Genomic DNA, 49,201 nt, shown 5'->3' with positions numbered 1-49,201 from the left:
TTATCTATTTTTCGCAACTCTTCTCTGGATAGGTGCATGCGAACTCAGAACGTGGATAGATCTCGTAAAAAACGTTGTGACCCTTAAACTATCGTGATCTTCTTTTTTTGTCCAATCTTTTTTTGTGTGGAATGAGGGGGGTGAACGGTTACATCCGAACAATAACTTCCTCCTCCCCATTCTCTAAGTCAATCCAACGTAAGGGTATAGTTCCATCTCCGAATGATGTAGCGCCCCATGTATAGGTATCAGTCATTAAATGTCTACCATCAGCGTGAACTGTTGGGTGACCAGTTCCTATTGCATCTGGTAACATTGTATGCAAGTTGCTCCCGTCCGCATTGACTGCGACAAAACGCATACCATCCCTGTCAATGTTCAAATTCATAGAGATTCGCCTTCCATCAGGGAACCATGTAGCATGATGTCCTCCTTTTTCCCACTGATCAGGGCCAACAGCACAATGTTTTTCTTTCCCGTCAAGGCTCATTGTGATCCAGGCGAAACGTATTGCTGAAAAATTTGCATGAAACATATTATCATTAGGGTTATCAGAGACGGGAAACCATCTCAAACTTAACATAACTTTATCACCTTGGGGATTAAATTTACAGTGAAAACCATAAATCTCCTGTTGGTCAAAATCAGAAATACCCCATGAATGAGAGAAGTCTGCTAATAAATCAGCTATATTAACCAATAAATGTTTCTTGCCAGTAGCTGTGTCAGTCAAATAAAAACCATCCGTTTTTGAGGGGCCTATATTACGTTTTACTGTACCATTATTAGGTAAACATACACTGTAACCGACCTGAGTCTTGGTCATAGTCGTCAAATTTGCTGATAGAAGCCATCGTCCATCAGGGGAAACATGATAGACTGTTCCCTCCATTTTATAGCGTTTCCCGGTTAACGGATTAATTTTCCAAGCAAAAGGATGCCAAATGTTTGTATCAACATCATTAAAAAAAAGTTCGTGATCGCTTGCCCCCCAGTTTATGTTTGCACCCATCTGTGCCCCCCAACCACAAGTTTCCGCAATGAAGTTCGTTTCTCCGCTTTCCAAATCTACAATACAAATCTTCCCCAATTCACCCGGGTCCGGTAATCGGTCTTCAATAGGCAGTTGGAAAGCGGCAAGATATCTTCCTGAAGGGCTAATAGGGGATGTATCGAAAAAACGGTGAATACATCCGGGATGATCAGGTGTGACGCACCACACAGGAACTTTCGGGTTAAAATCTAGGTATCTTGGAAAATTTCTATTCATAATAATATGTTTTTATTCTAATAATTGGGCATACAATAAAGTCGCTTACCACCCAAATATTCTGTTCTCTCCGCTCAATCAGATTGCATGCGGCGATTAAGTTGATATTCATAGAGCGAGGGAACCGCAATATCACGGCGACCGAACCCTTCAGTGTACGCATTTGGACCGTATTTAAACATCAAGGTTGCATCACTCGAAAGCCCTATCAAATATGCATTTGGCCCATCATTAATAGGAGTACCCAGAACAGGAACCTGTCCTGCAGGAATGAATCTCAAATTCCAAGCTGTATTGAAAGCTCCATGCGCCGGGCTCATTGAACTTGCTCCACCATGGTGCCAGAGATGACGTACTTCTCCTCTGACATCAAGATCGTCCAATAGATTTTGATGGTTCATCCCGTTATGCTGATCAAAGGTAACGTCTCTCACCATTCCATGTGTATATACTACCGTCCTGGCATCCGTATTAAAGCTTAAGGAGTGACAAGAACGATTATCTGATTGAAAATCACGAAACAAAATTTGATCAGAATCAGTTGCCATTAAAGAATAGTGCCCTCCTCGCCCATTGACAATAACATTACTAACAGTGACATTTTTACTGTTCTCTATAAGAATACCTGAATCAACATTAGTTATTTTGACATCATCTATCCAGCAATTTAACGCATCATTTAAATAGATAGCATTATAACCATGTTCAACATGATGACCTGCATAATTAACCTTTGGAAACTCAATAGCAATACCTTCGACTCCTATAGTCGAAAACCAATTCACTGTTTTTAACTCGCAATGCCATCCCTCTTGAATGTCATGATTTAGTGGTTCCTTAAAAGTTACACTATTGCCAGAAACGCTTTGAACGGTAACACTCTGACGCACTTCAGGGTCCTCAGAGAGACTGGCACCATACCCTTCGGGAAGATCAGAAGCGGTGCAATCAAAAATATGGTCATATAGAGGATTAGCCGACGAATTATCATAATACCTCAACTGGACTACTTGACTCGGTATCAAATTGGATGCGTCATCTACTAATATGGTATGTCCACCTCGGCTTGCTGTTCCGGTAGTTCGTGTAGCAGTACCCGTTGCACCGCTATCTCCGTGTGCCTTTGGGCTCCCCACCCAAATGACTCCACCCGACCAAGAAAATGGTGAATACAGTTCACCATGGCTCGTCTTTCGGTTGGAAGAAATTATCTGTTGCTCAATATCCTGTATCAATGGTGGCTTTGTCATAGCCTTCATTGGTTTTGAAGGAGCAATAATTGTACCTCCGTCATGACTTCCTGCTCCTCGAAAAATAAAATTTTTCCTCTGTATTATCAAAATATCACTGATGACAAATTTTCCGGCAGGAAAGGCAAGTATTACCGATCCCGCTACTTTCTCAGCTGCAGCAATGGCATTTTTGATCGCTGCTGTATCGTCAGTTTCATCATTAGGAGTTGCTCCATAATCAAGTACATTAACTACTGTCCAGCCGTCACCGGTCGGTAACACCTCTTCACCGTTACGATATCCGGCATAGCTGAAATCAGGGAGATACATATTTCCAGCTTCAGCTTGAGCAAGTAATTTAGGTGTCCAGTTAGTATCGCCAGTACTAGGTGAATTCCCCGGTATAATGAAGTTATTAGTTTTAGCAGGAAGAAGGGTAACGGGTAATTCAGATCCGGTTACTGTAGTTCCATAATCCACTATTCGCATATCAGCTAATTGAATTGTCTGCGGATAGTACCCAAGGGAAAAGCGAAAGCGCACTTCCCCAATCCCAAAGGTTGTATCGTCTCCATCTGATGGTGCGGGAACATAAACTTCTGATCGCATTCCACGCCAAACCTGGACGGTCAAAGGTATATAATATCTCTTCCAACTCGTCCCTATATCCTGAGGCCAAGTTACATACTCTGTCCATGGGTCGCTATCATGCTGTAGTAAAAATTCCAGGTGTCCAGAAGAGCCGCCCGGTGCAGGTGAGATTGTCCTGGCATAAAATGATGCCAAAATAACATCATTTTCATGCAGCTGAATAGGAGAGTCAATCGTCATATTGACTCGGGAATCTGAAGAAGGTTCTGTGGTTATCTTGATCTGTACAGCTTCCGTAAACGGTTGCCCTGAAACTGATACTATACTATACTCAGCATTATCATTATAATCCTTTTGGCTAAAATCATTAAAGTGATCAGCAATAACAGTCCCCACCGGTAGATTCGCATATTTTGTTTCATTAGAGAGTTCAGGCGTACCACCATTGTCGTCATTCAATATCAACGCTTCCCCAACACTATTTACAATAGTCGCATTAACAGGTTGCTCAAGTGTAACTAAAAAAAGCTCATCTTCTTCTGCTTCAGTATCGCTTTTCACAGTGACGACTATATCCTGTTGCAGACTTTCTCCTTTTTTAAAGGTTAACACTCCGCTATTCGTTGTATAATCTTCTCCCGCTGTAGCTTGGGCTTCACTCGTTCCTGTTGCATCCGATGTCGACCACTTTACTGTTATATCGCTATTTTTACGAGGATTCGCTGAGCAGGATACAGTCAACTTGAGGGTTGTATTTCCTTCATCCCCTTCTGTCACCGAACCGTTGCTGATAGAAATTTCATTTGTCTTATCATTCTTAACCGCAGGGGGATTTCCTTCTGTCACGTTCTGAGTTTCATCTTGTTTATTTTCTTTATCTTTCTTACATCCTGTCGAAACAATGACTGACAGTATTAAAAAAAGCAAAATCAATAATCTATTTAAATTTATAATCATCTGGTATCGCTTCATCTTATGGTCTCCTGACAGATAATGCATTCTATTTTTCTTCTCGTTATGAGGCGTATTTTCAACAGAGCAAGCCGAAAATGTCATATCCTTCTAACAAACAATAATAGCATACCACTTTGCCGTATAAAAAACATTTTTTATTCCGAAGTTTCCAGGAAGGATATAAAAATTATGTCGGTTTGGGAACGCTAATAATCCCAGGGCAGCTGAGAAAAAGTTTCTCAGGCTCCTCCTTAAACTCCTCCCAAAAAGGAAAGGTTCTGCATTGCTCTGGCCGCTGCTGATAAATGGTGCAGTAATGATCAACAGGGTCAAGGAAGCAGCAGAAGTGTTCATTATTAATGATTCTTTCCTGAAGAGATAATCCTCCCGTGACTTGCCGAACATATTGGCGGGCAAATTCCTTTGGAGATAATCCCTTTGCATTCGCCATGTTTCCCAATTCCTCCATGTTGATCCGAATATACCCTTGTTGGCCCCGGCAGCATTTTCCTCCGCAGGATTTACAGGCATCACTCTTGAAAAAATAGGGATAGTCGTTATGGTATTGGAGATTCTTTGCTGGCATGGAAGACGAAATGGTTTCTGCTGGAGATTGCTCTCTGATAAGTAGTTTTAGCGAGCTGTTTTCAGGATCATTATTGCCCGCAAGAAGAAGCTGAAATGCTATAACACGGATGAGAAAATACTGTCAACGATTTTTGGACGTAGCAGAAAGAAAAGGCTGAACAAGAATGAGTTCGTGACAGGAAGAAGCGAATTCTGTATATGAAATTCTGGAGTATGTATTCTATGTCTCTCTTACCAACCCTTGCCCAACCTTTTTGGTTGTTGATTGGCTTGATTGCCTGCCTTGCGTTCCTTGCTTTTTCGTTTTTTACTACCAGACGGAGAAAGAATGAGCTGGGAAAATTTGTTGCTCCCAAGCTGTTAGCTGGCCTGACTAATAATGTTTCCTCTTCTCGTCGTCGATGGAAAAATATGCTTTTTGTTGGTGGTATGGCCTGTTTGTTTTTTGCTCTGGCCAGACCCCAATACGGTGAGCGTTGGATTGAGGTACGACGTAAAGGAATTGATATTCTTATCGGGGTAGATGTGTCCAATTCCATGCTTGCTCAGGATATTAAACCCAGTCGCTTGGGGCGGGCAAAACTCGCTATCCGGGATTTTGTCGCCCAACTGGAAGGTGATCGGGTAGGGCTGTTGCCCTTTGCTGGTACGGCCTTTCTCATGTGTCCTCTGACGACAGATTATGAGGCTTTTAATGCTTCGCTGACGACTCTGGATGCAGGGAGTATTCCTAAAGGGGGAACAGATATCGGGTTGGCCATCAGGCAGGGCGGGGAGGTCTTGTCCAATGAGGCCAATCATAAGATTTTTGTCTTGGTCACTGATGGTGAAGATCTGAGTGAAGAGGCTTTGAAAGCTGCTGAACAGGCCAAAGAACAGAATATGACCGTGTACACCATTGGCGTGGGGACACCTGAAGGTGAGTTGATACCGGTTTCTCAAGGACAGGAGGGAGGATTTATACAGGATAAACAGGGGAATTTTATTACCTCCAGGTTGGATGAGCAAACCCTGACCGCACTTGCTGAGACGACAGGTGGTCTTTATGTTCCATTAGGTAATATGGGGCAAGGATTTGATACTATTTATCAAGAGAAACTGGCCCTGATCCCGAAAGAGGAGCATGGACAACGGCGTCGAAAGATTCCCATTGAGCGTTTTCCCTGGCCCTTGGGTGTTGCTGTATTATTGTTGAGCATGGATTTCCTTATCACCGGGAGGCGGAGTGGTCGCTCCTTGGGACTGCCCTTTGTCAAAACCGCTGGCAGGCGAAAGAAGCGGGTTGCATTGACAGTTATTTTTATGATAACACTCAGTGGGTTGAGTAGCTTCATTATGCAGCAAGCACAAGCTTCTCAAGGGGAAGAACTTTTTAAGTCCGGGGATTATGCCGGGGCAGAGTCCTATTATCAGCAAGCTTTGAAAGAAGAGAACACCGACCCAGCCTTATACTTTAATCTCGGAGGGAGCCTGTATCGTCAGCAGAAATATGACCAAGCTGCTGCTGCCTTTACCCAGGCTCTGAGCAGTGATGACCTTTCACTTCAGGCCCAGAGCTATTATAATCGGGGGAATAGTCAGTTTTTTTTGGGGGCAGCAAGTGCGGCAGAAGATCAGGAGCAGGCCCTGAAACAATGGAATGCGGCAAAGAAATCTTTTGAGGCAGCTCTGAAACTGGAACCAGAGGATAAGGCTGCTGCGCATAATCTGGAAATGGTCACCAAGAAGCTGGAACAGCTCAAAGAAAAGATGCGTCAGTCCGGGAAACAGTGCGATAATCCCCAGGAAGGAGAGAACGGAGACCAGCAACAGGATCAGCAAAAAGATCAGCAAAAGGACCAGGAAAAGAAGCGTCAGGATGAGCCGGGGGAGCAGGGAGAGCAGAATAAGGAGGAACAGAGCAACAGCCAGTCAGAGCAAGGAGATCAGCAATCCCAGCAGCCTTCAGATCAAGAAAAACAAGAGGGGCAGGAGGAACAGGAGGATCAAAACAGCCCGGCAAAGGAGCAAGAGGCTGATACGCAGGAACAGGAAAAACAGCCCACTTCTGAACAGGGACAAGAAGATCAGGAGCAGGCAGAAAAGCAAAAGGCTGTGTCTGAACCAGCTGAACCGGAAAAAGAGGAAGCTCCTACCGCAGAAGAGATTCAGCAAGCAGCTGCCCAGCAAGAAGAGCAGGAGGAGCCGGGAGAGGAACAGCAGCAGCTGAGTGCTGAGGATATGGAGCGGAGAATAATGGGTAAAATGACTGAGCAAGAGGCAAAGAATCTGCTCAACAGCCTCAAGGATGAGCAGGGGGAACTCAACTTCATCCCGCAGGGTATGGGGAATAATGAATCAGTGGATAAAGATTGGTGATGCGAGGAATGATGACCTTATTTTCTTTGTATAGTCGAAGATATATGCGGAACTGGCTCGTGGTTGCCTTGCTCTGCGCTGTTTTTTTTCCTGCGATAGCCTTGGCAGCAGAGATTCAGGTGGAGGCAACGCTGCAACCTGGAAAATTTTCTAAAGATCAGGCAGCCCGATTTATTGTCACCGTGATCGGGGCCCGGTCAGCAGAACCGGATATGCCTGTGGCCCAGGGGCTTCATTTTACCTATCAGGGCCAGAGCAGCCAGACTTCCTGGGTAAACGGCAATATAACGTCCTCAATCTCGTATAATTTTCTGGTACAGGCAGATAAAGCTGGCGATTTCACCATTGCCCCGGTCAAGGTGAGTATCGACGGCAAGACCTACACCAGCAAACCTGTACAGTGTACAGTACTGCCAGCGCAGAACTCTGGTCAAGCCGGTGGTAATTCTTCCAGGTCCGGTACCACTGGTGTTCCTCTTGGTGCTGATGAAAGTAAGAAGATTGGTTTTCTGCGGATTATGCCGGAAACCGAGCGTATGTACTCGGGCCAGGTGGTGCCCTTTACATTGAAAGCCTATTTTACCCCAGGACGGCGAGTTACGCTCAAGTCTACACCACGTCTGAGTGGAGAAAATTTTCTCCTTCAATCGCTGGATGAAGAACCGCAACAGCAACAAGAACAGGTGAATGGCACTGTGTATACCGCTTTGACCTGGCAGGGAACCCTGGCTGCGGTCAAGGAAGGGAGTTTTCCTTTGATCATGGAAATGGATGCTGAGGTACTGGTTCGTTCTCGCTCTCGCAGAGATCCTTTTGGTTCCTCGCTGTTAGATGATCCTTTCTTTTCGGGTATTTTGGGCAACTATTCCCGACGTGATATTACGCTGATCAGCAAGGAACAAGAGATGACAGTGCTGGATTTGCCAACAGAAAACCAACCTGATAATTTCAGTGGTGCCATTGGTACCTTTAGTCTGGCTGTGGCTGCTTCGCCGCTGGACGGTAAGGCAGGTGATCCGATCACCGTGAAGATGCAGCTTGAGGGCAAGGGTAATTTTGCTCTGGTTCAGGCCCCGGACCTAAAGGAAAAGGCAGGCTGGAAGGTTTATCCGGCTTCAGGAACTGTGCAGGATCTGGGCGCAGGTAAAGGTATAAAGACCTTTGAACAGGCCCTTATCCCGAAACAACAGGGAATAACCGCTGTCCCTTCAATGCGATTTTCGTATTTTGATCCCCAAGCTGAGGAATATGTGACGTTGAGCAGTGATCCTATTCCGTTGTCCTTAGAGACTGCCCCGGATCAGTCTGTGGGGCAATCAACTCTTCAGACAGAAAAGAAGCAAGCCTCTGCCGCATTGTCTGATCAGCAAAAGGACACGCAAGCTATTGGTGGGCAAATTGCAGGTACGCATCCTGGTCAACATCTTGCCCCGTTGCATCCTGATGTAGGGAAACTGATTCCAGCCATTCAGCCCTTATATCAGAAACTCTGGTTTCAGCTGCTTATGGTTTTTGCCTTGTTTTGTCTTTTGATCGCCTTGGTACTGTATCTGAAGCAGCAAAGATTGGCACGGGACCCAAGTATTCTCCGCCGGAAAAAGGTGCAGGAGCATTTGGCTCTCCATTATGAGGAAATGAACAGGGCCTTGGCGATTCCAGATCAGGAGACCTTTCATCAACATTGTCGGGCTGCAATTCAACAGCGTACTGGTGAGGCTTGGGGGCTTGCTCCAGAGGCTGTGACATTGGCAGATCTGGAACAACGCTTGCCAGCTGAGGCACCGTTACGAGTTGTCTTTACCCGTTTGGAACAAAGCGGATATGCTGGTGAGCAGCTGCCCCAGGCAGAGCTGGAAGAAATTTTGCAAACCACCAAAAACGAATTGGATAAACTGGCATGAAGCGAAATATATTACCCTCCATGTTGTTACGAGTACTACTCCGAATAGTGCAGGTGGCTCTGCCAGCGATCATACTAGGCTTATCAACTCTGGTTATTGCCGGAGAACAGGAAAACGCTGCGGCATTATTTGAACAGGCAAATATCTCTTTTACCCAGGGAGAGTTTGAGCAGGCTATTGCCCAGTATTCCAATATTATCAGCAAACAAGGTGTGTCTGCTTCTTTATTGTATAATCTGGCTAACAGCTATGCTGCTGCCGGAGAGGTTGGGCAGGCAGTGCTCAACTATGAGCGGGCCCGGCATCTGGCTCCTGGCGATGCAGATATTCAGGGAAATCTGGAACAGGTACGTAAGGACGCAGGTCTGTATCGTGATGATCAAGCATTGCACAGGCGTTTGGCTGGTCTGCTTGGGGCAGATCAATGGTTGTTGATTGCTGGTTGTGCTTTTTTATTCTTTTCGCTTTCTGCCTTGCTGGCAAGCTTGAGGACAGGCAAGGGAGGAAATGGAAAAAGCTGGTTGATGACAGGTGCGTTGATCCTGTGCCTTCTCACCCTACCTCTGGCATTTTTGCGCTATCAGGACTGGAAGGTTGGGGTGGTTTTGGCGGAGGACACCCATTTGTTGATTTCGCCCTTTGCTGATGCAACGCTGGCTGGTGATATTAAGGCGGGCAGATTAGTCCGACCGGGAAAAGAGCACGGATATTATGTGCTTGTTGAGACGGAAAACGGTAAGACCGGTTGGTTGGCTAAAGAAAGTTTTGCTTTGGTTGTCGAGCTGGTGAAAGAGTAATGGGAGGATTATTCTTTCTTTTTAGGTGGCGATCCTCCGGGTGGCTTTGAATTCAAGGACCCGATCTGCTCAATGTGTTCTTTGCGGCGTGTTTCCTGCCAATAGAGTTGCTTATCTTTTAACACGCTGTATATATAAGACGCTTCTTTCTTGCTGAGTCGTTCCAGCTTCCAGCTATCAAGCTTGAATTCCGTCTCTTCCATGTATGGGCTGGTGTCTTTATATGGATTATGATAAAAAAGGGAATCGTGGTAACGGAAGAAACCAAGTTCCAAGGTGGAAGAAAGGGTATTCTCAGTGAGGTGAACTGAAACAAATTGTCGCCAGACCTTGTCACTGATATCTTTTAGGCGACATAAGACTCCTGCCTCAAAAAGGATGGCCCGATAATAGGTGATCACGAGGATTTTGAGGGGGAATCCTACATTTTCTTTAATGATCAGGGGGCGTTCTTGTTTCTCCTCATCTGTGAACCATTGCTTGATTTTTTTTTCGAGTTTTGTTTCCGGCTCGTCCATTGAACCAAAGTTATGTCTTTTTGTTTTGTTCTCTTCCTCATCAGAAGGAAGAATTTTCCCCAGTTTTCTGCCTAACCGAGAATCACTGTCAGCCAGCTTCATGGAATTCTCCGCTTCAGCCCTTCAGGGCTGCTTTCAATGCTTTGATAAATGTTTCGACTTCCACTGCACCGTTTTTTCCAAAAGGGTGGATTCGAAGATTTCTGCCGTCAGGGTGGACTACCCTGAAGTCAGGAATCCCATGAACGCCTTTTCTATGAGCCAAGGCTTTTGCTTTCTCACTGCCATCTGTTTTAATTTTAATCCTGTAATATTTTGATAAAACCTTTTTTACCTTTGTGTTGCTGAGGTATTTCTTGTTCATCTTTTTGCAGTAGCCGCACCAGTCTGTGTAAAAGAAGACGATGTAGGGTTTGTCTTTTTGCTTTGCTGCCTTTTCTATTTTTTCAAAGCTGGATGCCTTTTTGTACCATTTACTGGTGGTCACGGCCTCTGCGGTGTGTGGGATGCTGAGGAAGGTTGCGACGATGAAAGCAAGGAGTAGCAGAAAGGCTGATGCGGGGCTTTTGTTCATTTCTCTCTTTCCTTTTTGTTGGACCGAGTTGTGAGGGACTTGTCTGTGGAATTTCCAGGTGGGACATTCTTCAAGACCGTAGCGATATTATCGGGTGCAGGAGATAACCGGCAACGTTTCGACCGAGCGACGGAACCTTGATCGGTCGCAGCAAACGTTCAACAATAGGCTGTAATTGCTTCATCAACTAATGTAGGAGGACTCAGAGATTTTGTCAACAGGAAAAGGGGGAAGGGAAGGGGGATGAGGAGGAGTTTCAGTCCATGCTGGCATGTAAATAATCTTGATGCTGGCATGGAGAAAGTCTCCATGCTAGCATGTAGAGAGTCTCCAACGTAGCATGGAGAGACTCTCGAACGTAGCATGGAGAATATCTCAATGCCAGCATGGAGAATCGCTTCATGTTAGCATCCACTTTTTCTATCACCTGCATTCTGCCCTGCACCCGTGCCTATACGCTGTCTCTTTTTCAGTAATGTTCAACAAGTGGACTTCAAATATTAGAAGCACCATTGACTTTCAGGTAGTTGTCAAAATATTGTATCGTTTTTACAAGCCCTTCTTTCAATTTCACTTTTGGTTGCCAATCTAATTCTTTTCCAGCCAGTGAAATATCCGGTTTTCTTTGCTTAGGATCATCATGAGGCAACGGATTAAACTGAATCTCAGATTTTGACCCGGTCATCTCTAAAACCTGTTCAGCCAATTCCAGGATAGTAAACTCACCAGGATTGCCAAGATTTACAGGGCCGGTGAAGCCGTCATCTGTCCCCATCAACCTGATAAACCCCTCTATCATATCATCCACATAGCAAAAAGAACGGGTTTGAGAACCGTCTCCGTATACCGTGATAGGTTGATTTTTGAGAGCCTGAACAATAAAGTTGGAAACCACCCTGCCGTCATCAGGATGCATTCGCGGCCCATAGGTATTAAAAATTCTCGCAACTTTAATGCGGAGTTGATGCTGACGGTAATAATCAAAAAAGAGGGTTTCAGCGCAACGTTTGCCTTCATCGTAACAGGAGCGGATCCCGATGGGATTAACATTCCCCCAATATGTCTCTGGTTGCGGATGAACAGATGGGTCTCCATACACCTCTGAGGTCGATGCCTGAAGTATTTTGGCCTGAATACGCTTGGCAAGCCCCAGCATGTTGATTGCGCCGTGTACGGTAGTCTTGGTGGTCTGCACCGGGTCATATTGATAATGTACTGGCGATGCCGGGCAGGCAAGATTATAAATTTCGTCTACTTCCAGATAAAGAGAGAAGGTGATATCATGACGGATAAACTCAAAACGTGGGGTATCCATAAGATGCATGATATTCTGCTTATTACCGGTAAAGCAGTTATCAACACAAAGGACTTCATGCCCGTCATTCAAGAGTCGTTCGCAAAGATGGGATCCAAGGAAGCCAGCACCGCCGGTTATAAGAACTTGTTTCATACAATGACCTCTTTCATCAATACATCGTGGTTATAATGTGGACAGCCAAGCAGGCATGCCCGGCTCCCTGAGTACACTTTTATTTAACAATCAGGCTGTTCCCTTCCATCTCTTCAGGCTGCTCTAATCCCAGTAAATGCATCAGGGTCGGGGCGATATCCTTGAGCGCACCGCCGTCCTTCAGGGTGCAGCTCTTATGCTCCTCGCTGACCAGAATCAGCGGTACCGGATTGAGGGTATGGGCTGTATGAGGCTGGCCTGTTTCCAGATTGACCATAGTCTCGGCATTGCCATGATCTGCTGTGATGAGTAAGGAACCACCCATTTGTTGGATTTTCTCAGCGATTCGTCCTAAGCAGGTATCCACGGTTTCACATGCCTGCACTGCCGCCTCCAGCACCCCGCTATGCCCGACCATATCGCCATTGGCAAAATTGAGGATCACCAGATCGTAGGGCGTGCCAGCCTCTGCCTGATCGTTCAGCGCAGCAAGTAACCGGTCTGTCACCTCCACTGCGCTCATGGCAGGTTTTTGGTCATAGGTGGCCACATCCCGTGGTGATTCAATGAGGATACGATCTTCATCTGGAAAAGGCTCTTCTCCGCCACCGTTAAAAAAATAGGTCACATGGGCGTATTTCTCTGTCTCGGCAATACGTAACTGGTGCATGCCTGCCTTGCTGGTTTCTTCTCCGAGAATGCGGGTAAGGCTTTGGGGCGGAAAGGCAATGGGAAAGGTAAAGTCAGCCTCATACTCGGTCATGGTGACCAGTTCCAGCAGCTTGGGCCGATCACTGACATCAAAGCCCTGAAAATCGCTATCAGAAAAGGCATGGCAGAGTTCCCGTACCCGATCAGCCCGGAAATTGAAAAAGACAATGGCATCGTTATCAGCAATTCTGCCCACAGGTTCTCCGGTCGTATTGAGCAGGACTGTGGGTTTGATAAACTCATCAGTCTCTTCCCGTGCATAGGCATCCTCAATGGCCTGCAAAGGGGCTTCAGCTGTTACTCCCTGGCCTCCAACCATGGCCTGCCATGCCTTTTCCACCCGGTCCCAGCGGGTGTCCCGATCCATAGCCCAGTAACGACCAGAGATCGTTGCCACCTGTCCGCAGCCGATGCGCTCAATGGCGGCAAGCAGGTCTTTCATATATCCTGCGCCACTGGAGGGTGGGGTGTCCCGGCCATCCATGAAACAGTGGATATTTGCCTCTAATCCTCTGTCCTCTGCCATTGCCAGCAGTGCTTCCAGGTGTTTGATATGAGAATGGACCCCACCGTCTGAGAGCAGGCCACAGAAATGAATCCGGTTGCCCGCAGCCTTGACCTGATCCATGACCTTGGTCAGAGCTGGGTTTTGGGCAAGTTCGCCCTGTTTCACGGCTTGGTTGATGCGGGTATAGTCTTGATAGACAATGCGACCAGAGCCAATATTGAGGTGCCCGACCTCGGAATTACCCATCTGGCCTTCAGGTAAGCCGACCAAGCCATTATGGGCAATCAGACTGGTTGTTGGATACTCTGCGGCCCAGCGATCCATATTCGGCGTATTGGCCACGGAAACCGCATTGGTTGCTGAGGCTGGAGCAATGCCCCAGCCGTCCAGGATTGCCAGGACTACCGGCCTGTTGTCTGCCATTATTCCTCCTCCTGCTCTTCAAGTCCCAGTTCTTTAAGATCCACTCGTGGTGCATCATGCCAGAGCCCTTCCAGGTCATAAAATTCCCGTTCGTCCTTATAAAATATATGAGCCACAATATCACCAAAATCCAGCAGCACCCATAAACCTTCCTTAAGTCCTTCTGAATGGGTACTGGTGACTCGTTTGGAACGCAGTTCTGCTTCAATAGCCTCTGCCAGTCCCTGAACATGACGGCTGGAGCGACCGCTCATAACAACAAAATAATCAGTAAAGGAAGAGGAGGCATGAACGTCCAGGATAACAAGGTCTTCTGCCTTAGTCTCCAGCGCAGTGCGGGCACAGATTTCTGCCAGTTCCAGCGGGGTTCGTTGACGGTGTTTTTTTTTCAGTTGTCGCATTGTATGATATAACTCCTATGCCTGCTCAAGCAGGCCGGGATCATTTTTTCCCTTTCTTTGCTCTCGGCTTTCTCGGCGGAAATTCAAAGGTGATCTTCCCTTTCTTGTCCATGCAGAGATATGCGTCAAAGGGTCGTTTTTTCTTGGATATAAATCCTTTAATCAGTTCGGTTTTTCCCTTAGTCAACAGCTGAGTGACATTCTCCTGGCTGATGGTGCGCTCCAGAATAATTTTTCCTATGCGGAGTCCTTTTTTTCGATCGCCCTCCAGAGCAGACTCTGACATATAAGCCATAGGAGTTTCAAAGACCTTGGTCTGATCCACGGGTGAGGTGCCAAGGGGGTCCTGTTTTTTAATTGCTTCAAGATCAAGCCCATCTGTGGAATCAGCAAATTGAAAAGAGACCTTGGAATCTTTGATACAGACTGAAGCAGTAAAGGGTTTTCCTTTTTTGGAGCGAAAATCAGTGTATGGGCCCACGGTTTCTCCGCGAATCAGGCGGACGATTTCTTCTTCTGCCATGATCCTGCCGCCAAGGATCTTGCGGATCATAAGCTTTCCATCTTCGGATTGAAAGGCCGTGGCATTTTCAAAGAATGTGACTCCATCAACCGGAGAAAAGGGTGCTTCGCGCTGCGTAGCTTCTTCGCCGGTTTTTACCTGCTTAACGATCTTGGCTGTCTGTTCCCGGATTTCTTGCATGAACTGTTCACGGGTTATTTTGCCCCGCAGGATTTGGTTAAGCTTATATTCCCATTCACCAGTCAATTCCGGTGAGGCAAGGACATCAATATCCTGGGTCTCCAGCAGGGAGAGCAACTCAAATGCCTTGCCTGTGGGGATGAGCTCCTTTTGTTCCCGAACAACGTATTTCTCATTGAGCAATTTTTCAATAATAGCGGCCCGGGTTGCCGGGGTACCGAGTCCGCGTTCTTTCATGGCCTCGGCCAGTTCCTCATCATCCACCAGCTGACCAGAATGCTCCATAGCCGAGAGCAGGGTGGCCTCAGAAAAGCGAGCTGGCGGTTTGGTGGCCAGTTTTTTCTGTTCGATTTCGTTGCAGAGCACAGGCTTGCCTTCAGGCAGGGCCACCAGGGTGTTGGTATCTCCAGCTCCTGCTTTGGCCCCGTACACGGCCTTCCAGCCTGGTTCCACAAGTATTTTTCCTTCGGTGAGAAAGGTTTCCTGCTCCACAAGGGAAAGGCGACGGGTATTGTGAAAGACTGCTGGCGGAAAAAGGATCGCCAGAAAACGCTGCACGATCATCTGATAGACTTTCAGCTCTGGCTCACTGAGGCTGCCAGGCAGACCAGAGGTGGGAATGATGGCAAAATGGTCGCTTATTTTTTTATCATTAAACAGGCGTTTATTTTTTTGATTCTTTTGCAGATACTCTTTACTCAGGGCCTCTTTGGCAAAGGCTCCGTATTGCCATTCTTGTTGGCGATCAAGGACTTCGTTGACCGAATTAAGATAATCTTCTGGCAGACAACGGCTGTCAGTTCTGGGATAGGTAATCAGCTTATGGCGTTCATACAGGGCCTGGGCAAGACCCAGGGTATTTTTTGCTGAAAATCCAAACCGGGAGTTGGCCTCACGTTGCAAAGAGGTCAGGTCATATAGTTGTGGAGGAGCCTGCTTGGAGTTTTTATGGGTTTCCTCAACCTCCGCTTCTTTGCCCCGGCATTTTTCAGCAATTGCTGTGGCCTGCTTTTCATCCCAGATACGTTTTTTCTTTGCATGGGGATTTTCAGGGTCTTTTTTAAAGTCAGGATCAATCCAGATGCCTTGATACGTGGCATCCTCGCAGAGGAAATCAGCATGGAGTTCCCAGTAATCTGTGGAGACAAAGGCCCGTCGTTCTGCTTCCCGTTTGACCAACAGGGAGAGGGTAGGGGTCTGGACCCGACCACAAGGGGTTTTACGAAAGCCACCGTGGCGGGAATTATAGCAGGTCAGGGCACGGGTGGCGTTGATACCTATGAGCCAGTCTGCCTCAGAACGGCAAAGGGCTGCTGCTTCAAGGCTCAACATTTCTTCATTATCACGAAGATTCTGTAGCCCGGTCCGGATGGAATCCAGGGTCATGGATTGAAGCCAGAGCCTGCGAATGGATTTTTCAGCCACAGAGGGGGTAGAGGCATGTTTGAGGATGTACTTGAAGATCAACTCACCTTCGCGACCCGCATCACAGCCGTTGACAATGACATCAACGTCTTTGCGACGGATGAGTTTGCTCAGGGCGTTGTACTGGCTTTTGGTGTTGGGCAGGACATTCAGGGGAAACTCTTCTGGCAGGATGGGTAGATTGTCCAAGGTCCATTTCTGGAATTTTGGGTCAATCTCCTCTGGGAAACCAATAGAGACAAGATGCCCGATTGCATAGGAGACGATGTAGTTGTCCCCCTCGAAATGGGTTTTGGATTTTTTAAAATTACCAGGCAGGGCCTTGACAATGTCTCCGGCCACGCTGGGTTTTTCTGCGATGATGAGTGTTTTTCCCATGGTGTTTTTTGTTGAGGGCCAAGGGAGTTTAAACTCTTGGCTCATATTTCTTTTTTCTTTGGTTTTTCTGATTGATGAGATGGGGGATCTGCCTCTGTTCTACTATACTATTTCCCAAATAAACCAGGCAATCATCAGGCCGGAAATAACCAAATTCGCAATCACTCCTCCCATAAAACCAAGAAAGGAGCCGAAACCGGAATGGAGGGCCTGTTTGATCTGCTCACCCATGATAAGTTCCCCGGCAATTGCCCCCAGCAGCGGACCAACAACGATACCAATAGGGCCGAGAACAAAGACCAGCAAGGAACCAAGTACCGCCCCCCAGGCTGCGGCCTTTGAACCACCAAACATCTTGACCCCAAAGGCAGTGGCGAGAAATTCAATCAGGTAGCTTAGGGTGACCAGTACGGTCTGACCGAAAAAAAACCAAATCGTAAGGCTATCAAATCCTGTGATCAATCCGTAGATCAGAAAACCGACGAGAATCAATACCGTTCCCGGAAGGGCGGGGAAAACCGTCCCCACCAGTCCTCCGATAATAAAGGGAAGACTTGCCAGAAAGCCCCAAACATGAGCGTTGGCAAGGGTGATGGCATAGAATGAGTAAAACCAATCCACTATTGCCTGCACATATGGCTCCGGAAAAAGAAAAAAAGTTCAATACGGCATGAGAGACAGCGTCTCAGCTTTTACCTGGACAAACATAAAGGCCCAGTCTGTACAGATGAATCGCCTCTGTGCAGTCTGAGCCTTAACGCCTGTTGGTCTGACGTAACGTTGTCAGAACCGTTGAAAGTATTATTTTATTTTGACTCTGCCTGTTGTTGGGCCTGCTCAGCTTGTCCTGCTTCTTGTACTTCTTCAGCAAGATCCTGCACCATAAGATGCATTGTTTCTGCCATACCCTGTTGAGCACTTTCCTGCTCGGTAATTTTAGAAAGCAAAACTTTTGTGTTGACCTTACAGGACTGCAACTCGCTGCTTATGTCTGCAAGGGCTGCATTTCTTTCTTCAACAACTTTTTCAAAGCCGATGACCTGAGCGCGGAGGGATTCTGTTTCTGCTGTTGCTTCATTCAGTTTTTTGTGAAGCTGGGCTATTCGGGCATCAGCCTGGGTTTTCATCTTTGCCTGTTGCTTTTGCAATTTGGCAATCCGGGCATCAGCCTGTTTCTGAGCCGTAGCCTGTTTTTTGTGCAGTTCAGCAATCCGGATATCGGCTTGTTTTTTTATCTCAGCGTGCCTTTGTTGGAGCTGGGCGATCTGCTCTCTCGCGTCTTTTAATTGCATCAGAGTTTTCTTATGATCCTGAGCAATTTTCTGGAGATTTTGCTGCTTCTGCTGCTGTTGTTGAGCCTTTGCTTTATCAAGGGATTGCTCCAATGTATTGATTTTTTCAAGAAGGATTTTTTCTTCTTGAGCAAGAGCCGCCAGGGCAGCTTTTTTCTCAGAGAGCTTTTTTTCCAGCCCTTGATTCTTTTTCGTTGCCTTATTCAGTTGTTGTTCTGCCTTGGTGAGTGCAGCAGTTTTATCCTGCAGTGCTTGCTGGCATTCTGCTGCCTTTGTTTCTGCTGAGGAGATTTGTGCCTCAGCAGCCTCCTTTTCTTCAACAAGCTGCTTATTGGCTCCGCTTTCACTTTGGCCCCACCAAGAGGACAGCAGTAAAAGGACGATCAATACTCCAATAAGAGAGTTTTTGTTTAAAAAATTGTTCATCATGAGCTAACTCCTATTTTTTTATGAAAAGTTGTGCCTCAAATAACCGTGTTATCTTGTCTCAGAGGCTCCGAGATATAACAATGACGGGAGTAACCACGCTGATAAATTATTCAGGCATATGGTCAAGGGTGGATAATTCTTTATCAACACGGCTGAGGTTCCGTTTTACCTTGGCATCAAGTCCGGCAAGGGGATATTTTTGCAGGATATCTTCAAGAATCGTTTTGGAAGAAAGAAGATGCTGTTTTTTAACATCAGGATCTGTTGCGCTGTTTGCTCGTTGAAAAAAGTGAGCTGCTTTTCTCCGTGCCTCCTGGCCTGCTGCTTGTGAGGCTTTTTTTAGTTTTTTGAGAGCTTGTGTGTTTAAAGAGGTATTACGTAAATCAGAGAACAGGGTAATGGCTTTATCGTATTCTGTAGCTTGCAATGCCTCTTCAGCCTTGTTCCATTTTTTTTGCAAGGCTGTTTCCGCAGGCTTTTTTTGCGGGCTTGAGGCTTTTTTTCTGCGCTCAGATGCATTTTCTGCTGTTTTCTGGGGAACGGTCTGCGCTTCAGGCTGTTCCTGATTAAGAGTTTCTCGCTTTTCCGGAGCCTGTTCAGATATTTTTTCGTTGATCGTGCTGTTGTTGGCTGGTGCTGCTACCGGGGCCGAATCTTCCACAGGGGGTGGGGCAGTGAGAGCGTCTTTTCTCTGTCGTATGATTTCCTGTTTATCAAGAGGGAGTATATCAAGGGGCACCTTTTGCAGTAAGGTCAGTGCTTCATTGGGTTGTTGATTGATGACAAAGCGGTCGAATTGTTGTATAAGTTGCTGGAACCATTGTTCAGCCTCCTGTTCAGCTTTTGTCACCAGCTTTTTGACATGAGAGCGCAGTGGTGAAGTGGGAAAATTATGTAAAAAGGCACGTCCTTGCTGAGGAACTGTGAAACCGTCCTGCGCAGGATCAAATGTCATTGTACTCAGAAGTAAGGCTGCATAGGCATCAACCTCTTCCCGGTGAGTATCAATAGCCTGTAAGGCCAAAAGATGCTGTCTGTCAAAAGGCGCGTTCAGTTGCTCAAGCTCTTCATAGAGTATTCTTGCTGGAAGATAGTTTCGCAGGGCAAATTCAAGCTCTGCTATGTTTTTTAGTATTTTTCTCTGAAGAGTGCTGTTTCCAGTCTGGCGAACACTGGCAAGCAGATCACTGAGAATACGTCGTGCTTCTTCTTCTCTTCCCTGCTTGAGTAAGGATTGGGCGTACTGATACCGTTCCTCGTAATTGGGAGCTGGTTCTGGTGGTGTGATCAAATCTTTTTGTGGGGATTTGCGGCTTTGCTCGTATTGATTTTGGTATTGGGGGGTTGTCGTAGAATGAGGTCGATCTGAGGAGAAAATGTTACGACCAAAGTTTATCGCTGGCCTACGTACTCCTTCAGGCTGGGCCACTGCTTCAGGTATAAATCGTTTGTGAGATGTGGATAATTGTTTAAATAAAGCAGGACATGCCCCCTCAAGGTAGGAAAAATCTTTATGCTGGAGATGTTGTTGAGTAACAAGAATTTTTTCGTGAGAACCAGGAAGGTTTCGCTCATTAAAGAGTTGAATTTGTAGTTCTGTATAGGCATCATGTAAGGCAGCAACCTTACTTTGACAGGAAATGAGTTTTCTGGACTGTTCAGGAGTGCGATATCGGGATTTATTCTGCTCCAGTTCATGCCAGGCTTTTGCCCGTTGCCCATAGAAGGAGACCCGGTTGCGTACGGTTGTGCTTATAGGTTGCAACAGTTCCGTATTTCTTGGTTTCCTGGAAGCGGGTTGCTCAACAATAGAGGGCTGGGAAGTATATTGTTGTCGCTGGACAGGCGCAGATTGTTGATAAGGGGCACTTGGTTGCATACGTGAGGTCTCATGAGGTACTGGCTTGTCTCTATAAGGCTGTATCTGTACCCTGTCCCTGCCAGCTGTGCATCCTTGAAGCAGGGAAAGAATACATACTGACGTTACTCCAAAAAACAGGAGCCTGGAATTGAAGCGTAAGGAGAAAGACGAAGTATATGTTTTCATGTTTTTTTGTCCCGGCCCGTTGGATCGGGATAGTGGGTATGTGTAAACGATGTTAATCTGTTTAAGCTTAAATGATTTTTTTTAATCCGCTCTTGTTCCGCGCTGATATCGACGCTGTTCTTTGTCGAAGATGCGAGTGGAAAGGCAGAGCGTTGTTCGTTGTTGCTGGTTTATCTTGGTGAAGACTCTTACCACGAAAGAAAGCTATCAGAAAACGGGAGTCTGTACAATTCCTTTTTTTGTTCGGTGTGGAAAAAATATAGTTGCCCTGTTTTATGAGTACTGAGACAGCACTCATAAAACAGGGCAGGAAAGAGTTTCTCAGCTTGTATTATGGCTGTTGATTGCGCCAGAAGGGAATGAACCGACGTTCAACCGTAAATCCGGTGTTTCTTCTTATTGTTCCATGCTCTAAGGCAACAGGATTGTTTGGGTTGATCGTAGTTCTTTCCCCGGCATTCCTTCCTGACCTGATGCCTCCATTTTTATGCTGTACAGAGGTGAAATACTGGCCTGTATCTGAGTATTTTAAAGAGATGCCCTCAAATGCGAGATCAACCGGATCCAGATGCTCAGCAACGTTTTCAAGAGAGTACAGGGCCTGGGCAATTTTACTCCAGGTTGGCAGAGCACCCTGAGACCCGCTAATGCGGGTAGAGCCTTTTTTCATGGGATCATTGTCGTCAAACCCAGCATATACGCCCACTGCATAACCACCTTGCGTGAGCAGTACGTTTCCCTCCTGTCCGGTTTTTGTTGGTACATATCCGAGAAAAGCAGCATTACGGAAGTCATTGGCAGTCCCTGTTTTTCCCATAAGGGGGAGGGGGAGGTCCAGCTGTTGCAATTTGGTATTTCGTTCATCATCAGTACTTGTGAGGCGAACATTTTTTAAGGCATAGCGTCCAGTTCCATAGCGAATAACATTATGAAGAATGTTGATTAACTCATTACTGGTTTTGGGGTCCACCACCGGGGTAGCTGCTGTTTGCCGGGCATAAATAATCTCACCGTCTGCGCCCACAATTTGCTCAATAATAGCGAGCCCGTCTTGTTCCTGAGCAGGGCCTGTTTCTGTATCAATGCTCTTATGAGGCAGCTCAACAGCATAATTTTTTCCTGTTACCAAGGTTTCGTACATACGTACTGCTTCCAGAAGAGACACCACATTGGAGCCTAAAGGAAAGGAAAGAACCGGGTCAAGCTGGGTGGAGATCCCGCATTCATGGCCAAAGCGGACCAGGTACTGTATACCGAGCATGACCCGATAGTCAGGGAGAGCAGTCAACACCTCCATGGAATAGTTTTTTTGTGCTGTCAAGGCCTCACGTTCTGTCCGCATCTGGGTTTCCACCATCTTCAACCCAGCTGAGCTGACCTTGCCTTCCAGAAGAATATTATCCCACAAGGCTTCTTTTTTCGCTGAAAAAAGTCGGGCTAATTGCTGACGCAGAGCAAGGTCGCTGACCGGCTGCCAGCTTTCAGGGAGTTTGCTCTTGAGTGTGTAAATAAGCTGTCCTTTCTGGTTTTGGGCAAGGGTTCCTGCAGGACGTTCTTTTTCAGCTCCTTCAGGAGGCTGCTGGTTAAAAAAAGCAAAGGGATTGCCAAACCATGAAGGAAGTTCTTCAATATATTGGCGGTATTTCTGGACAGCCTGATGAACTTTTTTGAATTGCAGAAAATTATCATGCAGCATAGAGATGCGGATCCAGTATTCAGAGCGTTGGCGGGCCTTCAGGCCTTTTTGTTGGAGTTTTTGGTATATTCTTGAACGAAATTTAGGGAAGTCAAGGCCGTAATGGAGTCGTTGCCATTGGCGATATTCCCTGGTACGACCATCAAAGACAAAGTCTGCTTCTAATTTTTGTATCGCCAGCTCATAGGCGGCTCGATCAAGGGTGTCAGAGGTGATGCGGATGCCAAATGTGTCGCGCATACGGCTGCTGAATTCTTGATAGGTCTCCTTTTTTTCCTGAGTAACACGGGGAGCCATGTCCAGGAAAGTCGCAAGTTCGAGGAGCTGTGCCGGATTAAGTCGGTCTGTCAGATGATAGAGAAGCCAGACAGCAGCCACGTTTTCTGATTTGACCCCAGCCCAATTCATGGAAACATAATCAAATGGACTTTTATGATCTGGTCGGGGAAAGTAGGGTTCTTGCAAAAAAAGGAACATGTTTCTTTGATTATCCAGTTTATCCAGGGGACTCCAGCCCAGTTGAAGAGCAGCTGCAAATAAGAATGTTTTAAAGGTTGAGCCCATGACACGTTTTGCAGAAACAGCTCGGTTAAAAAAACGATTTTTCATACCACCAGCCATAGCCCGAATCATGCCCTGTTGAAGAACCAGAGCTGCTCCCTGCAGTTCAGGGTAACGCTCAAGATCCAGGGTAGGGGTGCCGTCAAAGAAATCAACTTCCCGAACACTCACGTAAATCTTGTCACCAGGCTGGAGACGGGTTAACAATTCTTTCAGATCTTTTTTCTCTGGTTTTGTCCAGCGTTGCTTACGGTATTTTACCAAGGCGACAAGGATGCGTTCCAGGCCCTTGCGGTCGATAAAGCCTTCTGGGTGCTTAGGTCCAAAGCTGACAGAGATAACCGGTTGCTCCGGGTCGGTTGCATCAATGTCTTTAATCGTACCAAAAAGGAATGCTTTTTTTATGATTTCCCGGTCACCTTTTTGATCCTGGTATTCCAGCTGCACTTCTTCTCTGTTATAGCCACGTAATCGGACATCAAGACGGGAAAGATCGCGACGCAGGCTGTATAAGGTTTCTGTTTGTAAGGTATGATCAACAGTGCTGATGATCCGTGCCCCGGACGTGGAGATATTATTTATCCCATGCTCTTGCAGGGCATTGGTGATGACCTTGGACTCCAAGCCCTCTTTAACTAAATCCATAATAGTGTTAAGGGCAAACCGGGTTTTTCCACGGTTAAAAATAATATCATTCTCTTTTTTCACAGCATCATCATATTCACTCTGGCTGATCATTCCCAGTTTGAGCATATTGCCGAGAACATAGTGAGCCCGATTTTTGGCCCTTGAACGGGCTTTTAAGGCGTCGTCGCTGTCTGTTTTAATGAATGGATTATAATAATTGGGCTGTTTGACTGAGCCAGCAATAAAGGCAGCCTCCAGCAGTGTGAGTTGGTTTGGTTCTTTGTTAAAATAGTAGCGGGCCGCAACACCCAAGCCGTGACCATTGCCGCTGACATAGAATTGGTTGCAGTAGAACTCAAGAATCTGTTCTTTTGAAAAACGATATTCCAAGCGCAGGGCAAGGAGCATTTCTTTGAGTTTTGCTTCATAGCTGCGCGATTCGCGCTTAAAGAGATTCTTAGCTGTTTGCTGGGTGATGGTGCTGCCTCCCTGGACGATACGACCAGCCTTGAAATTTGCAATCATTGCCCGTGCAATGCCAAAGAAATCAATACCGTAATGGTTGAAAAATTGATCGTCCTCCGCAGCAATAATAGCGTTGATGAATTTTTCCGGGAGTTGATCGTATTTCAGATATTGACGATGGATATCTTCAAATAATACGCCGAGTTTTTCTTTACCATCGCGATAGTAAACAGGGCTTTCGTGGCCCAGAATTGAGGAGATATTTTCTTGAGTCATTTCTGGGCTGGGAACTTCAGTGACCAGGTAATATACCCAGCCCAAGGTGCCAGCAGCAGCAAGGAGTCCTAAAAAAGAAAAGAAAAAGAAGGTCTTAAGGGTAAATCGAAAAAAACGGCGCATGTATGAGTTATAGTTTGAGGAAATATGAGTTGAGATTCAGCGTCAATATCTGTTGTTGTAACCTATCAGGTAGCCCATTAAGATTGTCTGATCAATCTTTATTTTTTGGTTGTCCTTGCCCAAGGAGAAATTTGTCTCTCTGCAAAGCTGGAAGAGGCTGAATGTAATCGTTAACATACTCTATTTGTAAATCAAAACCGGAGCGGTTGTCAACAGTATGTTTTTCCTTGTAAAATATTCTTCGTCTGTGGTAGTCTCTTATTCAGGGTATTTTTTCGGTTTGGAGTTATTTTATGCAAGCGCTAAAATAAAAAAATAAATTGGCTCGGTTCCAATCGGAAAAATGTTTTTGAAAGTATGGGATGGCTCCTTGCCGGGTCGGCCTGATCTGCTTTCATTTTTATTGTCTCCCTTAAAGTGGAGAGATGTAAATTACTATGATACGACAACGTGAGAGAGAATGAAAGTATCTTTGATTGTTCCCCTTGTCTCGCTTCCTTTTTTTGCTGCCTGTGCTCCTGCTCTTCACAAGATTGATTCGCATCAGGATATTCAAGAGGAAGAAATTGCCACCCGTTCCCATGCAGACCATAAACAACCTACAGAAGATAATACAACGTGGAAAAAAGAAAAAGTACGAAAAGTACCTGAAACTCTTACAAGGGAAGAAGAAGCTGGAGGCATGCGTCAGGCCCTTGTTGTTTATAGTTCTGAGCTGATACCTGTTATGGCATCTCCTGATGTCCAAGACACGAAAGAAAATGACACGAAAGACTATGCAGCCGAAGAGAAGAGGGCGTCGCTTGGTCAGGTGAGAAAAAAAACGTCATCCCTGCCATTTTTACAGAATTTCCCGAAGCCGCAAAGTAAAAGCAAAGGCCTGACGAAATCAGTTGCTGAGGCACTGGCCAGGACTGAATATACAGAGATATTGCAACATGACCAAGCCCCACCACCATTGTATACCCCTGTGCAATCTGAACAGGAACTCAAAGAAGAGTTAACTGCGCTGGAAAAAACAGGAGATTGGAGTGATAGTGGTGAAGGAAAACATGGCATACTTTCATCCTATGGAATCCAATGTGACCTTCCTAAGTCTTTTGCCCCTGTTCAACTTAATTTAGATGGAGATTTTCTCTCTTCTGTTGCCAAAGGAAAGGGCCCTGTCGATTCGAAGCAGGTAACATCTTCGAAAAAGTTGGTTTGTGATTTTCCAATTATTATTAATAAGCAGGTTGAGTTTTATCTGGATCAATTTCAAAATCGGCAACGAATAACGTTTAAACGTTGGTTAGACCGTTCAGCTCTTTATTTATCATTGATTGAGGATGAATTGAAAAAGGCGAAGTTGCCAGAGGCCTTGGTGTATCTTGCCATGATTGAGTCGGGTTTTAATCCTGTTGCCTATTCACCTGCCCGTGCGTCTGGATTGTGGCAGTTTATGCCTAGCACTGCTCTGAGTTACGGATTACGTATTGACTCCTGGGTGGATGAACGCCGGAATCCGGAAAAGGCAACCAGGGCAGCAGTATCCTACCTGAGTGCTTTGTATAAACGATTTGGAGATTGGCAACTTGCTGTTGCTGCCTATAATGCAGGAGAGGGGAAAATCCAGCGAGGATTGGAGAAATATAAGGCAAAGAATTTCTGGGATCTTGCTGCCAAGGATTACCTCGCTCTTGAGACAAAGCGCTATGTGCCAAAGTTGATTGCTGCTATCCTTATAGCTCATGAACCAGAACGATATGGATTTCAGCCTGTTCGTGCTAAAGACGTGCAGTATGAGACTGTTGATGTACCGCCCGGGACGCCGTTATCAGCGATTGCAGCAGCTGGGGGATATTCGGTTGAAAAAGTTCGACAATTGAATACAGAGCTGCTCAAAAACAAGATACCTCGGGTCAAGGGTACCTATTCTCTTCGGGTGCCAGCAGGAACCAGCACTCGAATTGCTGCAAATCTTCAACAGATTCTTGCTGATGAGAAAATTAAGGTTGTCCATAGCCTCCGCAGGGGGGAAACCTTATCCAGGGTAGGAAAACGGTATAATGTTTCGGTCAATATGATTATGCAATGGAATAATATTGCTGATGCCCGGCGAATTCGGGCTGGTCGCAAACTTGCTTTGTACCCCAATGTAAAAGCCGATGTCAGGACAGGTAAGCAAGGTACAAAAGAAAAGGGCATGATTATTAGCTATTATAAAGTCCGTGATGGCGATTCCCTGTGGTCCATTGCCCGGAAACATCAGGTTTCCACCCAGGATATTAAACGATGGAATCAACTGGATAATAATTTGCTTCATCCTGGAAAAAAATTGGTTATTAAGAAGAGTTAAATTATGAATGAGTAGAAGAAACTGGCGTAAGGTTCACTGTTGGATCGGGCTTTTTTTTGCTTGGGATGGTATTAACAGTTTGCCTGGTGGTTCTTTCTTTGAAAGGCTTGTTTTTTGTTATTTTTTGTTATAGATGGCTGGATATCATGCTGGTTGTTGTTGGTGGCCTAACAATAGGCATTGGTATGTTGTGAGGGTGAATTTAAATTAATGAGATATGTCTGATATAACCTTATTATGGCATGATTACGAGACCTGGGGGGCTGATCCCCGCCAGGATCGGCCTGCCCAGTTCGCAGCTCTGCGAACAGATACTGAGTTGGAAGAGGTGGGAGAACCGATTACACTGTACTGTCGTCCTGCTGATGATTTTCTTCCCCATCCTGAAGCAGTAATGTTGACTGGCATTTCTCCTCAGAAGGCAGCAGCAAAAGGCCTGAATGAAGCAAGTTTTTTTAGAAAAATCAATGTGGTTTTTTCTCAACCCGGAACCTGTGGGGTAGGGTACAATTCCATTCGTTTTGATGATGAAGTGACGCGTTTTGGTTTTTATCGGAATTTTATTGATCCCTATGCCCGTGAATGGCAGAACGGTAATAGTCGTTGGGATATTATTGATCTGGTGCGCATGGCGTATGCTTTGCGGCCTGAAGATATCCATTGGCCGCAGAAAGAAGATGGTCGTGTCAGTTTCAAATTGGAAGCGTTGACCGCTGCCAACGGAATAGAGCATTATGGTGCCCATGATGCCTTGGCTGATGTGCGGGCAACCATTGCTCTGGCCCGGCTTATCAAAGAGCGTAAGCCCCGTCTTTATACTTATTATTTCAATTTACGCAGTAAACATGAGGCTGCCCGAATGCTGGACCTTCGGGAGCATGGAATCATTCTCCACGTCAGTGGCATGTATCCTGCTGAGCATGGATGTATTGCGCCGGTTGTGCCGCTGCTCCAACATCCGCGCAATAAGAATGAACTGATTGTTTATGATCTCCGTCAAGATCCACAAGAATTTTTGGGGATGACAGTGGATGAGATGGAGGCAAACCTGTATACCCGTGCAAAGGATTTACCTGAAGGGGTTCAAAGAATTGGCCTGAAAGGAGTGCATTTGAATAAATCACCGGCCTTAGCTCCAATCAATACCCTGAGTCCAGAGCTGGCTGAGCAATGGCAGATTAATTGGCAGCAGATTGAACAGCATTGTCGTTTACTGCTTGCAGAAAGCAGCTTAGAGACTCGGCTTGCTGAGCTGTACAGCCGCACACCTGATGTTGCGGCCTTTGATGTTGATACTGCGCTTTATAAGGGCTTTATTTCACCTAATGATCGCAGAATTTGTAATGCCCTCTTACAAAAGTCACCTGAGCAGCTGGCAGAATGGAATCCTGATTTTGAAGATAAGCGTTTGCTTTCTTTATATTTTCGTTATCGTGCAAGAAATTGGCCTGAAAGCCTGGATGAAAAAGAGAAAGATCTGTGGCGGCAATTCTGCGAAGCTCGTCTTCTTGCTGGTGAATTTGGTAATCAGCTCACCTTGCAGAAATATCAGGATATCTTGGAAGGAATGGCGCAACATGGAATACCAGAGAACAGGCAGGATCTGTTGAAAAAGCTGGTGGAGTGGGTGCAGTGAGCCTTGTACGTTTCGCAGGATTCATCCTGCCCCTCTGTTTTGTGGGGGAACGTGTTTTTCAGAGTATATCGAACAGTTACAGGGGGTAAGTTCTGTTTTCAATAACATAATGATGCGCTGATTATTTTTACCTGATTTACAATTGGTTACCCTGACTGTCCATTTTATCCTTTTCCTGGAGAGAATATACATACATAAATAATGCATATGAATGACGAATCAATAGGCTAACTGGTATTTTTTGTGTAAAATTCAAGGTGTTCTGTTATGAAAAAATTGATCAGTTTTTCTCTGTCAGCTCTCCTTCGTCTTCGCTACCGTCTTACCGTCACCGGGCTGAAGGAACTTCAGCAAGAGAGCGAAGATAATCGTCCTTTTTTATTTTTTTCCAACCATCAGGCATTGATTGACCCGGTTATTGTCATGAGCCTGCTGTACTCTCGTTTTACACCGCGACCATTGGTTGATGAAAAACAGTCTGATCATCCTGTGGCGAAATATTTTATGGAGATGGTTAATGCTATTTTTATTCCGGATCTCAATATGAGCGGCCGGGATGCAAAAGAGCAGGTCTTTGCCGGGATTGAAGAGATTGTTGCAAGTCTTAAGCGTGGTGAAAACGTTCTTATGTACCCGTCAGGGCGCATTTCCCGAGGAAAACTGGAAGCTATCGGTGCCAATAGCGGTGCTGTTTCTGTTACCCATGGAGTTCCAGAAGCACGGATTGTCCTTATACGTATGGGTGGGCTCTGGGGGAGTCGTTTTAGTCGGGCCAGAGGACTTCCTGTACTCTTTGGAGAGGTGGGTAAATTATTTCTCAGGGTACTGGCCAATGGCATCCTGTTTATGCCACGGAGGCCGGTGCATCTTGAAATTGTTGAGCCAGATGATTTTCCAAGAGGTGGGGATAAGCAAGCAATAAACCAGTATCTTGAAGCGTTTTATAATGTTGAACCGGACAGGAATACAGAAATACCTTCGTACTGGTGGCAGGGATCGCAACCTATTTATCATGATGATCCCCGTCCAGTGTTTGCCGCCCAAGACACGGCCAGTATCCCGGAAAGTATTCGAAGCCTTGTTCTTGCACGTTTGACAGAGCTTTCTGGTGTGGACAAGGTGGAAGAGAGTGATAAACTGGCTGCGGATCTGGGGATGGACAGCCTGGTTTTGGCAGAGTTTGGTTCCTGGCTGCATCAGGAATTTGGCGTGGCAACGGAAAATCTGGAGGTACTGCAAACAGTCTCGGACTGTATTCTTGCTGCTGGTGGCATTATGCCGGTGTTATCTGGGGTACCACTCAAGCCGGTTTCTTCGAAATGGTTTACCCAGGTTGATAAACGAGAATTAGGTTTTCCTGCGGGAGAAAATATTGCTGTGCTTTTTCTTGCCCAGGCCTGTCAGCATCCAGATCAGGTTATTCTCTCTGATCAGCTCAGCGGCGATAAAACCTGGCGACAGCTGATTATGGGAGTATATGCGTTGTTACCGGAGCTTGAAAATATTCCCGATAAAAGAGTTGGTATCATGATGCCAGCCTCTGTGAGTGCGGTTGTGAGCTGGCTGGTTGTGATGTTCAGCGGCAAAGAACCTGTAATGGTCAACTGGACCAGCGGGATCAGTAATATCCAGTATTCTTTGCAGGCAGTGGGCGTTAAGCAGGTTATTACTGCCAAGGCCCTGACCAGCCAACTGGAACAGCGTGGAATTGCACTGGATGCTATCGGTGTCACTTGGTTGTATCTTGAAGAAATTGCGGCCCGGATACATGCGGGTCGAAAAATTATGGCCTTGCTTAAAAGCAGGCTGTTGTGGAGGAAATTATATCGGGCAGAGATTGCGAAAAATGCTGCGATTCTCTTTACTTCTGGTTCGGAAGCCCGGCCTAAAGCTGTTCCCCTGACCCATGCCAATTTTTTAGCCAATGCCCGGGATTTTTCCCAGATATTATCGTTATCCTCCCATGACCGCCTGTTAGGTATTTTGCCGGTTTTTCATTCCCTTGGCTTGGCAGGTACGATTATTCTTCCCCTTTGCACTGGATTGCGTACAGTATATTGGCCCAATCCCACCGAAGGAAGCCAGCTTGCCCGGATGATCGGGGCCTACGGTGTTACGACGTTGATCAGCACTCCAACCTTTTTGCACGGGATTCTCCGAGCCGGGAAACCAGATCTTCTCCATTCGTTGCGTTTGGTTTTTTCTGGGGCTGAGAAATGTCCAGAGCATGTTTTTGCTCTTCTTCGGGAATTCTGTCCACAGACAGTGCTTTGCGAAGGCTATGGTGTGACAGAGTGTTCTCCTGTTATCACGGTCAATTCTCCAGATGCTCCCCAACTTGGGACTATTGGCAGGATATTGGCGTCAATGGAATACGTTTTGCTTGATCCAGAAGATAATCAACCTGTTTCGCCAGGAAAGAATGGTCGTCTTTTAGTGCGAGGGCCTAATGTTTTTTCTGGATATATTGGTGATTCACCCACTCCCTTTGTCGACTTTGCTGGAAAATCTTGGTATGATACTGGAGATTTGATGTTTGAACGGGATGGGGTGCTGGTCTTTGCCGGGCGTTTGAAGCGATTTGTCAAAATGGGTGGTGAAATGATTTCCCTGCCTGCAATTGAACAGGTTCTTGAGGCTCATTATCCCACCGATGAAGGACCGGTTCTAGCTGTGGCTGCTACTGACGATGAACAGCACCCTGAATTGGTCTTGCTCACGGTGTTGGATACAGACAGGCAGGAGGCTAATCAGGCACTTCGTGAGGCAGGTTTGTCTCCGTTGCATAATATTCGCACTGTTCGCCAGGTTGACGAAATACCTCTTCTTGGGACTGGGAAGACAGACTATACAACTCTGAGTAACCTCGTTAACGAGCAGTGAAACCCTATTTTTTTTTCAATAATAATTATGGCAGTAACAAAGGGCAAATACAAAGCTTTGTCCCTACGGTATCTTTCTAAATATCTTATATCAAAAAGCGGAGTAATGATGACGAGCTGGAGCTATGAAGCATTCGAATCAACGAATTCTGGAAGGGAAGGAGTGACAGAAATGGAACTTCTGGTCAAAGAAAAATTGGAAGATTTAGGTCTGAGAGCTGAATATGCAAAAGTCGTTATGACAAATGTTATTGGAGGAGCAGCCCGTGCAGTTCTCTATTATCCAGATGACACCCTTTCCTTACCAGCGGTTAACAGTATGGGGAAATGGATAAAGAGCGATGTGAATACAATCGCTCATGATCGGGATACTGAGCGGTTTAAAGAAGAAATGTATCAGGAAATTAAATCGCTGCTTGATTCCTTAGCAGATATTCAGGCTGCACGCAGTAAGATTTCTGCTACAGCATATAAAGACGGCTACTCGACAATTACGCTTTGGTACCCAGGGGAAATTTCCTGATAGTCTTGTTACAGCCTTTAAAGATGAATTGCCTACGCGTGAATTCTTGAATAACGATATCTTAGGTAAAAATACAGAAAGAGAATAGATATACTCAACAAACTGAAAATGATAAAGCTGATAAAAGAAAATAGCCTGTTTGTTTGTATTGTTACATTTTTTTGTATCTTTATCGCACTGAAGATAGTTGACGACTACAGGAATATTTCTTTGTTGGAAACAAAGATTTATTATGAAGATTCCAAGGTTCTGAAAAATTTTATTGAAGCATACCGTTCTGTTTATCAGCAAGCCTTTATTGAAAATCATATCTCTTTGGACGAAGCAAATATGTACCTTCTTCCAACAATGGCGATTACCAGAATTTCAGAAAAGTTTGCCGAAGTAACAGGAGGAAAGGTCACTGTTAATGCTGTGACTGATAGACCTAGAAATCTCAATAATAAGGCTGACGATGTTGAGCAGAAGGCTATACGATTTTTTAAAAATAATACTGATAAGAAGGAATATTTTGAGAAAATTTCTTCTGAAAATGAGCAGTTTTATTTTTACGCATCACCCTTTTATATAAAGAAGATCTGTCTGCAGTGTCATGGATCAAGGGAAGAGGTGTTACCCCATGTGGCAGAGAAATACTCAACCGCCCTTGGTTATAAGGAAGGAGAGTTACGTGGCGTGGTTAGTATAAAGACCAAAGAGGCGAACATTAGAGATGAATTGATTAGCCTCTTTTTTGTGAAAACCACCCTTGTCACCATTGCAGGCAGCATTCTTTTTTTAACGGTTATTTTCTTTTTGATCCGTAAATTAAAGATACAGGATATTCAGTATACAGCGCAGCTTGAAGAGACCGTGCAAAAACAAACAGGCACGTTGCAGGAGCAGGTTAATCTATTGAGTGAATATTCAAAAGTTCTTGATGCAAGCCTGATTGTTTCCAAAGGAGACCTTCAGGGGAACATCACCTATGTAAATGAAAAGATGTGCCAGGTCTTTGGGTATGCATCGGACGAGCTTGTTGGCAGGCCACATTCATTTTTGCAGTATTCAGAAATGGATGATTATGCCTTTATTGATTTATGGAAGAATATTCAGTCGAAGAAGATCTGGCAAGGATTGCTGAAAAACCGTAAAAAGGACGGGAATCATTTCTGGGCACAGACAACAGTCTGCCCCATTCTGGATAATACCGGAGAAATTGTTGAGTATATTACTGCCAGAGCTGATGTGACAGAACTGGTTGAAAATCGTCGGGAGATGCAAACCCTGTTAACAACAGATAGTTTAACAGGAATTCCTAATCGGTATCAAATGCTCCTGGATCTTGGCGAGCAGGAACTGACAACGGTTATACTTTTTGACATCCATGCCTTTGCCGATATAAATGATTATTTTGGCATAGAAACAGGCGATAGTATTTTGGTTGAGTTTGTACGTCGCCTTCAGCGGGAATGTGAGAGAAAACCTTGCAAACTCTATAAACTGCCAGGTGATCAAACAGTCCTGTTGGTTAAGGAGCAATGGTCCTTAAGAGAAGTTGAGGCAACTGTAGAACAGCTTATAGATTGCATTACGCTAAAACCTTTTTATATTAACGAGAGTGAGATAGCCGTTCATGTAACCTGTGGTATTGCCTGGAATGTTGAAAAAAATGCTCTTCTTGAGGCAGATATTGCTCTGAAACAGGCCAAAAAGAATCGACAACAGTATGTTGTTAATAAGGAAAGCGGCAACATCATGTTGGAACTGGAAAAAAGGCATTCCATTGCTGTTGATATCAAAAATGCCTTGCATGAGGGGCGGGTTGTGACCTTTTTTCAACCGATTATCTGTTCGAAAACAGGAGAGATTGATAAGTACGAGTGTTTAGTTCGGATTATTGATGAGGATGGGACTGTTATTCCACCTAGTCAATTCTTAGATGCAGCTAAAAAAGCAAGAATTTATACTAAGATAACAATAGCTGTCATTGACAGTGCCTGTGCCGCCTTTGCAGATTCAGCAATGGATTTTTCTCTGAATTTATCGACCCAGGATATTCTTGACCTCGCTGTTGTCAAGCACTTGAAAATGAAATTACAGGATCCCTCTATAGCGCAACGGGCAATTCTTGAGATCGTCGAGACAGAAGGATTTGAGAATTACGACGAAGTGGCTTGTTTTATTAGAGAAATGAAAGAGATGGGTTGTAAGATAGCCATTGATGATTTTGGTAGTGGTCATTCAAACTATGAACGACTTCTCAAACTTCAGGTCGATTATTTAAAGATTGATGGTTCTATTTTAAAGAAATTGACTTCTGATGATATTTCGCAAACCATTGTTGAAACCATTGTTGCGGTTGCCAAAAAACTCGAGGTACAAACAGTTGCTGAGTTTGTCTATGATAAAGACACTGCTGAACTCGCAACAGCTCTTGGGGTGGACTTTTTGCAAGGGTACTATTTTTCCAAACCCTTGCAGAAACTCAAGGAAGGGTGAAAAAGTTTAACAAGCAGTTTTGGTAAAATAAACTCATCCTGCTGCCCTTGGGGTGGGATTACAACTTATGAAAGTGACTGGTGATTTAATATGCTGCGTTATAAAACTTTGAGTTATGCTTGTGTGCTTCTCTGGATGTTTTCTGTTCAACAGGCTTGTGCGTTGAGCGTGAATCCAGAGAGTAAAAAAGCCTTACGGAAAAGCCTGAAAGACTATTCTGCCTCAAGAAGCCAGACAGGTTCAGTACCGTCTCCAAAAAGGAGTTCAAAAACTCATAGTTCCTCAAGTTCTGGAGCAGGTTCTTATAGATGGGGCAAAGAGCAAAATAAGCTTGTTTACACCTTGCCAGAGCCGCGACCGCTTCAGTCTGCGGTATTGGTTGAGGTTGAAGATGGTGATACAATACGTGTTCTTTTGGATGATACTCCGTTTACAGTGACCCTGTACGGTATTGACAGCCCTGAACGAACACAGCCACACGGTATGCAGGCAGTTCAGGCACTGACAAAATTACTCAAGCGAAAAAAGATTCAACTACAGATTTATGATACAGACAGAGAACAGCGTCGTTGTTTGGCGCTTGTTTCTGCAGGCAAGAGGAATGTGAATGAGCTGCTTGTGAAGGGTGGGCATGCTTGGGTTAAACAAGAATATTGCTACGAGTCATTTTGTTCTGATTGGCGCTCTTTCCAGCAGAAGGCCAAGGATGCGAAAAAGGGGATCTGGTCTTACTCAGAGGCGATTGCACCTTGGTTGTGGCGGGCAATGTCCCAAGAGCAACGGCGCAATCTTCAACAAGGTTATAATCCTGTTGAGAATGGATTACGCTCCAGATATGGTAAAGATACAACAATTATTGGCCGCTAAATTATGCTGTTGGTGTTGTCCCACCCGGAAGTAGGGATGAAAATCCGGGTGGGGAAATCTGTTTTAGGACTGGCGGGTAGAAGCTGCTTCTGTTTTGTCTTCTTAATCCTTTTTCTTTTCAAGAGTGTAGGTGCGAAGCAGAGACTCTTTGGTACCATTCCAGAATGGTATCAGGTTGCCTGAATACTCCTGCTCAAGGGAGAAAAGAGTAAAAGTATGAGGTTGATTCTGTCTGTGCAGCATGTGGAAGTCGATAGTATAGTTTTGGACCTTTGGGCTTTCCCAGAAGGTGCTCATAGTGTTGCCATCCCAGCTCAAAGCTGTAATTGATGATCCCTCAAAAGATCGTAACCGTTTGAAAAAGGTGATCTTTGCCAACAAACGATTACGTCCGAGAATGATTTCAGGTGCCCCGTCGCTATTCAGATCCTGGGTCATGATGCGTGTATGCATATAGACGGATTCTGGATTGTTCGATTGATAGCGATCACCGTCTATTGTGCGTGACAAAGTCCCAAGAATTTCCTTGCTAGCCCCATAATTTTTTTCGCTTTTCCATACGGTTTGTCCTGTATTATTGATCACTGTGAGTTTATTGCTCCGGGTGATCCCGACAAACTCCAGGTCTCCGTCCAGATCCAGATCCACTCTGAGAAAGTCATAGATATTAAATCCAGATGGTACGGTAATACGTTGTACTTTTTTTAGAGACGTGTTGGCTTTTCTCTGGAGACTATAGAAAGCCCTGCTTCCGTTTTCCTGAAAAACATTTTCCTGACCAAGAAGGATGGGACGTCCCTCTGTGTCAACACCAGGGCGTAGATAATAGGGGGCATTTTGATAAAGAACACGGAAGGTTCCATCCCATTCCAGAATTTGTGATGCAGGGGTGGTGCCATTGCTGGCACCTATGTAGATTTCCTGTAACCCGTTATTGTCGAGATCTGCGAGATGCACTGTATGCAGACCAAGGTGACGAGCAAGGGGCTGAAATGCGATACGTTGAAAAGAGGCATCTGGCCTTTTATGATAGAGAACTATATTGGCCCTTTCCAGAATGACGAATTCTTCTGTCCCGTCATTATTGAGGTCACCAACAGCCATTGCTAAGGGTTTGGAAGAGAGGAATATCATCTTTTTTGATGACAGTATACCGAATTCCCTCTTCTTTATCTCTACTGGCTCAAGAATATCTTGGTTGACTTCATTGTATTTTTTTTCTTTAAAAAGACGTTCTGGATGTGCAGTATGAAAGCCTTCAAGTCCGTTGCTTTCTGCAACAGGATGGGGTTTTTCAGGTCGGGGAATGGAAAATATTTTTTCAGCAATATCAAGCGAAAGCTCGTCTAAAGCCGATAATGCCTGATCAAGTCGATTGAATGATTGCGATATCGAAATATGCGCTGTTGATCTATGGTCAAAGGCATGGATAATGATTCTATAGCCTTGCTTTTTTTCTTGAAGAGTACCTGCCAACAAAGAGGTGTTCTCCATTTTTTGTATTATTTTTTGTACAGCAGCATAGTCTTGTTGGCGAAGCAGGTTGGTCAGCTTGTCTGTACCTGTGCTCTGTGAGGTAACAATATGCCCTGTTTTTCGGGTTATGCGGGTTGCCAGAATATTAGCAAGCCCGGTTTGCAGGTGCGGCTGTGGAGTTGTAGTTTGTACCGTAAAAGGCGGGATAATGATTTCGTGTTGAGTATTTTGAATGCTTGATGCTGGTTCAGTGCTCTGTCCTGTGCTTGGCAGTGTTGCTATTGTGCCAAAGCAGGTTATGAGAATGACGTGTACATACAAAAGAAGGGGGGCCCGAGTCCGCAGGCGAAGAGCAAAAAAAGGACAATGATATGAATTCATAACTCGTTAATATCCTGATAGTGAATAGGTCGCGCAGTACGTTAAAGAGTACTCCGTAGGAATTACTTTGCAAAAGCGTAAGGATGTATCCTCTGATTATAACGCAAGCAGTAATTCTTGTCGACAAGTAGGGTTCTTCAGTGGGCTTTAGCGCGGTTTTTTGCTAAAAAGGAGGAAAGGGTATCTCTTACAGTGACATAGAGTCACTGCAAGAGATGGAGGGCAGAAGTTGATTTAATAGGAAAAGCTGATAGACATACCACCGTAAAAGGCATTTTGTCCATCCTCAGGATCAAAGAAGTTGTTCATGTCATTTGCGCTTCCCTGTTCGTCATTTGCCTGTAGAGAACGGGACCATTGGAACTCTGGGGTCACTGTCAGGAATCCTTTATAGGAAACCGGAAGATTCAGCGACATGGAAACAGCTTTGTTCGCTACATTATTGTCGTCAGGGTTGTTTGCCAGCAGTGTTGCTTTTGAGCCAACGCCAATGGCCAGGCTATTGCTGAGCTGGAACGAACGTGAAATATCAAGGGTTACGTACCAAGGCCTTTCCTCAATATTGCTCAAGGTGTTTTTGTTGTAATTTTCTAAGCCAAGGAAGACAGATCCCCTGTTTTTGTCTGGATCTTCGGTGGTGTAGATATAACCAGCAGAAAAGCCAAGGCGACCTGGTGAACCTTTATAGGAGAGCGTGATGTCCTGACCATCAAATTGACCTTGATCGGTAAATAAACCTTTCATCATGTCTTTAGATTGACCAAGGGACACGGTTACCCCTGATGAGCTTTCCCTTGATGAGCTTTCGTTATCAAGGCCTCCGTACATTCCAGCGGCCAATAAGAAACTGCTCACCGCACTCTCATTATAGCTGCTGGCGATGATATTCTGCTTGGCATTTTCAGCACAAGCAGATTCCGTGCCGCTTAATAATGCTGTCAGTGCAATACACAGATATGAAATTTTTTTGAGGACCATTTTTTTTCTCAGGAATATAGTTATTCTCGTGACTATAATTTACTATACAGCTTGAATTTTGAAATGGCAATACAAAAAACTGTACAAAGTAGTAGTCGTAAAAAAGAAAACTGATTTGTATGGGCGAGTAGAAAAAAACACGGCAATATGCCCTCATAAAATTTCTCGGACAATCAGGCAAAAGAAACGATCATTTTTTTGAAAATCACTTTTAGAGTGGGTAAAGAACCACTGATTATAACGGATTCTGTTGATACGGCAACGCGTTGTTTTCTTATGATTAATAATTGAAGCGCTAGCTCATTTTTCGGCAACTGTGTCCTCAAAAACGTCTAAAACGGAATATCACCGGTATTATTTGCATCCATAACAGTTTGGTTTATATGTAGAAAGTAAAATAAACAGAATCCGTTATAAACAGGAACTTTCAATCTATTTGTATTACTGCAACAAAAAAGGGGCACCGCAAAGCAGTACCCCTTTGAACAGAAAATTGATTCGTACAGCAGGTTAACCAAGCAGTTCTTGTACAGTAGCTGCGATGGATGCGCCATCCAGTCCCTGCTGTTTGTACAGGTCAGCCGGGCTTCCAGAACCGCCATACTGCCTGACCCCAAGGCGACGTAGTTTCGGAGACAGTTCCTTATCCATCAAAGTTATGGCAACAGAGGCACCCAGACCAGTATCAGCATGATGATCTTCCACCGTTATAATGGGACCAATGGCCGCAGCCTCAACAATGGCCTCCTCATCCAGCGGAATCAAAGAAGCCATATTCAGTACTGCAACGGATTTACCAGCTTTTTTAAGAATCTGCCAAGCCTCAATACAGGCCGGAGTGACTGCCCCATAGGTGATAATGGTGGCATTAGTTCCCTGGCGCAGCCAATCGGCCTTGCCCGGTGTGAAGACGTAGTCTGCATCATAGAACACAGAGCCGTCTTCTTTGGTGATGGTTGGGGTCTTGGAGCGGCCCATGCCGACAAAATGATTACCTGGTTGGGTAGCGATATAGCGAACAATCCGATCTGTCTGGTTGGGATCACAGGGCATGAAGACGGAAAACCGGAAGTAATTTTTCATCAGGCCCAGATAATCAATACATTGATGGGTGGGACCATCTTCACCCACATCCAGGCCCACATGGGTTGCCACGACCTTAAGATTCGTATGATTGAAGTCGTTCAAGCGGTTCTGATTATAGACCTCGGATACAGCAAAGGAACCAAAGGTGGAAAAGAAGGTCACCATATTTTCGCAGCTCATGGCACCAGCAGCACCAGCAGCATGATGCTCCTGAATGCCCAGCTCCAAATAGCCCCCAGGAGAGTGCTTATGAAAACCACCCATTTTCACAGAGCCTTCCAGATCACAGGATATTCCGGTAATCACGGGTGCTTCACCGGGTTTATTATTGGCCTCAGCTAATCCCAGCAGGGCATTACCGTAACCAGAACGACAATCGGTCTTTTCATCCGCTGCATAGACAATGGGCTCTCCTGGCTGGATCTCAGGATAATCAGCCCGTGGTGGCATAATGGTTGCTGTGCTTACAGGTTCGTTGCGCCGTGCTTTCCACTCTTCAAAATCATTATCCACGCCCAGTTCCGCCAAGGCATCAGCCAGCATATCTGCTGGTAGCGGTGAACCGTGGTACTTGGCCTTATTTTCCATAAAGGAGATGCCCTTACTCATGGTTGTTTTGGCAATAATGACTGTGGGCACTCCACTGATATTACGGTAGGCATCCCGCATGGCCTGATACAGGGCTTGGTAATCATGACCGTCTTTGACAACCACCGGGTTGAAGCCCAGCCCGCCGTAGAGTTTCTGCATACACTGAGGCATAATATCTTCAGTACTCCCACAAATCTGAAGTTTGTTGCGGTCAATCAGCACGGTCAAGTTATCCAGCTTATATCTGACTGCATGGCGGATGGCTTCAGCAATCTGTCCTTTTTGCTGCTCGCCATCACCCATCAGACAAAAGACCCGATTTTTTTTGCCCTGAATTTTAAAGGCATGGGCCATACCTACAGCAGTGGACAGGCCTTGGCCCAGGTTGCCAGTATCCCATTCCACACCAGGGACGATTGATTCCACATGGCCGGGGAATCCTGAACCTGTGCGACGAAAACCAATAAGAAAATCCTCTTCACTAAAATAGCCATTTTCAGCCAGCACACTGTATACACCAGGTGAAATATGGCCGATAGACTCTACCATGCGGTCACGTTCTGGCATGCGGGGATTGGCAGGATCATGATTGAGCAGACCGTAGGCTACCAGCAGCATGTCCAGGGAGGACAGGGAACCACCAGGATGGCCTGAGGCGGCCAAGGAGGTGGATAATAAGATACGCTTTGCACAGCGGGTGCGCATCTCCTTCAGGGTTGCGATTTCCTCAGCCGTTAATTCGGGTGCGGAAAGGTCAAAAGTCAGGGACATCAGAAACTCCTATTATATAATAAAAAAAATTCGAGCAAGGAAGATTGCTCGGTTAATTCATATACGTGATCAAAGGAGATAGGGCGCATTCTCCTGTGTATGCTCTGAACATGAGAGTACACGCAACCCGTTATAATACAATGTTCCAGAAAGACAATGAGAAAGAAATAGAAGGGGTGATTTCGTTTTAGGAGATATCCGCCTCAGTGGTTCGATGATCTTCCAAAAAATAATCAACCGTCAACTCGATGCCAGCAGGGATATCAATAAGGGCCCGGTCACCCTCGCTATCCGGCTGAAGATTATGCTCCGAACTATGGTTTATGTACTGGCTATTATCCAGGGTCATGCAATAATTATCTGCACCATAGGGATAGGGAACAGAATGGGACAGGACGAACTCTTTTGCTGCTTCAGGCATTCCGCCCACCTGCTCTGGATTGAGGATAATATCAATCAGGGGATCAAATTTCCAGACCAAGGTGCCCTTGGGAATAAATTCACCGGCAAAAACGCCCACTCCGTGAATGGTACTCTTATCAAGATAGGTCTTGACTAATAACATCTGATTACACCTTGTTCTGTCCGTTCTATGCAGGAACTGAGTATTTTCATTGCCGTTGGCAAGCCCATCTTCCCTAACAATTCAAGAAAAGGTTCCGGGGCCAACTCTTCCACATGCTTCATTGCCCCCATATCCCATCTCCCATTGGCGATAAGGAGAGCAGCTGCAACTGGAGGTACACCTGCTGTATAAGATACAGCCTGGGAGCCGACCTCTTCATAGCATTGCTGATGGTCGCAGATATTATAGAGAAAAATTTCCTTTGCTTGCCCGTCCTTCTCACCTTTGATCAGATTACCAATACAGGTTTTTCCGGTATAACCGGGAGCCAGAGAAGCCGGATCAGGCAGACATGCCTTCACCACTTTCAGAGGAACTACTTCCAGCCCCTCTGCCGTGGTAACCGGTTCGTGACTGAGCAGACCAACATTTCGTAACACATTAAAGCAGTTGAGATAATGTTCACCAAATCCCATCCAGAAACGGATATGCTCGGCATCAATATGTTGCGGCAGGGAGTGGAGTTCATCATGCCCCATGAGATAGACCTTACGCCTGCCCACTCCGGGAAAATCAAACTCCATTGCCCGTGAATGAGGTGGACACACCTTCCATTGCCGATCCTCCCAATACCCGACTTCTTCCACAATTTCGCGAAAGTTCACCTCTGGATCAAAATTGGTGGCAAAATATTTGCCATGATTTCCGGCATTGACATCCATGATATCGACACTGTGAATTCTGTCGAATTCATGTTTCACGGCATAAGCACAGTAAGCATTCACCACTCCAGGGTCAAATCCCGCACTGAGCACCGCTGTTACGCCTTTTTCTGCAAACAGCGGTTGGCGTTGCCACTCAAAATGCGCATACCAAGGATAGGGAAGGTTCAGGGACTCGCTATCCTCATGCACGGAGGTATCAATATAGGCCGCCCCAGTGGCAAGACAAGCATCTATGACGGATTTATTAATAAAGGTGGAGCCAACATTGATTACGATCTCTGCCTCGGTTTCTTTAATCAGCTGGACCACATTATTAATTGCACTGGCATCCACCTGTTTGCTGAAGATTTTTTTTTCAGCATCCTTCAGTTTGTCTTTTGCCCGAATACTGGCAATGATTTCCTCGCATTTGCTTTGTGCTCTTGAAGCAAGGCAGATATCACCCAATAGATCATTATGCTGAGCGCATTTATGGGCCACAACAGATCCTACACCACCAGCCCCGATGATCAAAACATTTTTTTTCATTTCTCTGAAGTTATTTTTCCTCAACATAAGTCGGCAGCCCAATGCTATCTAACAGTGTAATGAAAGGATCAGGATCAAGTTCTTCCACATTCACCATGCGACGGACATCCCATCTCCCATCTGCGATAAGGAGGGCAGCGGCAACTGGTGGAACTCCGGCTGTATAGGAGATAGCCTGGGACTCGACCTCCTGATAACATGCTGCATGATCACAGACATTATAGATGAACACTTCACGATTCCTGCCATCCTTTTGTCCTTTGATAAGATTACCAATACAGGTCTTACCAGTATATCCCGGTGCCAGGGAAGCAGGATCAGGCAAACAGGCCTTAACAACTTTCAGCGGCACAACCTCTTGCCCTTCCGCAGTTGTTACGGGCTGCTCAGAAAGGAGACCGATATTTTTCAGGACATTGAAGCAGTTGATATAATGGTCGCTGAAGCCCATCCAGAAACGAATGTGGCGGGCATCAATATTTTTATACAGGGAATGTAACTCATCATGGCCGGTCAGATAGATGGTCTGCTCACCCACCACCGGAAAATCATAGACCTGTTTTTCTGAATGCACAGGTTTCGCCACCCACTGGCGATCAATCCAGGTCCAAACCTGGCCGGTAAATTCCCTGAAATTGATCTCTGGGTCAAAATTAGTGGCAAAATATTTACCATGATCACCGGCATTGACATCCATGATATCTATGCTGTCAACGGTATCAAAATAATGCTTCACCCCATAAGCGCAATAGGCATTAACCACGCCTGGATCAAATCCAATCCCCAAAATAGCGGTCACCCCTTTTTCCTGGCAGGCATCCAGATATTTCCACTCATAATTTGCATACCAGGGAGGTTGTTCGCAGATTTTATCCGGTTCCTCGTGAATGGCGGTGTCGATGTAGGCAGCCCCTGTGGTCAGGCAGGCATGGAGAACCGACATATTAATAAAGGCCGTGCCCAGATTGATGACTATGTCCGATTTGGTTTCTTCAATAAGCCGCTTGGTCGCCGGAATATCCAAGGCATCAAGTTGGCAGGAGTACAACTGGCCGTCTTTGTTTTTCAGACTTCCTTTCTTCTGGACGCTTTCTATGATGGCCTCACATTTTTCCTGCGTTCTGGAGGCAATGCAGATGTCACCCAGAATATGGTTATGCTGGGCGCATTTATGGGCTACAACCTGTGCAACCCCACCGGCCCCGATAATGAGTACGTTTTTTTTCATCTTGATGATCCTCTGCTTGGCCCGAGATTATTTTTAAAATCCTGATACGAAAAGGTCTTCACTGTATCGTAGTGACCAGTCAGTCGTTTGATAATAATTGACGGCATGTTCAGGCCATTAAACCAGTTCATTTTGACCATAGTGTATCCACCCGCATCACAAAGTTTGACCTGATCTCCTGGTTTGAGAGGAGTGTTTGTGCGATATTCTCCGAAGATATCACCAGCAAGACAGGATTTTCCCGCAATGATGTAATGGAGTTCCCCTGTTTTTGCAGAATCTTTGACTTGTGCCGTTTCCTGATAGGTCAACAGGTCAAGCATATGGGCTTCAATGGAGCTATCAACGATGGCAATGTCACGTTCGTTGTGGACGATATCTAAGACTGTGGTGACAAGGGTGGTGGAATCGGTGATGGCTGTTTCGCCCGGTTCCAGATAAATCTGCAGATCAAACTGTTCACTGAATGCCTTGAGTTTTTTAATAAATTCTTCCAACGGATAATCATCACGGGTGAAATAGATGCCCCCACCAAGGCTCAACCAATCCAGCTTGTAAAATAACGTACTGTATTGCTTTCCAATCTGGTTCAACAGAGAAGAAAAATTTTCGAAATCAGTATTTTCACAATTATAATGAAGCATAGCCCCATTAATTAATGCATTGGCCTCGGGTGGTGGAGGTCCAATAATTCCCAACCGGGAATACTGCCGGGCCGGGTCAGCCAGATCATACTCTGAATAACTCAGCTGAGGATTGAGGCGCAGCCCTCTGGCAAGATGCTTTGTTTGTTCAGCAAATTGCTGAAGTTGGCTGATAGAGTTGAAGATGATTTTATCCGAGATAGAGGATAGCTGTTCAATATCCTGCTCAGAAAAGGCAACGCTATAGGCATGGACTTCTTTGCCGAATTCTTCGTAACCGAGCTGGGCCTCATACAAAGAACTGCTGGTGGTTCCATCCATGTATTGGCGCATGAGGTTGAAAACAGGCCAGGTGGAAAAGCATTTCAGGGCCAGGACAGATTTTGCCCCAGCCTGAGTACGGACTTGTTGAATTCGTTTGAGGTTTTTGAGGAGCTTTCGCTCATCAATCAGATAATAAGGAGTGGGATATCTCATTTCCACTCCTTTTCAGTTTGCCTCCATTGCCGAAACGGCCCCCGTTCAGGCAGAGTTGCGCCACGATCCAGAAAGGCGGAAAATATCTCCTGCGGGTTAAAATGCTTTTTTACTACCTGGATTACCACATGTTCAGCAAATGTTTTGCAGGAAAAAATATCCAGATAAGCATCCCGGTTATTATCACTGAAATGACCCGTAATAGCTGAGGTCTCAATCAGTTGCACCAGAGAATAACCAGCTGCCTCATAGCTGTGTTCAGCAAAATGGACAATGACAGGCTCGCCATATACCTTCATGTCAATGGCTTCGACCAGCTCCTGGACAAAGGTGGCAATAGCCTCTTTTTTACAAACATTGGTATTACAATCTGCAAGATCTAAGAGCAGATGCTGCCCCCATATATTTTTCATCATAGTTCTCCCTGTTCATAATATGTTATCACGGCACCTCAGACCTCAGACTTCAGACCATAGGGAATGAGATGCACCTGACCGGAAAACACACCGGCAAAAAAAGTATTTTTCCAGGGTTCCAAGATACGTTCTTGAATTGCTGAATAGTGCTTTTTTCATCAGAGGTATGGAAGTGGATCTTGTATTGCGTGAAAGTACAGGGCAGGCTTTCAAACTTCTTTGAACTGCTTGATCCAATGTTCTTTTTTTGTGCCCTTCTCCAGTGAGAGGGTAAAGATTATTGGGAAACAATCTGGTTCCGTCCCTGTTCTTTTGCTTTATAAAGCCGCCTGTCTGCCTCAATCAATAAATCATCGGTTTTTTCATCATAAACACTAATGCCGCCGCTCACAGTTACTTTAAGTCCATCATAGGGCCAGGTCAATTTTTCGACATTTTTACGGATATTTTCGCCTACCAGCTCTGCTTCTTCCCGGCCCTGATTGGGGAGGAGAATTAAGAATTCCTCTCCACCATAGCGGCCAACAATATCTGTTTCCCTGACAGACTCTCGCAGGGTTTTTGCCACTGTTATCAGAATCTCATCTCCAGCCTTATGTCCATAGGTATCATTAATATGTTTGAAGAAATCAAGGTCAAGCATCATGACAGCAAGTTCTGGTGCGTATCGGCTGCACCGTTCAATCTCGCGCTGTAAATCTTCCATGACCTTTCTATGGTTGAGCAGACGGGTCAAACCATCAGTCACTGCCAGTTCTTCCAACTCGTTTTTCTGTCGGTTGAGTTCTCTCAGCATGTGGTTGTACTGTCTGGTCAAATGACCAATCTCATCTGATCGGTCAGAGCGTATTTGTTTGGATAAGTCTCCAGTACCAATGATTTCTTTTATATGTTCGGTCAAGTTCGAGACAGGTTCAAGAATAACTTTATTGAGAAACAGGGCAATAACCAGAAGCAAAACAACAAGAGAGATAACCACTGATTCCATAAGCGTAAACACAGTGGCTCTTCCTTTTTCTATAATTTGTGCCTTTTTCTTTACCTGAACAACCAGGCTCTCTTCTTCCTTGGTATTCAACAAATCAATGCTGATAGACAAGTCCAAGTCAGCCTGCTCTGTAATTGAAAAAGAGCTGTTCGTCGCAATGTTTTTCGCAGGGATAAAATTTTTATACTCTGGTTTGATTTCTTCTGAGGCCTGGAGAATTTCAAACTGTACATGCGTTTGTTCTTTGATACGTTCAATAATATCTTCATCCAGAAAAAAACCCATTGCTAAGATACCCTTCTGAGGTCCCTCAAGGGCACTGTTCAAAATTGGACGGGCAACAAAGAGGATCATCTTATCCGAAGTATTGATGATGCCCGAAATAACCCAGTCGGGACCATCTCCTACTCGCTTTGTGTAAAAAGATTCTGGAAAGGAGTCTTCAGCAAAAATTTTTGATGCCAGATGGGGAGGTGGAATAGACTCTTCCTTATTTAGGTCGAACATCTTTCCCCAAATAATCTTTTTGTCAGCATCAAAGATATAGAACAGATTAAGTTCACTCGTTATAAATGTAGCGTCGGGTAGATTGCTCTCAATGTATTCGCTATTGCCATCTACGGCAAATTGAGAGGTATCGTCCCAAAATGCCCAGTCACTACAGACCATATCCAGATGCTTAAGCTCGTTATTGAGAGCATCTGTTATACGGTTGATATCTTTTTTCGCTTCTTCATATTCAAGCTCAACAAAAGCTGGGTAAAGGGTTTTTCTATGCATAACATAGCTTGCTGCTCCATAGCACAGAGAAACCATAATTAATATAACGCCAATTTTTAGTCTTAGTGACCATTTACCAACTTTTTTTTTCATCATCTCTCCTCTTTTCAGAGTTGATAATCCAGAAGATTACTGCCTCGCCTTGGGCGAATAATATTCAAAATGGGATGAGTGCTTTCATAAGCTACTCAAATAATTGATCAGATCGTACCGGAACCGCAAACAAATCAACTTTCTGATATTTTTTACAGACAGTTACAATAAATTGCTCGGAAAAAAAAGGTCCATCAAGATATGCATAACCCCCGAGTACCTTTTCTTGTTTTTTAAGATGAGGAAAAATTGTTTTTACGCTATCTTCCTGACCAAGAGCTTGAGGAACAACGGCTGCGTAATACTGTGGACATTCTTCAGAAGGAACATACTGCTCTATCAGGCGCGAAACTTCATCCATCATGCTCTGTTCACGTTCGTCAATATCCTGATCAATATGAATGAGCATTCGGAGGATATCGCCGAATTGGGATACCTGCTGGGCAGGAGGGGAGGTTTTGAGATAGGCAATGATATTTTCCCGGATTTTACCGTGATTCTCTTTTTGTTGACAATCTTGTTTAATCTGTTGCCAGTCAAGATCTATATTCCAGCGGTTGGCAAATTCCTGAATGAATACTTTTTCCGCCTTTGCCAATTTATTATCCAGCATGGAGAATTGGATGAGAATGTCAAGGATTACCTTCTTGTGTGAAGGTTGAATAACCGATTGCGCCAGTTCACCGATTTCTTTTCGTTCCTGGTGGTAGGTCTTTTTCATCATTTTCCAGAGAGCACTTCTGCGTTCGCCTGTAACCCAGAAACCAATAGCAACAAAGAGCTCGAATAGACCAAAGACGAGCCAGATTAATGCATCAATGAATGAAGGCCAGGCCCGGTTGATAGTCAGGTCAATGGAATAGACCATGCTGGAAAATAAACCTATACTAACAGCTGAAATGGAGATACTTTCCGCAACGACCTTTTCGTGCTTTCTTTTCCAGAGCTTGTTCAGGGAAAGATAGGCTTCGGAAAGAGAGAAGGCCACGGCCCCATAGGCCATAAACTTCATAATTATTCTAAAAAAATCCAAATTCTTATTCTCCAGTATGTTTTTTATCCCGACCCAGGGGTCACGGAAGTGTTGAAGAGAAAAAAGGTAATTTGCAGCAATGTAGACAATTATTTATTATATTTCAATAAACTTATGCCCATCTTTTTAATTTTTCAGGAAACTTATTTATTTTGCAGGAAATATACCGCCTAATAGTACGTTATGAAAAACCACCCTTTTCTTAATAAAAACTCATTTGTTTTGGCACCATTGGCAGGCTACACTGACTTGCCTTTTCGTCTTATCTGTCGGGAAATGGGAGCCGACCTGGTCGTATCGGAGATGATCAGTTGTCATGGGCTTGTCTATGGTCAGGAGAAAACCCTGCTCATGTTACAAACAGTTCCGGAAGAACGACCGTGGGCAATCCAGCTTTTTGGCAATGAGCCGGAACTCATGGGGCAGGCTGCGGCTCTGGTTTCTCAAAGACCCGTTGATTATATTGATATTAATATGGGCTGTCCAGTTCGTAAGATTATTAAAAAGGGTTCTGGTGCTGCCCTGATGAAAGCAGAAAAACTGGAAACAGCAGAAAAAATTATCCAGGCTGTGGTTGCCCATGCTGACTGTCCGGTGACTGTTAAATTCCGTAGCGGCTGGAATGAAGATACCATCATAGCTCCAGAATTTGCCCGGATGGTAGAGTCAGCCGGGGCTGCCGCAGTGACAGTGCATGCCCGAACCTGGGCCCAGCAATTCGGGGGTAAGGCTGATCGCCGAGTCATTGCGGCGGTGAAAGATGCTGTGCGTATCCCGGTGATCGGGAACGGAGATATCCTTTGCTATGAAGACGGACTGGAGATGATGGATGAGACCGGCTGTGACGGGGTCATGGTCGGACGTGGAGCTTTGGGCAATCCTTGGGTTTTCCGTTCCGAGGGGATACCTGAAACCATAGAGGCCCGCTTGCCGGTGATTCGGCGTTATTTAGAACTTGCTGAACAACATCTGGACAGCAAACGTTTGCTCTTTCGCATCAAGAATCATACCTGCCGTTATTTTAATGGGGTGCATGGGGCTGCGGAAATTCGTAAGCGAATCATTGCCAGTCCGTCACTTGAAGAAATTAAGAATATTCTCAGCAAGCTTGCTTGACACTTTCTTCCTGCTTTATTATTTCTTCCTTTTATGCCGGGCAGACAGGCAGGTCTGCCCCTCCTTTTACTGCGCTTTCATCTTGACAATCAGCTAACCTGCTTTTAAGCTGCAATGAATTCTTGTTGCCCCTTTCGGATCTCCCGGTAAAGAGAGAGGGCGATGTTTATTGACTCAAAAACGACACCTTTCCCTCTGAATAGGTGCATTTCATGCGGCTCGCTGAAGTTTTTCAATCTTCAGATTCATTGAATGCTTGATTTGGTTTGTTATAACCTTAATCCTGAATTTCTCTTGAAG

At 45.3% G+C, this 49,201-nt stretch carries 33 protein-coding genes; 10 read left to right on the top strand and 23 right to left on the bottom strand.

Going from position 1 to position 49,201, the window contains the following annotated elements; all coding sequences use genetic code 11:
* Nucleotides 1-148: 148 nt before the first annotated feature.
* From L2082_RS03705 to L2082_RS03695, 3 genes are all read right to left on the bottom strand, one after another.
* On the bottom strand, nt 149-1,270 hold the full coding sequence (locus tag L2082_RS03705) for a TolB family protein (protein ID WP_446009134.1): 1,122 nt from the start codon (nt 1,268-1,270) through the stop codon (nt 149-151).
* Nucleotides 1,271-1,344: 74 nt separating this feature from the next.
* The gene (locus L2082_RS03700; RefSeq protein ID WP_446009135.1) at nt 1,345-4,065 is read right to left on the bottom strand and encodes a glycosyl hydrolase family 28-related protein; all 2,721 of its coding nucleotides are present in this window, start codon (nt 4,063-4,065) and stop codon (nt 1,345-1,347) included.
* A 169-nt stretch (nt 4,066-4,234) separates the two neighbouring features.
* Nucleotides 4,235-4,633: a YkgJ family cysteine cluster protein gene (locus L2082_RS03695; protein WP_446009136.1), complete on the bottom strand. Its 399-nt coding sequence runs from the start codon at nt 4,631-4,633 to the stop codon at nt 4,235-4,237.
* A gap of 224 nt (nt 4,634-4,857) precedes the next feature.
* Here L2082_RS03695 and L2082_RS03690 point away from each other — a divergent pair, with 224 nt between their 5' ends.
* From L2082_RS03690 to L2082_RS03680, 3 genes are read left to right on the top strand one after another with little or no spacing between them, the layout of a single operon-like run.
* Nucleotides 4,858-6,993, top strand: coding sequence for a VWA domain-containing protein (locus tag L2082_RS03690; RefSeq protein WP_446009137.1), 2,136 nt, complete (start codon nt 4,858-4,860; stop codon nt 6,991-6,993).
* A gap of 8 nt (nt 6,994-7,001) precedes the next feature.
* Complete coding sequence (locus tag L2082_RS03685; protein WP_446011457.1) at nt 7,002-8,894, top strand: BatD family protein; 1,893 nt, start codon at nt 7,002-7,004, stop codon at nt 8,892-8,894.
* Nucleotides 8,891-9,691, top strand: a complete 801-nt coding sequence (locus L2082_RS03680; RefSeq protein WP_446009139.1) for a tetratricopeptide repeat protein — start codon at nt 8,891-8,893, stop codon at nt 9,689-9,691. Before L2082_RS03685 ends, L2082_RS03680 begins: the two co-directional genes overlap by 4 nt.
* An 8-nt stretch (nt 9,692-9,699) precedes the next feature.
* Here the strand turns inward: L2082_RS03680 and L2082_RS03675 are convergent, their stop codons facing one another.
* The 10 genes from L2082_RS03675 to L2082_RS03630 all read right to left on the bottom strand — a co-directional run bounded on the left by L2082_RS03675 (nt 9,700) and on the right by L2082_RS03630 (nt 24,298).
* Nucleotides 9,700-10,311, bottom strand: coding sequence for a hypothetical protein (locus tag L2082_RS03675; RefSeq protein ID WP_446009140.1), 612 nt, complete (start codon nt 10,309-10,311; stop codon nt 9,700-9,702).
* A 13-nt stretch (nt 10,312-10,324) separates the two neighbouring features.
* Nucleotides 10,325-10,783: a thioredoxin family protein gene (locus L2082_RS03670; protein WP_446009141.1), complete on the bottom strand. Its 459-nt coding sequence runs from the start codon at nt 10,781-10,783 to the stop codon at nt 10,325-10,327.
* Nucleotides 10,784-11,276: 493 nt separating this feature from the next.
* Complete coding sequence (locus L2082_RS03665) at nt 11,277-12,233, bottom strand: UDP-glucuronic acid decarboxylase family protein (RefSeq protein ID WP_446009142.1); 957 nt, start codon at nt 12,231-12,233, stop codon at nt 11,277-11,279.
* A gap of 79 nt (nt 12,234-12,312) precedes the next feature.
* A complete protein-coding gene (gpmI, locus tag L2082_RS03660; protein WP_446009143.1) occupies nt 12,313-13,875 on the bottom strand; it encodes a 2,3-bisphosphoglycerate-independent phosphoglycerate mutase in 1,563 nt (520 codons plus the stop codon).
* Complete coding sequence (rsfS, locus tag L2082_RS03655; protein WP_446011456.1) at nt 13,875-14,276, bottom strand: ribosome silencing factor; 402 nt, start codon at nt 14,274-14,276, stop codon at nt 13,875-13,877. The genes gpmI and rsfS overlap by 1 nt, the downstream gene beginning before the upstream one ends.
* Before the next feature lie 40 nt (nt 14,277-14,316).
* Entirely contained in the window at nt 14,317-16,782 is a 2,466-nt protein-coding gene (locus L2082_RS03650; protein WP_446011455.1) for a DNA topoisomerase III, read from the bottom strand.
* Between the two features lie 102 nt (nt 16,783-16,884).
* Nucleotides 16,885-17,415 carry a DUF456 domain-containing protein gene (locus L2082_RS03645; protein ID WP_446007865.1) on the bottom strand — a complete coding sequence of 177 codons (531 nt, stop codon included), beginning with the start codon at nt 17,413-17,415 and terminating at the stop codon, nt 16,885-16,887.
* A 173-nt stretch (nt 17,416-17,588) separates the two neighbouring features.
* On the bottom strand, nt 17,589-18,503 hold the full coding sequence (locus L2082_RS03640) for a hypothetical protein (RefSeq protein WP_446007864.1): 915 nt from the start codon (nt 18,501-18,503) through the stop codon (nt 17,589-17,591).
* Between the two features lie 106 nt (nt 18,504-18,609).
* Nucleotides 18,610-20,382, bottom strand: a complete 1,773-nt coding sequence (locus L2082_RS03635) for a hypothetical protein (RefSeq protein WP_446007863.1) — start codon at nt 20,380-20,382, stop codon at nt 18,610-18,612.
* A 499-nt stretch (nt 20,383-20,881) separates the two neighbouring features.
* Complete coding sequence (locus L2082_RS03630; protein ID WP_446007862.1) at nt 20,882-24,298, bottom strand: transglycosylase domain-containing protein; 3,417 nt, start codon at nt 24,296-24,298, stop codon at nt 20,882-20,884.
* A gap of 460 nt (nt 24,299-24,758) precedes the next feature.
* Here L2082_RS03630 and L2082_RS03625 point away from each other — a divergent pair, with 460 nt between their 5' ends.
* The 6 genes from L2082_RS03625 (at nt 24,759) to L2082_RS03600 (ending at nt 35,025) form a co-directional block, all read left to right on the top strand.
* The gene (locus L2082_RS03625) at nt 24,759-26,636 is read left to right on the top strand and encodes a transglycosylase SLT domain-containing protein (protein ID WP_446007861.1); all 1,878 of its coding nucleotides are present in this window, start codon (nt 24,759-24,761) and stop codon (nt 26,634-26,636) included.
* A 217-nt stretch (nt 26,637-26,853) separates the two neighbouring features.
* A complete protein-coding gene (sbcB, locus tag L2082_RS03620; RefSeq protein ID WP_446007860.1) occupies nt 26,854-28,272 on the top strand; it encodes an exodeoxyribonuclease I in 1,419 nt (472 codons plus the stop codon).
* A 267-nt stretch (nt 28,273-28,539) separates the two neighbouring features.
* Nucleotides 28,540-31,155, top strand: coding sequence for an AMP-binding protein (locus L2082_RS03615; RefSeq protein WP_446007859.1), 2,616 nt, complete (start codon nt 28,540-28,542; stop codon nt 31,153-31,155).
* A gap of 27 nt (nt 31,156-31,182) precedes the next feature.
* Nucleotides 31,183-31,677 carry a hypothetical protein gene (locus L2082_RS03610; RefSeq protein WP_446007858.1) on the top strand — a complete coding sequence of 165 codons (495 nt, stop codon included), beginning with the start codon at nt 31,183-31,185 and terminating at the stop codon, nt 31,675-31,677.
* 108 nt (nt 31,678-31,785) lie between these two features.
* On the top strand, nt 31,786-34,158 hold the full coding sequence (locus L2082_RS03605) for an EAL domain-containing protein (protein ID WP_446011454.1): 2,373 nt from the start codon (nt 31,786-31,788) through the stop codon (nt 34,156-34,158).
* A gap of 90 nt (nt 34,159-34,248) precedes the next feature.
* The gene (locus L2082_RS03600) at nt 34,249-35,025 is read left to right on the top strand and encodes a thermonuclease family protein (RefSeq protein ID WP_446007856.1); all 777 of its coding nucleotides are present in this window, start codon (nt 34,249-34,251) and stop codon (nt 35,023-35,025) included.
* Between the two features lie 102 nt (nt 35,026-35,127).
* Here L2082_RS03600 and L2082_RS03595 read toward each other — a convergent pair whose 3' ends face one another.
* The 10 genes from L2082_RS03595 to L2082_RS03550 all read right to left on the bottom strand — a co-directional run bounded on the left by L2082_RS03595 (nt 35,128) and on the right by L2082_RS03550 (nt 47,785).
* A complete protein-coding gene (locus L2082_RS03595) occupies nt 35,128-36,882 on the bottom strand; it encodes an FG-GAP repeat domain-containing protein (RefSeq protein ID WP_446007855.1) in 1,755 nt (584 codons plus the stop codon).
* A gap of 234 nt (nt 36,883-37,116) precedes the next feature.
* Complete coding sequence (locus L2082_RS03590) at nt 37,117-37,860, bottom strand: hypothetical protein (protein ID WP_446007854.1); 744 nt, start codon at nt 37,858-37,860, stop codon at nt 37,117-37,119.
* 510 nt (nt 37,861-38,370) lie between these two features.
* The gene (locus L2082_RS03585; protein WP_446007853.1) at nt 38,371-40,308 is read right to left on the bottom strand and encodes a transketolase; all 1,938 of its coding nucleotides are present in this window, start codon (nt 40,306-40,308) and stop codon (nt 38,371-38,373) included.
* Nucleotides 40,309-40,495: 187 nt separating this feature from the next.
* Nucleotides 40,496-40,873: an SET domain-containing protein gene (locus L2082_RS03580; protein ID WP_446007852.1), complete on the bottom strand. Its 378-nt coding sequence runs from the start codon at nt 40,871-40,873 to the stop codon at nt 40,496-40,498.
* On the bottom strand, nt 40,864-42,126 hold the full coding sequence (locus L2082_RS03575; RefSeq protein WP_446007851.1) for a saccharopine dehydrogenase family protein: 1,263 nt from the start codon (nt 42,124-42,126) through the stop codon (nt 40,864-40,866). Before L2082_RS03575 ends, L2082_RS03580 begins: the two co-directional genes overlap by 10 nt.
* A gap of 10 nt (nt 42,127-42,136) precedes the next feature.
* Nucleotides 42,137-43,354, bottom strand: a complete 1,218-nt coding sequence (locus tag L2082_RS03570; RefSeq protein ID WP_446007850.1) for a saccharopine dehydrogenase C-terminal domain-containing protein — start codon at nt 43,352-43,354, stop codon at nt 42,137-42,139.
* Nucleotides 43,351-44,475, bottom strand: a complete 1,125-nt coding sequence (gene nspC, locus L2082_RS03565) for a carboxynorspermidine decarboxylase (protein ID WP_446007849.1) — start codon at nt 44,473-44,475, stop codon at nt 43,351-43,353. Before nspC ends, L2082_RS03570 begins: the two co-directional genes overlap by 4 nt.
* Nucleotides 44,472-44,891: an S-adenosylmethionine decarboxylase family protein gene (locus tag L2082_RS03560; protein ID WP_446007848.1), complete on the bottom strand. Its 420-nt coding sequence runs from the start codon at nt 44,889-44,891 to the stop codon at nt 44,472-44,474. Before L2082_RS03560 ends, nspC begins: the two co-directional genes overlap by 4 nt.
* A 277-nt stretch (nt 44,892-45,168) precedes the next feature.
* Nucleotides 45,169-46,755 carry a sensor domain-containing diguanylate cyclase gene (locus tag L2082_RS03555; RefSeq protein WP_446007847.1) on the bottom strand — a complete coding sequence of 529 codons (1,587 nt, stop codon included), beginning with the start codon at nt 46,753-46,755 and terminating at the stop codon, nt 45,169-45,171.
* 88 nt (nt 46,756-46,843) lie between these two features.
* Nucleotides 46,844-47,785, bottom strand: coding sequence for a hypothetical protein (locus L2082_RS03550; RefSeq protein WP_446011453.1), 942 nt, complete (start codon nt 47,783-47,785; stop codon nt 46,844-46,846).
* A gap of 183 nt (nt 47,786-47,968) precedes the next feature.
* Between L2082_RS03550 and dusB the strand changes: the two genes are divergently transcribed.
* A complete protein-coding gene (dusB, locus tag L2082_RS03545; protein WP_446011452.1) occupies nt 47,969-48,901 on the top strand; it encodes a tRNA dihydrouridine synthase DusB in 933 nt (310 codons plus the stop codon).
* Nucleotides 48,902-49,201: the final 300 nt, after the last annotated feature.

Source organism: Candidatus Electrothrix sp., assembly GCF_052785085.1.
Note: the sequence above shows the minus strand (reverse complement) of the source record. Positions and strands in the feature narration are given on the sequence as shown.

Excerpts from the sequence above, each read along its gene's own strand:
- L2082_RS03560 (WP_446007848.1), bottom strand. The coding sequence starts at position 44,891 with ATGATGAAAAATATATGGGGGCAGCATCTGCTCTTAGATCTTGCAGAT.
- nspC (WP_446007849.1), bottom strand. The coding sequence starts at position 44,475 with ATGAGATATCCCACTCCTTATTATCTGATTGATGAGCGAAAGCTCCTC.
- L2082_RS03595 (WP_446007855.1), bottom strand. The coding sequence starts at position 36,882 with ATGAATTCATATCATTGTCCTTTTTTTGCTCTTCGCCTGCGGACTCGG.
- L2082_RS03630 (WP_446007862.1), bottom strand. The coding sequence starts at position 24,298 with ATGCGCCGTTTTTTTCGATTTACCCTTAAGACCTTCTTTTTCTTTTCT.
- L2082_RS03625 (WP_446007861.1), top strand. The coding sequence starts at position 24,759 with ATGAAAGTATCTTTGATTGTTCCCCTTGTCTCGCTTCCTTTTTTTGCT.
- L2082_RS03635 (WP_446007863.1), bottom strand. The coding sequence starts at position 20,382 with ATGCAACCAAGTGCCCCTTATCAACAATCTGCGCCTGTCCAGCGACAA.
- L2082_RS03570 (WP_446007850.1), bottom strand. The coding sequence starts at position 43,354 with ATGAAAAAAAACGTACTCATTATCGGGGCCGGTGGGGTTGCACAGGTT.
- L2082_RS03615 (WP_446007859.1), top strand. The coding sequence starts at position 28,540 with ATGAAAAAATTGATCAGTTTTTCTCTGTCAGCTCTCCTTCGTCTTCGC.
- L2082_RS03670 (WP_446009141.1), bottom strand. The coding sequence starts at position 10,783 with ATGAACAAAAGCCCCGCATCAGCCTTTCTGCTACTCCTTGCTTTCATC.
- rsfS (WP_446011456.1), bottom strand. The coding sequence starts at position 14,276 with ATGCGACAACTGAAAAAAAAACACCGTCAACGAACCCCGCTGGAACTG.
- L2082_RS03695 (WP_446009136.1), bottom strand. The coding sequence starts at position 4,633 with ATGCCAGCAAAGAATCTCCAATACCATAACGACTATCCCTATTTTTTC.
- L2082_RS03605 (WP_446011454.1), top strand. The coding sequence starts at position 31,786 with ATGATAAAGCTGATAAAAGAAAATAGCCTGTTTGTTTGTATTGTTACA.
- L2082_RS03700 (WP_446009135.1), bottom strand. The coding sequence starts at position 4,065 with ATGAAGCGATACCAGATGATTATAAATTTAAATAGATTATTGATTTTG.
- sbcB (WP_446007860.1), top strand. The coding sequence starts at position 26,854 with ATGTCTGATATAACCTTATTATGGCATGATTACGAGACCTGGGGGGCT.
- L2082_RS03590 (WP_446007854.1), bottom strand. The coding sequence starts at position 37,860 with ATGGTCCTCAAAAAAATTTCATATCTGTGTATTGCACTGACAGCATTA.
- dusB (WP_446011452.1), top strand. The coding sequence starts at position 47,969 with ATGAAAAACCACCCTTTTCTTAATAAAAACTCATTTGTTTTGGCACCA.
- L2082_RS03690 (WP_446009137.1), top strand. The coding sequence starts at position 4,858 with ATGTCTCTCTTACCAACCCTTGCCCAACCTTTTTGGTTGTTGATTGGC.
- L2082_RS03580 (WP_446007852.1), bottom strand. The coding sequence starts at position 40,873 with ATGTTATTAGTCAAGACCTATCTTGATAAGAGTACCATTCACGGAGTG.
- gpmI (WP_446009143.1), bottom strand. The coding sequence starts at position 13,875 with ATGGCAGACAACAGGCCGGTAGTCCTGGCAATCCTGGACGGCTGGGGC.
- L2082_RS03685 (WP_446011457.1), top strand. The coding sequence starts at position 7,002 with ATGATGACCTTATTTTCTTTGTATAGTCGAAGATATATGCGGAACTGG.
- L2082_RS03585 (WP_446007853.1), bottom strand. The coding sequence starts at position 40,308 with ATGTCCCTGACTTTTGACCTTTCCGCACCCGAATTAACGGCTGAGGAA.
- L2082_RS03575 (WP_446007851.1), bottom strand. The coding sequence starts at position 42,126 with ATGAAAAAAAATGTTTTGATCATCGGGGCTGGTGGTGTAGGATCTGTT.
- L2082_RS03555 (WP_446007847.1), bottom strand. The coding sequence starts at position 46,755 with ATGATGAAAAAAAAAGTTGGTAAATGGTCACTAAGACTAAAAATTGGC.
- L2082_RS03665 (WP_446009142.1), bottom strand. The coding sequence starts at position 12,233 with ATGAAACAAGTTCTTATAACCGGCGGTGCTGGCTTCCTTGGATCCCAT.
- L2082_RS03705 (WP_446009134.1), bottom strand. The coding sequence starts at position 1,270 with ATGAATAGAAATTTTCCAAGATACCTAGATTTTAACCCGAAAGTTCCT.
- L2082_RS03640 (WP_446007864.1), bottom strand. The coding sequence starts at position 18,503 with ATGATGAACAATTTTTTAAACAAAAACTCTCTTATTGGAGTATTGATC.
- L2082_RS03680 (WP_446009139.1), top strand. The coding sequence starts at position 8,891 with ATGAAGCGAAATATATTACCCTCCATGTTGTTACGAGTACTACTCCGA.
- L2082_RS03675 (WP_446009140.1), bottom strand. The coding sequence starts at position 10,311 with ATGAAGCTGGCTGACAGTGATTCTCGGTTAGGCAGAAAACTGGGGAAA.
- L2082_RS03610 (WP_446007858.1), top strand. The coding sequence starts at position 31,183 with ATGGCAGTAACAAAGGGCAAATACAAAGCTTTGTCCCTACGGTATCTT.
- L2082_RS03650 (WP_446011455.1), bottom strand. The coding sequence starts at position 16,782 with ATGGGAAAAACACTCATCATCGCAGAAAAACCCAGCGTGGCCGGAGAC.
- L2082_RS03600 (WP_446007856.1), top strand. The coding sequence starts at position 34,249 with ATGCTGCGTTATAAAACTTTGAGTTATGCTTGTGTGCTTCTCTGGATG.